This window comes from Bradyrhizobium sp. BR 10289, from assembly GCF_019455385.1.
Lineage (GTDB): Bacteria > Pseudomonadota > Alphaproteobacteria > Rhizobiales > Xanthobacteraceae > Bradyrhizobium.
The window spans coordinates 170,704-226,390 of sequence record NZ_JACOFR010000004.1 but is presented as its reverse complement, the minus strand read 5'-3'; the positions used below and the strand labels follow the sequence as shown (position 1 = coordinate 226,390).

Annotated in this window: 55 protein-coding genes and 1 riboswitch (2 of these 56 running past the window's edge); of the genes, 32 read left to right on the top strand and 23 right to left on the bottom strand. The window is 65.8% G+C overall.

Annotated elements, in window-relative coordinates; all coding sequences use genetic code 11:
• The 3 genes in view from HYH08_RS09945 to cobT are tightly spaced (at most 38 nt apart) and all read left to right on the top strand, a layout consistent with a single transcriptional unit that may run on beyond the window.
• Positions 1-439, top strand: partial view of an energy-coupling factor ABC transporter permease gene (locus HYH08_RS09945; RefSeq protein WP_220009592.1) — the 3' portion only. The gene continues 239 nt to the left of window position 1, outside the view; the window shows 439 of its 678 coding nt (coding positions 240-678); its start codon lies off the left edge, out of view; the stop codon is at positions 437-439.
• Between the two features lie 38 nt (positions 440-477).
• Positions 478-1,227 (top strand): precorrin-6A synthase (deacetylating), encoded by a 750-nt coding sequence (cobF, locus tag HYH08_RS09940; RefSeq protein WP_220009591.1) that lies wholly within the window; start codon positions 478-480, stop codon positions 1,225-1,227.
• A gap of 10 nt (positions 1,228-1,237) precedes the next feature.
• Positions 1,238-2,290 carry a nicotinate-nucleotide--dimethylbenzimidazole phosphoribosyltransferase gene (cobT, locus tag HYH08_RS09935; RefSeq protein ID WP_220009590.1) on the top strand — a complete coding sequence of 351 codons (1,053 nt, stop codon included), beginning with the start codon at positions 1,238-1,240 and terminating at the stop codon, positions 2,288-2,290.
• Here cobT and HYH08_RS09930 read toward each other — a convergent pair.
• Positions 2,283-2,855, bottom strand: a complete 573-nt coding sequence (locus HYH08_RS09930; protein WP_220009589.1) for a histidine phosphatase family protein — start codon at positions 2,853-2,855, stop codon at positions 2,283-2,285. The genes cobT and HYH08_RS09930 overlap by 8 nt on opposite strands.
• Before the next feature lie 72 nt (positions 2,856-2,927).
• A riboswitch (cobalamin riboswitch) is annotated at positions 2,928-3,129 on the top strand.
• A gap of 114 nt (positions 3,130-3,243) precedes the next feature.
• On the opposite strand from HYH08_RS09930, the gene HYH08_RS09925 reads away from it, so the two are divergent.
• The gene (locus tag HYH08_RS09925; RefSeq protein ID WP_220009588.1) at positions 3,244-5,613 is read left to right on the top strand and encodes a TonB-dependent receptor; all 2,370 of its coding nucleotides are present in this window, start codon (positions 3,244-3,246) and stop codon (positions 5,611-5,613) included.
• A 12-nt stretch (positions 5,614-5,625) separates the two neighbouring features.
• Positions 5,626-7,065 carry a PepSY domain-containing protein gene (locus HYH08_RS09920; RefSeq protein WP_220009587.1) on the top strand — a complete coding sequence of 480 codons (1,440 nt, stop codon included), beginning with the start codon at positions 5,626-5,628 and terminating at the stop codon, positions 7,063-7,065.
• A 98-nt stretch (positions 7,066-7,163) separates the two neighbouring features.
• Here HYH08_RS09920 and HYH08_RS09915 read toward each other — a convergent pair whose 3' ends face one another.
• On the bottom strand, positions 7,164-8,531 hold the full coding sequence (locus HYH08_RS09915) for an amidase (protein ID WP_220009586.1): 1,368 nt from the start codon (positions 8,529-8,531) through the stop codon (positions 7,164-7,166).
• Positions 8,528-9,721, bottom strand: a complete 1,194-nt coding sequence (locus HYH08_RS09910; protein WP_220009585.1) for an MFS transporter — start codon at positions 9,719-9,721, stop codon at positions 8,528-8,530. Before HYH08_RS09910 ends, HYH08_RS09915 begins: the two co-directional genes overlap by 4 nt.
• A 26-nt stretch (positions 9,722-9,747) precedes the next feature.
• Here HYH08_RS09910 and HYH08_RS09905 point away from each other — a divergent pair, with 26 nt between their 5' ends.
• Complete coding sequence (locus HYH08_RS09905; RefSeq protein WP_220009811.1) at positions 9,748-10,083, top strand: hydroxyisourate hydrolase; 336 nt, start codon at positions 9,748-9,750, stop codon at positions 10,081-10,083.
• 214 nt (positions 10,084-10,297) lie between these two features.
• Here HYH08_RS09905 and HYH08_RS09900 read toward each other — a convergent pair whose 3' ends face one another.
• Genes HYH08_RS09900 through HYH08_RS09885 form a run of 4 tightly spaced genes read right to left on the bottom strand, consistent with a single transcriptional unit; the run spans position 10,298 to position 14,167 of the window.
• Positions 10,298-11,113: an ABC transporter permease gene (locus tag HYH08_RS09900; protein ID WP_220009584.1), complete on the bottom strand. Its 816-nt coding sequence runs from the start codon at positions 11,111-11,113 to the stop codon at positions 10,298-10,300.
• Positions 11,113-11,976 (bottom strand): ABC transporter permease, encoded by an 864-nt coding sequence (locus HYH08_RS09895; RefSeq protein ID WP_220009583.1) that lies wholly within the window; start codon positions 11,974-11,976, stop codon positions 11,113-11,115. The genes HYH08_RS09900 and HYH08_RS09895 overlap by 1 nt, the downstream gene beginning before the upstream one ends.
• A 19-nt stretch (positions 11,977-11,995) precedes the next feature.
• Positions 11,996-13,042: an ABC transporter substrate-binding protein gene (locus tag HYH08_RS09890; RefSeq protein WP_220009582.1), complete on the bottom strand. Its 1,047-nt coding sequence runs from the start codon at positions 13,040-13,042 to the stop codon at positions 11,996-11,998.
• 30 nt (positions 13,043-13,072) lie between these two features.
• A complete protein-coding gene (locus tag HYH08_RS09885; protein ID WP_220009581.1) occupies positions 13,073-14,167 on the bottom strand; it encodes an ABC transporter ATP-binding protein in 1,095 nt (364 codons plus the stop codon).
• Positions 14,168-14,255: 88 nt separating this feature from the next.
• Between HYH08_RS09885 and HYH08_RS09880 the strand changes: the two genes are divergently transcribed.
• Positions 14,256-15,647, top strand: a complete 1,392-nt coding sequence (locus HYH08_RS09880) for an amidase (protein WP_220009580.1) — start codon at positions 14,256-14,258, stop codon at positions 15,645-15,647.
• Here the strand turns inward: HYH08_RS09880 and HYH08_RS09875 are convergent.
• Positions 15,644-16,393, bottom strand: a complete 750-nt coding sequence (locus tag HYH08_RS09875; RefSeq protein ID WP_220009579.1) for an aspartate/glutamate racemase family protein — start codon at positions 16,391-16,393, stop codon at positions 15,644-15,646. The two genes, HYH08_RS09880 and HYH08_RS09875, sit on opposite strands and share 4 nt — an antisense overlap.
• Before the next feature lie 3 nt (positions 16,394-16,396).
• Complete coding sequence (locus HYH08_RS09870; RefSeq protein WP_502787674.1) at positions 16,397-17,104, bottom strand: GntR family transcriptional regulator; 708 nt, start codon at positions 17,102-17,104, stop codon at positions 16,397-16,399.
• Positions 17,105-17,304: 200 nt separating this feature from the next.
• Between HYH08_RS09870 and HYH08_RS09865 the strand changes: the two genes are divergently transcribed.
• The 5 genes from HYH08_RS09865 to hydA are packed head-to-tail and all read left to right on the top strand — an operon-like array spanning position 17,305 to position 22,082.
• A complete protein-coding gene (locus HYH08_RS09865) occupies positions 17,305-18,309 on the top strand; it encodes an ABC transporter substrate-binding protein (protein ID WP_220009577.1) in 1,005 nt (334 codons plus the stop codon).
• Positions 18,293-19,144, top strand: a complete 852-nt coding sequence (locus tag HYH08_RS09860; protein WP_220009576.1) for an ABC transporter permease — start codon at positions 18,293-18,295, stop codon at positions 19,142-19,144. The genes HYH08_RS09865 and HYH08_RS09860 overlap by 17 nt, the downstream gene beginning before the upstream one ends.
• Positions 19,144-19,920 carry an ABC transporter ATP-binding protein gene (locus HYH08_RS09855; RefSeq protein ID WP_220009575.1) on the top strand — a complete coding sequence of 259 codons (777 nt, stop codon included), beginning with the start codon at positions 19,144-19,146 and terminating at the stop codon, positions 19,918-19,920. Before HYH08_RS09860 ends, HYH08_RS09855 begins: the two co-directional genes overlap by 1 nt.
• Positions 19,921-19,929: 9 nt before the next feature.
• A complete protein-coding gene (locus HYH08_RS09850) occupies positions 19,930-20,661 on the top strand; it encodes a maleate cis-trans isomerase family protein (protein WP_220009574.1) in 732 nt (243 codons plus the stop codon).
• A gap of 11 nt (positions 20,662-20,672) precedes the next feature.
• The gene (gene hydA, locus HYH08_RS09845) at positions 20,673-22,082 is read left to right on the top strand and encodes a dihydropyrimidinase (protein WP_220009573.1); all 1,410 of its coding nucleotides are present in this window, start codon (positions 20,673-20,675) and stop codon (positions 22,080-22,082) included.
• A gap of 27 nt (positions 22,083-22,109) precedes the next feature.
• Here hydA and HYH08_RS09840 read toward each other — a convergent pair whose 3' ends face one another.
• The 5 genes from HYH08_RS09840 to HYH08_RS09820 form a co-directional block, all read right to left on the bottom strand.
• A complete protein-coding gene (locus HYH08_RS09840; RefSeq protein ID WP_220009572.1) occupies positions 22,110-23,153 on the bottom strand; it encodes a Bug family tripartite tricarboxylate transporter substrate binding protein in 1,044 nt (347 codons plus the stop codon).
• A 399-nt stretch (positions 23,154-23,552) separates the two neighbouring features.
• Positions 23,553-24,239 (bottom strand): siderophore-interacting protein, encoded by a 687-nt coding sequence (locus tag HYH08_RS09835; protein ID WP_220009571.1) that lies wholly within the window; start codon positions 24,237-24,239, stop codon positions 23,553-23,555.
• Positions 24,240-24,343: 104 nt separating this feature from the next.
• Positions 24,344-25,030: an O-methyltransferase gene (locus HYH08_RS09830; RefSeq protein WP_220009570.1), complete on the bottom strand. Its 687-nt coding sequence runs from the start codon at positions 25,028-25,030 to the stop codon at positions 24,344-24,346.
• Positions 25,031-25,135: 105 nt separating this feature from the next.
• Entirely contained in the window at positions 25,136-25,954 is an 819-nt protein-coding gene (locus tag HYH08_RS09825) for an AraC family transcriptional regulator (protein WP_220009569.1), read from the bottom strand.
• Positions 25,955-26,050: 96 nt separating this feature from the next.
• A complete protein-coding gene (locus HYH08_RS09820) occupies positions 26,051-27,016 on the bottom strand; it encodes a LysR family transcriptional regulator (protein WP_220009810.1) in 966 nt (321 codons plus the stop codon).
• A 159-nt stretch (positions 27,017-27,175) separates the two neighbouring features.
• On the opposite strand from HYH08_RS09820, the gene HYH08_RS09815 reads away from it, so the two are divergent.
• The 9 genes from HYH08_RS09815 to HYH08_RS09775 all read left to right on the top strand — a co-directional run bounded on the left by HYH08_RS09815 (position 27,176) and on the right by HYH08_RS09775 (position 38,462).
• The gene (locus tag HYH08_RS09815) at positions 27,176-27,793 is read left to right on the top strand and encodes a UbiX family flavin prenyltransferase (RefSeq protein WP_220009568.1); all 618 of its coding nucleotides are present in this window, start codon (positions 27,176-27,178) and stop codon (positions 27,791-27,793) included.
• A gap of 33 nt (positions 27,794-27,826) precedes the next feature.
• Entirely contained in the window at positions 27,827-29,242 is a 1,416-nt protein-coding gene (locus HYH08_RS09810) for a UbiD family decarboxylase (RefSeq protein WP_220009809.1), read from the top strand.
• A 127-nt stretch (positions 29,243-29,369) separates the two neighbouring features.
• Complete coding sequence (locus HYH08_RS09805) at positions 29,370-30,209, top strand: helix-turn-helix transcriptional regulator (RefSeq protein ID WP_220009567.1); 840 nt, start codon at positions 29,370-29,372, stop codon at positions 30,207-30,209.
• A 143-nt stretch (positions 30,210-30,352) separates the two neighbouring features.
• Positions 30,353-33,355 carry a xanthine dehydrogenase family protein molybdopterin-binding subunit gene (locus HYH08_RS09800; protein WP_220009566.1) on the top strand — a complete coding sequence of 1,001 codons (3,003 nt, stop codon included), beginning with the start codon at positions 30,353-30,355 and terminating at the stop codon, positions 33,353-33,355.
• Positions 33,352-34,167: an FAD binding domain-containing protein gene (locus tag HYH08_RS09795; protein WP_220009565.1), complete on the top strand. Its 816-nt coding sequence runs from the start codon at positions 33,352-33,354 to the stop codon at positions 34,165-34,167. The genes HYH08_RS09800 and HYH08_RS09795 overlap by 4 nt, the downstream gene beginning before the upstream one ends.
• A complete protein-coding gene (locus HYH08_RS09790) occupies positions 34,164-34,682 on the top strand; it encodes a (2Fe-2S)-binding protein (protein WP_220009564.1) in 519 nt (172 codons plus the stop codon). Before HYH08_RS09795 ends, HYH08_RS09790 begins: the two co-directional genes overlap by 4 nt.
• Positions 34,675-36,219 carry an AMP-binding protein gene (locus tag HYH08_RS09785; RefSeq protein WP_220009563.1) on the top strand — a complete coding sequence of 515 codons (1,545 nt, stop codon included), beginning with the start codon at positions 34,675-34,677 and terminating at the stop codon, positions 36,217-36,219. The genes HYH08_RS09790 and HYH08_RS09785 overlap by 8 nt, the downstream gene beginning before the upstream one ends.
• A gap of 29 nt (positions 36,220-36,248) precedes the next feature.
• On the top strand, positions 36,249-37,055 hold the full coding sequence (locus HYH08_RS09780) for an enoyl-CoA hydratase/isomerase family protein (RefSeq protein WP_220009562.1): 807 nt from the start codon (positions 36,249-36,251) through the stop codon (positions 37,053-37,055).
• A gap of 75 nt (positions 37,056-37,130) precedes the next feature.
• Positions 37,131-38,462, top strand: coding sequence for an MFS transporter (locus HYH08_RS09775; RefSeq protein WP_220009561.1), 1,332 nt, complete (start codon positions 37,131-37,133; stop codon positions 38,460-38,462).
• Between the two features lie 217 nt (positions 38,463-38,679).
• Here the strand turns inward: HYH08_RS09775 and HYH08_RS09770 are convergent, their stop codons facing one another.
• From HYH08_RS09770 to HYH08_RS09745, 6 genes are all read right to left on the bottom strand, one after another.
• Positions 38,680-39,516, bottom strand: a complete 837-nt coding sequence (locus HYH08_RS09770; RefSeq protein ID WP_220009560.1) for an ABC transporter substrate-binding protein — start codon at positions 39,514-39,516, stop codon at positions 38,680-38,682.
• A gap of 67 nt (positions 39,517-39,583) precedes the next feature.
• The gene (locus HYH08_RS09765) at positions 39,584-40,072 is read right to left on the bottom strand and encodes a MaoC family dehydratase (protein ID WP_220009559.1); all 489 of its coding nucleotides are present in this window, start codon (positions 40,070-40,072) and stop codon (positions 39,584-39,586) included.
• Between the two features lie 10 nt (positions 40,073-40,082).
• Positions 40,083-41,666 carry an acyl CoA:acetate/3-ketoacid CoA transferase gene (locus HYH08_RS09760; protein ID WP_220009558.1) on the bottom strand — a complete coding sequence of 528 codons (1,584 nt, stop codon included), beginning with the start codon at positions 41,664-41,666 and terminating at the stop codon, positions 40,083-40,085.
• Between the two features lie 4 nt (positions 41,667-41,670).
• Positions 41,671-42,813: an acyl-CoA dehydrogenase family protein gene (locus HYH08_RS09755; RefSeq protein ID WP_220009557.1), complete on the bottom strand. Its 1,143-nt coding sequence runs from the start codon at positions 42,811-42,813 to the stop codon at positions 41,671-41,673.
• 12 nt (positions 42,814-42,825) lie between these two features.
• The gene (locus tag HYH08_RS09750; protein ID WP_220009556.1) at positions 42,826-43,194 is read right to left on the bottom strand and encodes a tautomerase family protein; all 369 of its coding nucleotides are present in this window, start codon (positions 43,192-43,194) and stop codon (positions 42,826-42,828) included.
• Positions 43,195-43,197: 3 nt separating this feature from the next.
• On the bottom strand, positions 43,198-44,280 hold the full coding sequence (locus tag HYH08_RS09745) for a LacI family DNA-binding transcriptional regulator (RefSeq protein ID WP_220009555.1): 1,083 nt from the start codon (positions 44,278-44,280) through the stop codon (positions 43,198-43,200).
• 183 nt (positions 44,281-44,463) lie between these two features.
• Here HYH08_RS09745 and dapA point away from each other — a divergent pair, with 183 nt between their 5' ends.
• The 11 genes from dapA (at position 44,464) to HYH08_RS09690 (ending at position 53,298) form a co-directional block, all read left to right on the top strand.
• Complete coding sequence (dapA, locus tag HYH08_RS09740; RefSeq protein ID WP_220009808.1) at positions 44,464-45,372, top strand: 4-hydroxy-tetrahydrodipicolinate synthase; 909 nt, start codon at positions 44,464-44,466, stop codon at positions 45,370-45,372.
• A gap of 15 nt (positions 45,373-45,387) precedes the next feature.
• Positions 45,388-46,578, top strand: coding sequence for a CaiB/BaiF CoA transferase family protein (locus HYH08_RS09735; RefSeq protein WP_220009554.1), 1,191 nt, complete (start codon positions 45,388-45,390; stop codon positions 46,576-46,578).
• Positions 46,575-47,738, top strand: coding sequence for an acyl-CoA dehydrogenase family protein (locus HYH08_RS09730; RefSeq protein WP_220009553.1), 1,164 nt, complete (start codon positions 46,575-46,577; stop codon positions 47,736-47,738). The genes HYH08_RS09735 and HYH08_RS09730 overlap by 4 nt, the downstream gene beginning before the upstream one ends.
• Before the next feature lie 10 nt (positions 47,739-47,748).
• Positions 47,749-48,156, top strand: coding sequence for a MaoC/PaaZ C-terminal domain-containing protein (locus HYH08_RS09725; protein ID WP_220009552.1), 408 nt, complete (start codon positions 47,749-47,751; stop codon positions 48,154-48,156).
• A 3-nt stretch (positions 48,157-48,159) separates the two neighbouring features.
• Positions 48,160-48,591 carry a MaoC family dehydratase gene (locus tag HYH08_RS09720; protein WP_011086090.1) on the top strand — a complete coding sequence of 144 codons (432 nt, stop codon included), beginning with the start codon at positions 48,160-48,162 and terminating at the stop codon, positions 48,589-48,591.
• Complete coding sequence (locus tag HYH08_RS09715; RefSeq protein ID WP_220009551.1) at positions 48,588-49,541, top strand: dihydrodipicolinate synthase family protein; 954 nt, start codon at positions 48,588-48,590, stop codon at positions 49,539-49,541. The genes HYH08_RS09720 and HYH08_RS09715 overlap by 4 nt, the downstream gene beginning before the upstream one ends.
• A 7-nt stretch (positions 49,542-49,548) precedes the next feature.
• Positions 49,549-49,851 carry a DUF4286 family protein gene (locus HYH08_RS09710; RefSeq protein WP_220009550.1) on the top strand — a complete coding sequence of 101 codons (303 nt, stop codon included), beginning with the start codon at positions 49,549-49,551 and terminating at the stop codon, positions 49,849-49,851.
• Between the two features lie 123 nt (positions 49,852-49,974).
• Positions 49,975-50,811: an ABC transporter substrate-binding protein gene (locus HYH08_RS09705; protein ID WP_220009549.1), complete on the top strand. Its 837-nt coding sequence runs from the start codon at positions 49,975-49,977 to the stop codon at positions 50,809-50,811.
• Between the two features lie 17 nt (positions 50,812-50,828).
• Positions 50,829-51,560, top strand: coding sequence for an amino acid ABC transporter permease (locus HYH08_RS09700; protein ID WP_220009548.1), 732 nt, complete (start codon positions 50,829-50,831; stop codon positions 51,558-51,560).
• The gene (locus HYH08_RS09695; protein WP_283844114.1) at positions 51,557-52,354 is read left to right on the top strand and encodes an amino acid ABC transporter ATP-binding protein; all 798 of its coding nucleotides are present in this window, start codon (positions 51,557-51,559) and stop codon (positions 52,352-52,354) included. Before HYH08_RS09700 ends, HYH08_RS09695 begins: the two co-directional genes overlap by 4 nt.
• Before the next feature lie 2 nt (positions 52,355-52,356).
• Positions 52,357-53,298: a dihydrodipicolinate synthase family protein gene (locus HYH08_RS09690; RefSeq protein ID WP_220009547.1), complete on the top strand. Its 942-nt coding sequence runs from the start codon at positions 52,357-52,359 to the stop codon at positions 53,296-53,298.
• A gap of 234 nt (positions 53,299-53,532) precedes the next feature.
• Here HYH08_RS09690 and HYH08_RS09685 read toward each other — a convergent pair whose 3' ends face one another.
• The 3 genes in view from HYH08_RS09685 to HYH08_RS09675 are tightly spaced (at most 17 nt apart) and all read right to left on the bottom strand, a layout consistent with a single transcriptional unit that may run on beyond the window.
• Entirely contained in the window at positions 53,533-54,843 is a 1,311-nt protein-coding gene (locus HYH08_RS09685; protein WP_220009546.1) for an LLM class flavin-dependent oxidoreductase, read from the bottom strand.
• A 17-nt stretch (positions 54,844-54,860) separates the two neighbouring features.
• Entirely contained in the window at positions 54,861-55,619 is a 759-nt protein-coding gene (locus HYH08_RS09680; protein WP_220009545.1) for an ABC transporter permease, read from the bottom strand.
• Positions 55,616-55,687 carry the final stretch of an ABC transporter permease gene (locus tag HYH08_RS09675; RefSeq protein ID WP_220009544.1) on the bottom strand. The gene runs 744 nt beyond the window's last position, so the window shows 72 of its 816 coding nt (coding positions 745-816); its start codon lies beyond the right edge, outside the window; the stop codon is at positions 55,616-55,618. Before HYH08_RS09675 ends, HYH08_RS09680 begins: the two co-directional genes overlap by 4 nt.

Sequence of the window (55,687 nt, the reverse complement as noted above, 5' to 3'; positions counted from 1 at the left end):
CCTGCTGTTCGGCGCGGCGCCCGCGGCTCTCGGCCTGGCATTTGGCCTGCTGCTCCAGGGCGTGTTCTTCGAGCCTGCCGACATCCCGCAATATGGTATGAACGTCACCACGCTGCTGGTGCCGCTGTTCGCCATCCAGGCGATCGCGGCGAGGATCATTTCGCGCGACACCGCCTATGTCGATTTGAAGTATCGCCAGGCGCTGGCGCTGTCGACGACCTACCAAGCTGGCGTGATTGCCTGGGTGGCGTTCTGGGCGCTTTATGGCTCCGGCTTTGCGATGAGCAACCTCGCCAACATCGCGTCCTTCGCTGCGGCCTACGCGCTGGTCATCGTGATCGAGCCATTGGCCGATCTCGCGGTGCTGGCACTGGCGAAGTCGCTGCGCGGCGTCACCGCGCCCGGCCTCGTCACGCCGCGCCTGCACAACGCGGCTTGAGAGACCAGGGGCGGCCGCGCTGGCCGCCCCCACGCTCAATGCTCACGCTCTCCCTGATAGGCATCGGTTGCGGCGATCCTGCGCAGCTCACGCGCGCTGCGATTGCGGCGATCAACGCGGCCGATCTCGTCTTGATCCCGCGCAAGGGCAGCGCGAAATCCGATCTCGCCGATCTCAGGCGGATGATCTGCGCGGATGTGCTCGAGAGCGACAGGACGCGCATCGCCGAGTTCGATCTTCCTGTCCGTGATGCCGGCGAAGCTGACTACCACAAGGGCGTGGACGACTGGCACGATGCGGTCGCTGCGACCTGGTCGCAGACGATTGCAAATCATTTGGGCCGTGACGGCAAGGTCGCGCTGCTGATCTGGGGTGATCCCTCGCTCTATGACTCCTCGCTACGCATCGCGCGGCGGCTCGATCCCTTGCCGAAGATTGAAGTCATCCCCGGCATCACCTCGATCCAGGCGCTGTGCGCGGCGCATGCGCTGCCGCTCAATGACATCGGCGCGCCCTTTCTCGTCACGACCGGCCGTCGCTTGCGCGAAGGCGGCTGGCCGCAAGGTGTCGACACCGTCGTGGTGATGCTCGACGGCGGCACCGCGTTCCGATCGCTTGATCCTGCTGGCCTTCACATCTGGTGGGGCGCCTATCTCGGCATGCCCGATCAGGTCATCTTGTCCGGCGCGCTCACGGAGGTGGGCCGGCGCATCGTCGCGCTGCGGCAAGAGGCGCGCGAGCGGCATGGCTGGATCATGGACAGTTACATTCTCAAGCGCAGGCCGTAAGCGAGGCAGCATGCTCCCCGAATGGGTCACCGAAAAATGCCCCGAAGTTTCTGCCGTCCATCGCGAGGCGGCGATCGCGCGTCAGGCGCAGCTGACGAAGCCGACGGGAGCGCTTGGCCGGCTTGAGCAGCTCGCGATCGAACTCGCCGGCCTGCAGGCAACCGGGCAGCCGCGCGCGGCGTGCGTGCCGATCATCGTCTTCGCCGGCGACCACGGCATCGTCGCGCAGGAGGTCTCGGCCTATCCGCAAGCGGTGACCATCGCGATGATGGCGAACTTTGCCTCCGGCGGCGCCGCGATCTCCGTGCTGGCGCGCGAGCTCGGCTCCAGCCTTGAGGTCGTCGATGCCGGCACGCTGGCGCAGGAGGCGATGCCGGGCATCGTCACCGACAAGCCGCGCAACGGGACGCGTGACTTCAGTGTCGAGGCGGCGCTCACGCCGACGGAACTGGCGGCCGCTTTCGAGGCCGGCCAGCGCGCGGTCGCGCGTGCGGAGGCGGGCAGGCCCGATCTCCTGATCTTCGGCGAGATGGGCATCGGCAACACCACGACGTCAGCAGCGATCGCAGCGAGCCTGCTCGGCATCAGCGCCGAGGAGATCACAGGAAGCGGCACCGGCATGGATGCGGCGGGCCGCGCGCACAAGGCGCGCGTGATCGATGCCGCAATCGCCCGTCACGGCATTGCCGGTGCTTCGGCCGAAAAGATCCTGTGCGTCGTCGGCGGGCTGGAGATCGCGGCGATCTGCGGCGCGATCATCGCTGCGGCGCAGCGCCGCATTCCGGTGTTGATCGATGGTTTCATTGTCTCGGTCGCGGCACTGGCGGCCGTGCGTCTCAATCCGTCGTGCCAGCCATTCCTGCTGCCGTCGCACCAATCGGCAGAGCAGGGGCACCGGCTGGTGCTGCGCGCGCTGAACGTGCAGCCGCTGATCAGCCTCGATCTCAGGCTCGGCGAAGGATCGGGTGCGGCGATCGCGCTGCCGCTGGTGCGGCTCGCGTGCAGCCTCCACAACGACATGGCGACGTTTGCGCAGGCGAACGTGCCTGACAGACCTAGCTGATCCGCTGATTGACGCAGACGACGCGCCAGCCGGTGGCGAGCCGGTCGATCCGGGTCAGCGACAGCGGATCGATCACAAAGCGCAAAGCCGCTTGTGGCGTGAGGTCCAGCGCAACGCAGAGCACTGCGCGGATCGTGCCGGAATGCACCACGAGCGTCGATGCGCCCGCATCGATCTGCGAGAGCCCCCGCCGGACGCGCGCGACCTGATCCTCGAAGCTTTCACCGCCCGGTGGCTTTCCGCGCGCCGGATCGTTCCAGAACTGCGCGTAGGGATCGCCGCCGGTTGCTGCGAGCTGGTCATGCCTGCGGCCGGTCCAGTCGCCAAATTCCTGCTCGCTGAACTCGGGCACCAGTTTGGGGGCGAGTCCCAGCGCCCGCGCGGTCTCGACCGTGCGCCGTGCCGGGCTCGCATAGCTCGCGGCATCCTGCGGCAGACGCTGCCGCAGCGCGTCCAGCTGTGTGCGATCGCCGAGATCGGCCGGTGCATCGGCGGCGTGGATCGTTCCTTTGACCCCGTCGACGGGCGCGTGCCGTACCAGCCAGAGGAAGGTCTCGCCTTCCATGCTTGTCTCCAAGGAAGTTGGTCGCTGTGGCAATAACGCCGCAGCTTGCACATTGACTCTGTCTTGATCGTAATCCTAGATGGCTTCGACGGTTTCCCCGAGAGGGGATGAAAAGGGAATGCGGTGCGGGGAAATTGTCCCCAATGCCGTGGCTGCCCCCGCAACTGTAAGCGGTGAATCTTGTATCACGAGCCACTGGGTATCTCGGTCCCGGGAAGGCGATGCAAGGTAACGACCCGCGAGCCAGGAGACCTGCCGTCAGCCGTGATCACACGCGAAGATGTCGGTCGGGGAGTACAGACATTCGGCTTCATGCAGGGCTGACAAGCCCGGGATGAGACCTCGTTCGCTGTGACGTGCCACTGACGTCATACCGAGGTCTAAACCCGTGTTGTCCATTCGTATTGCACGCTCGCGCGGATTCCTGCTCGCATCCGCCGCGCTCACGTCCCTTGCCGCGCTCGATCTGCCTGCTGCATTGGCGCAGCAAACCCAAGAACCTCTCCCGCGGGTCGAGGTCTCGCCCGCTCAATCCCGCAAGCAGGCCAAGCCCGCCGGCCGGGAAGGCCAGAGCGTGCGCCGCGCGTCATCGCGCAGGTCTGCTGGTGCAGCGGCGGCGCCAAAGCCGGCGGGCCCGGGCGCAGCAGGGCAGGGATACGCGCAGACGCCGCTCAACAGCAATGCGGTCGCGGAAAGCGCCTCGCGGCTCGGCTTGACGGTGCGGGAGACGCCGGCAACCGTCGAGGTGATCTCGGCCGAGACCATGCGCGAGCAGGGCTATCGCACCGTGTCCGAAGTTGCGCAGGGCGCGGTCGGCGTCACCTCCGGCGACGCACCGGGGGAGCCGGCGGGCTTCTCGATGCGCGGCTTCACCAACAGCCAGATCAACACGCTCTACAACGGCATCAAGATCGGCCCGCAGAACATGACCTCGCGGATCATGGACACTGCCAATCTGGAGGCCGTCGAAATCCTGAAAGGCCCGGCCTCGCTGATGTCGGGTGAGGGCGCCGCCGGCGGCGCCATCAACTTCGTCACCAAGCAGCCGCACACGGGGGCGATCCGGAACGAGGCGGATTTCTCGTATGACTCGCTGAATTCGTTCCGGACGCATTACGGCTCCGGCGGCAGCACTAACGTGCAGGGGCTCGACTATCGCTTCGACGTCAGCCGCTCCTCGCTCAACGGTTTTGTGGACGACACCAACACCAAGACGCTCGATGTGTCGGGCCAGCTCAACTACCGCATCTCCGAGAGCCTCAAGGTCTGGGGCGCGATCGAGTACCGCGAGGATCGCGGCAAGGCCTATTGGGGCGCGCCGCTGGTGCCGGTCGCCTTCAGCGGCTCGCATGCGACGAGCGGCATCGTCTCCGGCAATTACGTCTCGAACTACAACGGCACCAATCTCGGCGCGGTCACCATCGACGACCGCTCCTTCAATACCAATTACAACGTTCTCGACAATCGCAATGTCGCCCAGGAAGTCTGGCTGCGCGGCGGCTTCGAGCTGAAGCTCGCGCCCGACTTGACGCTCAAGAGCCAGGCTTATGGCTATGGCGCGGAACGGAGCTGGTTCAACAACGAGGTCGAGGCGTTCAACGCGGGAACGAACCTGGTCGATCGCGAGCGCTTCTATGTCGCGCATAGCCAGCGGCTCGTCGGCAACATCACCGACCTGATCTGGGACACGAACATCGCAGGCTTCGACAACCGGATGGTGACGACGCTGTCGTCGAGCTATCTCGATTTCGTCAGGCCGGGCGCCGCCAACTTCCCCGGCGATTCCGTGTCGCTGGTCGATCCCATACGGGGCACTTACGGCCTGCTCACGACACAGCAGCAGACCGCGCGCATCGACAATGAAGCACTCTCGTTCGAGGACCGGCTGAAGCTGACGAGGACCTTCGCGCTGATCGGTGGCCTGCGCGTCGAGCATATCGGGCTCGATCGTAACTCGACTGATAAGAACGGGCTGGAGAAGACGGGCTTTCCGTACACGAAAGATTGGGCACCCGTGACCGGCCGTATCGGCTACACTTGGGAAGCGGTGCCCGGCCTGACCTTCTTCAGCCAGTATGCGACCGGCGTCGACGTCTCGGCCAACAACATCTTCCTGCTCGGGCCGACCCAGCCGCTCGACCTGACGACCGCGCGCACCTATGAGACCGGCGTCAAGCACCTGTTCTGGGACAACCGGGCGGAGTGGTCGTTCTCCGCCTACGACATCCTGCGCAAGAACGTCTATGCTGCCGCCGGCGGCATGCAGCTCAACATCGCGGGGCGGCAGGGGTCGAAGGGCGTCGAGCTTGCGGCGTCGGTGCGGCCGATCGAGCCGCTGCGGCTGTGGGGCAACATCGCCTATGTCGATGCGCGCTATGCCGACTTCGATTTTGTCGGCGGCTCGTTCTCCGGCAACACGCCGCCGAACGTGCCGCGGATCGTCGCCAATGCCGGCGCGGCCTACCGGTTCTTCACGCCGTGGCCGGTCGAGCTCGGCATCACCGGCCGCCATGTCGGCGATCGCTACAATACCGACGCCAACGTCGTGACCATGAAGGCATACACCGTCGCCGACGTCTATGCCTTCGTCGACATCCCCAAGACGGTGTTCAATGCGGTCGAGCAAGCGCGGCTGACGTTTCGCGTGCGCAACATCGCCGACAAGCGCTACGCGATCTGGGCCGATCCGTTCTATCCCGACCAGATCCTGCTCGGCGCGCCCCGCACCTACGAGCTCTCGGCCGCGTTCAAATGGTAGGACGCTGACCACATGATGGGCGCGTTCGTCCTCTCGCATCGCTGGCTCGGGATCGCGTTCTGCCTGCTGTTCGCGATGTGGTTCGCGAGCGGGATCGTGATGCACTTCGTTCCGTTTCCGTCGTTGACGGAGGCGGAGCGATTTGCAGGGCTGGTGCCGCTGCAGGACGGACAGGGTGGGATCGCGGTTGCCGATGCGGTGGCGGCAAGCGGCATCGCGGATGCAACGCGCGTGCGCCTGATCCAGCGGAGCGATGGACCGGTGTACGTCATGTCGGGACCGACGCGGCTCCAGGCTGTCAGCGCCTTGGACGGGCAGGGAGCACCCGTTTCGTCGCCCGAGGTCGCGCTTGCCATCGCGCGGGGTCATGCGCAGCAGCGCGGGCTCGATGCCGCGCATGCGGCTGTCGTCGCACACGCGGACTACGATCAGTGGAGCGTGCCGAACGGCTTTGACCGCCACCGGCCGTTGTTTCGCGTCGCGCTCGGCGATGCCGCTGGAACGGAGGTCTATGTCTCGTCGCACACCGGCGAAGTCGTGCTCGACACGACGCGGAGCGAACGTACGTGGAATCTCGCCGGCAGCATTTTGCACTGGATCTACCCGACGGTTCTCAGGAGCAATTGGGCGCTGTGGGACGGCGTGGTCTGGACGCTGTCGTTGCTGGCTCTGATCGCGGCGGTGCTGGGTGCGGCGCTCGGGATGACCAGGCTGAGGCTCCGCGGGCGGACGATCTCGTCGCCCTACCGCGGCTGGCACGCGCTGCATCACATCATCGGTCTCATCGCGACGACGTTCGTGCTGACCTGGATTTTCAGCGGCTGGCTCTCGATGGATCACGGCCGGCTGTTTTCGCGCGGGCAGCTGACCGCGGCCGAGGCGGCGGTGACGAACTCCTTGCCGGACTGGACGAGGGCGGCCTCGATCGATCAGAGGCCGGTATCGTCCTCGGCCCGTGAAGTCGAATGGATCGGCTTCAACGGCAAAGTCTATCGACGCGAACGCATAGGTCTCGACAAGCAGGTTCTGGTCGGGCCGGATGAACGAGACACCGCCGTACTTAGCGCGCAGGAGGTCGAGCGTCAGGTGACGCGCCTTGCGCCCGGCTGCGGCGCGACGTCCGTCGTTGCTGGCGATGACGATTATCCCGCGTCATCCGCCGTCCCGGGGGCGCCTGTCTATCGTTCCCGTTGCGGCGATCTCTGGTTCGATGTCGATGGAGCGGATGGCAGCGTGGTGCAGCGGCTCGATGCTTCGCGGCGGGCTTATCGCTGGGCCTATGGCGCGCTGCACACGCTGGACTTTCCGATCCTGGTTGCGCATCCGCGTTGGCGCGCTGTGCTGATCGTGGGTCTCTGCATGCTCGGGCTGGTGTTCTCGGTCACCGGCATCGTGATCGGCTGGCGGCGGTTGAGGCTGTCTTTCGCCGGCCCGATCGAACAAAAAGTTTGAAAACAACCCCATGCACAGTAGCCGGGATAACGGAATCAACGGCTTACACAAAAAATGGCGCGACTTGACACGTCGGGCAAAACAGGGGCATACTGCTACTATTCCGAAATCGCCATTTCGATCGCCCGGGCCGCGCGTAGCAGGGTGCGATCCTGGCCGCGCCGGGCGATGATCTGGAGGCCGAAGGGAAGGCCGCGTCCATCACGCCCGCAGGGAATCGAGATCGCCGGCAGGCGCGCGTGATTGACGAAGGGCGTGAACACCGCGTGCGCGCGCGGACTCGCGGCGCGGCCGCCGATCATGTCGGGACCGAGCTGGGTCAAGGGCCAGGCGACGCAGGGGACCGTCGGGGTCAGCAGCAGGTCGGTTTCGGTGAAGAAGGAAGCGAAGGCATTGGCGATCGCAGTGCTTGCCACCAGGGCGCCCGCCACATCGGCGCCCGACCAGGCGAGGCCCCGTTCGATCTGCCTGGCGATGTCGGGGTCGAAGACAGCAGGGTCCTTGCGGAAAGTGTCTCCGTAGAGCGCGGCGAGGCCGGCATGCTGGAGCGGCATGATGGCGTCTTCGGTCGCGCCCGCCGGCCAGACGGGATCGCGGTGGGCGATCGGCAGGCCCGCGGCGGCAAGCCGCTGCACGGCGGAGGCGAGCCCGTTCGCGACGACATCGTCGACGGCGACGTCGAGCCCGAGGCGCGGCGAGAACGCGATGTGCAAGTCCGCGATGTCGCCGGCCTCTTGCGCAATGACGGCGGAATCGGGATCGCGCGGATCGGCACCGGCCATGGCTTCGAACGCCAGCGCGATATCGGCGACATCGGCCGCGATCGGCGCGATGACGGAGAGGCCGAAGAACGGCTCGGCGAAACCGGGTCCATAGGGGATTGCGCCATAGGACGGTTTGAAGCCGGCGACGCCGACATGGGCCGGAGGCCTGCGACTGGAGCCGCCGGCATCGGTGCCGATCGCGAGCGGCACGAGCCCGGCGGCGACGGCGACCGCGGGGCCGCCCGATGAGCCGCCGGGCGTCAGCGTGGGATCGAGCGGATGGTGTGTGGGCCCATACAGTTGCGAGTTGGTGACGCCCTTGCTGGCGAACTCGGATGTCGCGCCGATGCCGACGACGACTGCGCCCGCCTTGCGCAGCCGTTCGATCGCAATCGCATCGCGCGGCGCGATGAAATCGGCGAACAGGCGCGAGCCCTGCGTGATGCGCCAGCCGCCGGCCCAGATGTTGTCCTTGACGATAATGGGGACGCCGGCAAGCAACATCGTCTCGCCGCTGCGCAGGCGTTCGTCGACCGCGGCGGCATCGGCCAGTGTGCGGGCAGGATCGATCGTGACGACCGCGTTCAGCGTCTTGGCTGCCTCGATGCGCGCAAGCGCCGCCTTGGCGGTCTCGACCGCGCTGGTCCGCCCGGCTGTGACGTCGGCTGCAATCGCGCGCGCGCTATTGACGGGGTTTGTCATCTCCTTTTGTCCTGGCCTCCCCAGATCAGCGCCAATGTGCCGCAGAGGGCAAGGCATGCCAGGGCGAAGAACGCCGCGCCGAGGCCGGCGGCACCATCGAGGATCGACACCAGCACCGGTGCGGCCAGCAGGCCCATATAGGATGCCGTCAGCACCGCACCTGTGGTCTCGCCGATCCGGTCCTGCGGGGCGAGGCGGGCGATCTCGGCGATGAAGACGCCGTTCCAGCCCGACGCTGTCAGGCCGAACAGCCCGGCAACAGCGAACTGCGTGGAGCGGCCGAGCGATGCGCCATCGAGTCCCAGGAGCGCCGCGCAGAAGGCCATGCCGAGGCCGATGACGATGAGCACCGCGCGCGAGGCATCGAGGCGCATCGCGACATAGCCCCAGCCGAGCCGGCCGACGAGGCCGCCTCCTTGCGCGCAGGCGAGCGCCATGCCGGCTTCGATATGGCTGAGGCCGAGCTCGCGCGTCCCGAGCGTGACGAAGACGGTGTTGAGCGAGACCTGCATGGCGCTGAACGGTGTCGAGGCCAGCGCCAGCATCGCGATCTGCCGGTCCGCGGTCATCAGCGCCAGTCGCGCGCGCAGATCGAGTTTTGGCGGCGGAGCGACCTTGCCGGCATAGGCGGGGCGCAACCATTCGAACAGTGCGATCCCCAGCAGCGCACAGGCGCCGACGGCGGCATAGCACCAGGCCGGTCCAAACGCGATCGCGATCGCGGGCAGCGCCAGCGACCCCAGCACCGCGCCGATCTGGTTGCCGGTCTGGCGCACCGAGAACACGAAGGTACGCCGCTCAGGCGTGACGAGCCGCGCCAGCAGCGCCGCGCTCGCGGGCGTCTCCGGTCCCTGGGCGAGCCCGAGGCAAAGCCCTGCGGCGAGCAGGGCCGCGGTCGAGCCGAAGGAGGCCAGTGCCATGCCGACGACGATGGCCGCCGCGCACAGGCTGGCGATCCTGAGCGAGCCGAGCCGCGCGATGAGGCCGCCGCCCCAGAACGAGGCGGGGATGCCGACCGTGAACACCGCGCAGGAGAACACCGAGAGCTGCCAGACCTCGAGATGGGCGCGCGGCGCCACCACGCCCGGCGCGAACAAAGCGAGCGCGACCAAGGCCTGAAGCGAGGTCATCGCCGCCAGCGCCGGCAGCAGCGCGGGCGCTGGCCGGACCGCCGCGTTTGCGTCTAACATGGCGCCACGCTCACGGGAGGAACATGGTGGCAGGCGGTATTTCCATCCACGCGGTCGATGTGGCGAGCGGACGGCCGGCACAAGGCTTGCGCGTCGAGATCTGGCGGATCGATCCGGAGTCCCTGCGTATCGCCGACGGGCGGCTCGGCGCCAACGGCATGCTCGATCATCCCGTCGCGCAAGGCGCGGATGTAACGGCGGGCGAGTACGAGGTGCTGTTTCATCTCGGCGAGTTCTTTGGCGAGCGCGACGGCTTCCTGACCGTGACCCCGTTCCGCTTTCGTATCACAGATGTCAACGAGCATTTTCATCTGCCGCTGAAATTCACGCGCTGGGGCTATGCGCTGTTTCGGGGGGCGTAGGGCGTCAAGGGTTTGGTTCGATCGGCGGCCCAGTGGGCACCTCTCCCCAGCGGGGAGAGGTCGGATTGCGGAGCAATCCGGGTGAGGGGCCGCGGCAGTCAGTGACACCGTAACCCCTCACCCGGATCGCATCTTTCGATGCGATCCGACCTCTCCCTACGGGAGAGGTGTCGGAATTCCTGGCTCGCATCGTTCGACCAAATCTCATCCGCCTTCAATTGGTCAGCCGCCGCGACAGGCCGGTGACGCGCTCCATCACCGCAACCAGCGCGACGGTTGCGATGATCAGCACGCCGGACAGCGCGGCGATGGTGACGTCGAGCTTGCCCTCGAGGTCCTGCCACATCCGGATCGGCAGCATGTCGGTGGCGGCATCGCGCAGGAACAGCGAGACCGGCACGTTGTCGAACGACGACATGAAGGCGATGAAGGCGCCGGCGATGATGCCGGGCCGGATCAGCGGCAGCACGATGCGCCGGAAGGTGTAGAGGCGGCTGGCGCCCAGCACCGCCGAGCTCTCCAGCAGGGTCGGCTCCAGTTGGGCGAGCGCCGCGACCGTGTTGCGGACGACATAGGGCACGCACACGACCGTGTGGCCGATCACCAGCGTCAGCGGTGAGACCGGCAGGCCGACCAGCGAGAACAGCATCAGGGCGGCAAGGCCGAAGGCCAGTGCGGGCAGAACGAGCGGCGACATGAAGAGTGAATCGAGCAGCCGCGCCGACAGCGTCGGCGAGCGCGCGATCGCCAGGGCCGCCGCGACGCCGAGCACGACGGAGAGGCCGGTCGCCCATAGGGCCACGATCAGGCTGTTCTTGGCGGCAAAGTGCAGCTGCCAGGCATTCCACAGCTCCGCGTACCAGCGCAGGGAATAGCCTGGCGGCGGGAAGCGCAGCGAAAAACCGCTGGTGAAGGAGACGATCAAGACCACCAGCGAGGGCGCGATGATGATAACAAGCGCGATCACCGCGATCACGGTCATCACGAGCTCGAAGCTGAACGATTCCAGGGTGCGCTTGCGGCCGGCCATCAGGCGCCTCCATAACCGCGCGAGAGGCGGCCAAGCGTGGTGAAGACGGAGACGACTGCGAGCACGGCGAGCAGGAAGATGATCGAGATCGCCGATGCAAACGGCCAGTTCTGCAAGGTCGAGGCCTGCTGGTAGAGGTACATCGGCATGAACAGCATCTGCCCGCCGCCGATCAGCGATTGCGTGATGAAGGCGGTGATGGCGGCGGCATAGGTCAGCGTGCAGCCGGCGATGATTCCGGGCAGCGACAGCGGCAGCACGACGCGGAAGAAGGTGCGCCAGCTTCCGGCGCCGAGCGAGCAGGAGGCATCGTCGAGATTGGGATCGATGCGGCCGAGCGCGGTGATCAGCGGCAGGGTCATCAAGGGCATCTGCACCTGCGCCAGCGCGATCACCACGCCGAACTGGGTGTAGAGTAGCTTCAGCGGCGTGTCGATCATCCCGAGCGATTGCAGCGTCGCATTGATGATGCCCTGGCGTCCGAGGATGACGATCCAGGCGAAGGTGCGCACGACGACGCTGGTCAAAAGCGGCAGCAGCACGATCAGGATGATGACGGTCTGAAGCTTTGGTCCGACCCGCTGGTAGAGCCAGGCGATGGGGAAGCCGAGCACGAGGCAGACGGCGGTCACCTCCGCACCCAGGAGCAATGTCGAGCCGAGCACGCTGAGGCTGAAGGGATCGGTGAGGAAATGCAGGTACTGGCCGAGCCCCCAATGGAGCCCGGCCGTGTCGTTGTGCAGCGAAAGCCAGAGCAGTTGCAGCAGCGGCGCGACGAAGAAGACCAGGAAGAACAGCGCCAGCGGCACTGCCAATCCCATCCCGTAGGAAGTCACGTCGCGTGATGCCGGTGCTGCGCCCATCGCGAGGCCCCTCGAAGTGCTAGATCTTGATCTCGCGGTTGAAACGCTCGATCCAGGCCGAGCGCTGCTCGTTGATCTTCTTCCAGTCCTGGAACACGAATTTCTGCTTCAGCTCGGCGGTGTCCTTGGCGAGCACGCGTGCGATCTCGCCGCCCATGGTGACCTTGGAATTGGTCGGCACGATCAGGTAGGGCGGGTTCATCAGCGTGGTCTGGACCTCCGGCGTCAGCGCCGCCTCGATCAGCTTGAAGGCGAGCTCGCGGTTCGGCGAGTTCTTGACGATATGGATCGTGGTCTTGAAGGCGATCGCGCCTTCCTTCGGCGCCACGAATTCGACCGGCACGCCTCGGGCTTTGAGGATCTGGATGGCGTTGAAATTGCCGGGCGAGATGTCGATCTGGCCCTGCTGGAACAGGGTGGCGAGCGCGCCGGGATTGGCGGCGACGGCGGCAAGATTGGGCTTCAGCTCCTCCAGCGCCTTGAAGCCGGGATCGACATTGGCTTCGGAGCCACCGCGCATTTTCGCGATCTCGACCAGCCAGCCGGTGCCGAGCGTCGAGTTGAGATTGGTGATGCCGACGCGGCCCTTGAACTCCGGCTTCCACAGATCGGCCCAGGAGGTCGGCGGTGTCTTGATGGCCTCAGGATTGTAGGTGAGGCCGACGACCTGGAAGAACGGGGCCGGGCCCGTCGGCTCCTGCGCCTCGCTGATCAGGTCCTTGTAATAGGCGCTCTTCTCGACCGGATAGGGCTCGACCAGGTCCTGGCCGATCGCGACGAGGGCGGGACCGGGATCGTGCAGCATGACGTCGATCGGCGGATTGGCTTTGGCGGCATTGACCTTCGCGATCTGGTCGACCGAGAGCATGGGGTCGAGCACGATCGCAGCGTCGGCGTTGGCCTTCCGGAACGCCGGCACCAGCACGGCTTTGTGCGCTTCCTCCCAGCTGCCGGTGAAGGTCGCGAACACCAGCGGACGGGCCTGGGCGTAGCTGAGCCCCGGAAACGCCTTCATGGCGCCGAGTGTCAGTGCGGTCGTCATCAGGCTTCGGCGGTTCATGATCATGGTCGAACTCCCTCTGGACAAAAACTGGAATTAAAGCGTTGCAGGAAAAGCGTTGGCGAGCGCCGGGGCAAGCGGGGCGAGGCGCACCGCGGCGCCGCTTTCGAGCGCGCGGGTCTCGCCGATGCGCGCCTGGGAGACCTTGACGCCAAAACCGTCGGCGGTGGTGACCTCGTGAACGACGGTGGCACCCAGCGGCAGCGACATGCCGACCACGCCGGCAAAACCGCTCTCGTCGCCGACGAATTGCAGATGTTCGGGCCGGATACAGACGGTGACGCGGCCGCCTTCGGTGAGCGTACCTGCCGCAGGCCGTGCAATGATCTCGGCGCCGGCATCGAGCCGCACTTTGGCCGCGCTGCGATCAGCGGAGATCACGACGCCGGGCATGCGGTTGCTGGAGCCGACAAAGGTGTTGACGAACAGCGTCTGCGGCCGGTCGTAGATGTCGGAGGGCGTTCCGAACTGCTCGAGCTTGCCGTGGCTGAGTACGGCGACACGGTCGGCCATCGACAGCGCCTCTTCCTGGTCGTGCGTCACGATCAGCGTGGTGATGCCGGAGACACGCTGCAGCCGCTTGATCTCGATCTGCATGTCGAGCCGCAGATTCTTGTCGAGCGCGGCGAACGGCTCGTCGAGCAGCAGGATTGACGGCTTGATCGCGAGCGCGCGGGCGAGCGCCACGCGCTGCTGCTGACCGCCCGAGAGCTGACGCGGCAGCCGCTCCGACATCGTCGGCAGTTGCACCAGCTCCAGCAGGCGCTGGGCCTCGCGCTGGCGCGTTGCCTTGTCGACGCCGCGGGCGGCGAGGCCGTAGCCGACGTTCTCGCTGATGGAGAGATGCGGAAACAGCGCGTAGTTCTGGAACACGATGCCGACGGCGCGCTTGTTCGGCGGCAGTGCGTCGACGATGTCGTCGCCGATGATGATGCGCCCCTGCGACTGTGCGATGAAGCCGGCGATGATCCGCAAGAGCGTGGTCTTGCCGCAGCCGGAGGGCCCGAGCAGCGCGATGATCTCGCCGCCCTTGATGTCGAGATTGATGTTCTCGACCGCGAGCGCGCCGCTCGGATAGCGGTGGGTGACGGCGTCGACGACGAGCGATCGTCCGCCTTGCGCTTCAGCCATGGTGTTGCCTCCCGTTACCCCCGAGGAGAAAGCAAGTCTCGTGCCCGCCGCGCTCGCCTTTCGATGCGAGGTTTGGCATGATGGCGCGATGATACCGGATCCATCGGTTTGCGACCTTGCGGCCACAACCCTCGCGCGCGCCATTGCCTGTGGCGAGTTGTCCTCGCGCGAGGTCGTCGAGGCACATCTGGAACGGATTGCGCACCGCGACGTGCAATTGGCGGCGTTCGTGACCGTCGATGCCGAGGGCGCCCGCCGCGCCGCGGAGGTCTGCGATGCCGCGCCCGCTCCGATGGGGCCGCTGCACGGCGTACCGGTCGCTATCAAGGACCTCACCGACACCGCGGGGCTTGCGACCACCTATGGTTCGGCGCTGTTTCGCGATCACGTTCCGGCCGAGGACGATCTCGTGGTGGCGCGGCTGCGCCGTGCCGGCGCGATCATCCTGGGCAAGACCAACACACCGGAATTCGGCTTCGGTGCGGTCTGCACCAACAAATTGTGCGGGCCGACGCGCAATCCGTACGATCCCGCGCTGACCTCCGGCGGATCGTCCGGCGGCTCCGCCGTCGCGGTCGCGGCCGGGATGGTGCCGTTGGCTCATGGCACCGATTTTGGCGGCTCGGTGCGTACGCCGGCCAGCTTTTGCGATTTGGCTTCGATCCGGCCGACGCCCGGCCGCATCCCGTCGCCGCGCCGTCCGCTCGGCTGGGACATGCTGGCCACGCACGGCTTTCTCGCTCGCAGTGTCGATGATCTCGAATTGGCGCTGTCGGTCTGCGGGGGAGGCGACGCGAAGGATCCGCTCGCGGCTGGCATCATCAATGACGATCGGCCGGTTGCGGCACGTCCTCGGATTGCAGTCACGCCTGATTTCGGCGTCGCGCCGGTGTCGCGCAAGGTGCGTGCGCGTTTTGCCAGCGCGTGCGAGGCGCTTGCGGGTGTTGGCGATCTGGTGCCATCTTCGCCCGACTGCGGTGGCGCGAGCGAGACGTTTCGGACGCTGCGCGCTGCGCACATCGCAAACAGTTATGGTGAACTGCTCCGGACGCGCCGCGATGAGCTTACGCCCACCGTGATCTGGAACATCGAGGCGGGCGCGAAGCTGTCCGCCGAGGACTATCTCAACGCCGAGCGCCGCCGCACCGTGATCTATCGCAGCTTTCGCGAGCTGTTCACGCGCACGGATTTCCTGGTCGCGCCGGCGGCGTCCGTGTTGCCCTGGCCGAACGAGATCAGCGATGTCATGGCCATTGACGGCACGGCACTGGAGACACCGATCGACTATCTCGCCGTCACCTTCATCGTCTCGCTGGTCGGTTTCCCCGTCCTGACCTTGCCGGCGCGGCGAGGGGAGAACGAGCTGCCCTTCGGCATCCAGATCATCGCGCCGCCAGGGTGCGAATCCCGTTTGTTTGCCTTCGGCCGTTTGATCGAGAACGAATTGGGATTTTCGCATCGCCAGCCAAAGCTCCCCTAGCTGTCGCGATGCTCGAGCCGGGCGGCGAGCGCGCCGGCAAGGCCGATGGTGGGTTTTGCGGCCGGGCGGCGGAACGTGCCAGCCGTCGCCTTGCGCAGGCGCAGCGCGACCAGCGCTTCGGCCTGCTTCACGGCGGCGACGACCTGATCGACGACGGGAACGGGGATGCGATCGGCGACGCGCGCGGCAAGGCCGGACAGCGGCGCCCCGGCAAAGATCAGGACATCGGCCTCGTCCTCGACGATCGCGCGCTGGGCGAGATCGACGAGCAGGTCTTCCTTCTCGGTGCCCACGTCCGAAATTGCCTTGAACGGCGTGTCGAGCATGCGGACGCCGGCGCAGCGTTCCCGCAAGCCATGGTCGCGGACGCACTCCTCGTACCAGGGGCCGAGCGCCTGCGCGAAGGTGACGATGGCAAAGCGGCGCCCGGCCATGCACGCGGTCAGCATCGCCGCCTCCGCCATGCCGACCACGGGAATATCAAAGGTCTCGCGTGCGGCGAACAGGCCGGGATCGCCGAAAGCGGCGATGATCGCGGCATCGACCTTCTTGTGCTGCTCGGCCAGCATCTCCAGCGCGATGGCGCCGCCGATCTGCGCTTCGGTACGCGTCGAGATATAGGGCACGCCGCGCGCGGCGGTGCAGGGGACGATCTCGGTACCGAAGGCGGCAGCGCGCTGCCCGACGCCCGTCATCAGGTCGGTGACTTCAGTGCTGGTGTTGGGGTTGAGCAGCAGCAGCTTCATGGTTCAGGCCGCCGTCAACTTGGGCTTGGGAGCGAGAGTCTCGAGCAATGCGGTGCCGGTCTGGCGGACATGGGCGCCGAGCAGGCGGCCGGCCGCTTCGCTGTCGCGCGCTTCGAGAGCTGCGAGGATATCGGCATGCTCGTTCACCGAATTGCTCCAGCGCTTGTCTGCGCCGAGCGCCAGATAACGCGCGCGTTCGGCGCGCGAGATCAGCGTCTCGTGCGCCTCGCGCAGCGGCGTGTTGCGGGCCATACGGACGATGGTGTTGTGGATCTCGCCGTTGATGGCGAAATAGTCGTCGAGCTTGCCGTTGCGATGGTGACCTTCCATCCGGGTCTGCAGCGTGCGCAGGCGGGCAAGATCGCGCTCGGTGGCGCGCTCCGCGGCAAGCTCTGCCGCCAGCCGCTCGATGCCGGCGAGGGCCTCGAACAATTCGGTGATGCCGTCGATCGCGATGTCGGCGATGCGCGGGCTGCGGTTGGGGCGGAGCTCGATCAAGCCTTCGGCGGCGAGCACCTTCATTGCCTCGCGCAGCGGCGTGCGCGACACGCCGAGCTCCTTCGACAGCTTGGTCTCCTGCGTCTGCGATCCCGGCGGCAGCTCGCCGCGAATGATCATCGTCCGCATCCGCGCAGCAGCGCGCTCATGCAAGCCCATCCGCTTGAGTTTGGGCGACTTTCGTCCCTTCGGCGCTTCCGGTTTTGGCTGCACGCGTGCCTCGTTTCTCACCGTGATCTTAGTCGTTTCCAGCCCTTTGGCTTGCCCAAAATACCGACGCATCTCGCTGAAAACAATGGCATACCGCGCAAATTGTATGCAGCATGCAAAAACCGGATTGCGCCGCGGCAAAGAGCGACGGATGATCGTGAGCGACGCGCGAGATCTCGCGCCCTTCGAACACGGAGTAAGCGATGCGGACGGGTTTGCGACTGGGTCTCGTGGCGATGGCGGCGCTGCTTTGCGGAAGCGATCTCGCTTCGGCGGAAGCTCCGAAGATCAAGCTCGGCTATGCCAAATGCGCGCACTGCCTGCCGATGTCGCTGATCCCTTCGATGGCCAAGGGCGTCGAGGTCGAGGCCACCGGCTTCAACTCGGGCAATGACGTGCTCACCGCGTTGGTGTCGAAAAGCATCGACGTCGCGCAGGTCACCTACCTCCACTACATCACCGCGCTCGACAAGGGCTTTGACGTCGTCGCGGTCTCGGGACAGATCAATGGCGGCTCGGAATGCCTGTCATCGGCCAAGCTGAACCTGCCGCCCGACGATTGGGCCGCGTTCAAGGCGACGGTGACGAAGGCGAAGAGCGACGGCCAGCCGCTGAAGGTCGCGGCCTCCCGCGGCAATGCGCAGGACATCCACATGCGCGGCGCGTTCCTCAAGCAGGGCGTCGATCCCAACAAGGACATCCAGTTCATCAACATCCCCAACCCGTCCGATCATCTCGCAGCGCTGCAGCGCGGCGAGGTCGACATGATCTGCTCGGTCGAGCCGTTCGCCTCGCAGATTCGCCTGGCCGGCGCCGGCAAGCATTTCGTGCTGCCGTATGATCAGGCCGCGGGCAATCTCACCAACCTCATCGTCACCCGTTCCGACGTGATCGCCAGCCAGCGCGCCGGCGTGCAGGGCATCGTCAGCGCCGTAGTCGAACTCGACAACAAGCTGATCGCCGACAAGGGCCCGTGGATCGAGGTCATCAACAAGCTCACCGGTCTCGACAAGAGCGTGGCGACGGAGGCGCTGAACAATGCCTCGCCCGATCCCGCGATCCATCGCTCCCAGACGCTGGCGATCGCGGCCATGATGCGCGACCTCAAATACATCTCGAAGGACGTCTCCGCGGAAGCCGAGAAGAACATGGACTATTCGTTCCTGGAGAAGGCCACGGGAAAAGCCAAGAATGACCTCGGTTACTGACGCGGCTCCCCCGCGGCCGGCATTCCGGCTGACGCGGGCATTCCATGGGATCGAACGCCTGATTGTGCCCGCGCTGCTGATCGCGGGTTGGGAGGCCTTTGCGCGCAGCGGCATGCTGCCGCCGGCGCTGCTGCCGGCGCCGAGCGCCGTGCTGCATGCGCTCGGCGATTGGGTGTTCGGCTTCGACGAGACCACGCAGACCTATTCCGGCCACTGGCTGCGCGACGCGCTCGCCAGCGCCTTGCGCGTCTTCGGCGGCTTCGCATTGGCGAGCCTACTCGGCATCCTCGCCGGCGTCGCGATCGGCTGGTCGCGGCTGTTCGAGAAGACGCTGGAGCCGACGCTGCAGATGCTGCGGCCGATCCCGCCGGTGTCCTGGATTCCGCTCGCCATCATCTGGTTCGGCATCGCCGACAAGCCGGCGATCTTCCTGGTCTTCCTCGGCGCCTTCTTTCCCGTGCTGATGAACAGCATCCATGGCGTGAAGACCGTGGATCATAATCTTGTCCGCGCCGGCGCGATGATGGGCGCGAACCAGCGGCAAATGCTGACCGACATCGTGCTGCCGGCGGCGCTGCCCTCGATCTTCGCCGGCCTGCGCATCGCGGTCGGATCGGCCTGGATGCTGACTGTCACCGCCGAGATGGTCGCGGTGAAGAGCGGCCTCGGCTACGTCTTGTGGGATTCCTATTACTTCCTGCGCTACGACATCGTGCTCGCCGCGATGATCTCGATCGGGCTGCTCGGCTATCTCTCCGACCTCGGCCTCAAGGCGATCATGGCGCGCACGCTGCGCTGGCAGCAGACAACCACCGTGCAGGGCAGGGCGGGCTGATGGCGGCAATCGAGCTTCGCAACATCGTCAAGGTGTTTTCCGACAAGCGGCGCGGCCGTGATCTCTTGACGCTGGACAACATCAATCTCGACATCGAGGCCAATGATTTCGTCTGCCTGCTCGGCCCGTCCGGCTGCGGCAAGTCGACGCTTCTCAACATCATCGCTGGCTTCGAGCAGGCGACGTCCGGACGGACGCTGGTTGATGGCAAGCAGGTGGAGCGGCCGGGCTCCGACCGCGGCGTGGTGTTCCAGCAGCCCACCCTGATGCCGTGGCTGACCGCGATCGACAACATCGCCTTCCACCTCAAACTCAAGGGCGTCGCGAAAGCCGAGCGCTACGACCGCGCCATGGAGTTCATCGATCTCGTCGGCCTGCGCGGTTTCGAGCACCATCATCCCTCCGAAATGTCCGGCGGCATGAACCAGCGCGTCGGCATCGCCCGCGCGCTGCTGATGAACCCAAGCGTCATCCTGATGGACGAGCCGTTCGCGGCGCTGGACGCCCAGACCAAGCTGGAAATGCAGGAGGAGCTGGTCGCGATCTGGCAGAAGCGCCGCTGCACCATCGTGTTCGTTACCCACAGCGTCGACGAGGCGCTGGTGCTCGGCAACAAGATCGTGGTGATGACGAAGCGGCCGGGCCGGATCCGCGAGGCCGTCGATTTCGACCTGCCGCGCCCGCGCGACATCACCAGCCCCGAGTTCAACGACGCCAAGCGCCACGTCCTGGCCCTGATCCGGGAGGAGTCGACGCGGCTCGCGCAGGCGTCGTAAGGTAAGGCCATGCGCAAACGTCTCGGCATGATCACGCCGTCCTCGAATTCGGTGCTCGAGCCCGTCACCAGCACCATGCTGGCGGAGGCCACCGGCGTCACCGCGCATTTCTCGCGCTTCCGCGTCACCGAGATCGCGCTTGATGCGGCCGCGCTGAACCAGTTCGACGCCTCCGTGATGCTGCCGGCGGCGGACCTGCTGGCCGATGCCAAGGTCGATGCCATCGCCTGGAACGGCACCTCCGCAAGCTGGCTCGGCGTCAGCCGCGACCGGAGCCTGTGCGAGGCGATCACGGCGCGCACCGGCGTGCCCGCGACGACATCCACGCTCGCCTGTATCGATGCCGCCCGCGCGCTCGGCGCCAAACGCGTCGGCCTGGTGTCGCCCTATACCAGTGACGTTCAGAGGCGGATTGCCGACGTCTGGGCCGAGGAGCGTGTTATCCCGCATGCCGAGCGGCACCTCGGCCTGCGCGACAATTTTTCCTTTGGCGAGGTCGCGCCTGCAACCATTGCGGACATGATCCGCGCGGTCGTAGCCGACGGCGCCGATGCCGTCGTCATCCTCTGCACCAATCTCGACGGTGCGGCGCTTGCGGCCTCGCTCGAACGGGAATTGAACGTCGCGGTGCTGGATTCGGTCGCGGTCACGCTGTGGCGGACCCTCGAGCTCGCCGGTGGCGACATCTCCGCTCTTGCGCCGTGGGGCCGGATCTTCCAGACATCAGCGATGACCAGGTAACGGAGAGTCCCGTGACGCAGCTCGATCTCGCCATCCGCGGCGGCACCATCGTGACGGCCAGCGACGAGTTTCGCGCCGACATCGGCATTCGCGACGGCCGCATCGTCAGCATCGCCGACCGCATCGAGGGCGCGGCGCGCGAGATCGACGCGACCGGCCTGCTGGCGCTGCCGGGCGGCATCGACAGCCATGTCCATATCTCCCAGCCCTCCGGCCCCGACGTCGTGATGGCCGACGATTTCGCCTCGGCGACACGCGCGGCCGCGGCCGGCGGCAACACGATGGTGCTGCCCTTTGCGCTCCAGGAAAAGGGGACGTCGCTGCGCACCTGCGTCGAGAACTACCGCAAGCTCGCCGAGGGCGAGTGCTACATCGACACCGCGTTCCATCTCATCATCTCCGACCCGACCGCAATCGTGCTCGGGCAGGAGCTGCCGGCCCTCGTCAAGGACGGCTACACCTCGTTCAAGGTGTTCATGACCTATGATGACCTCGTGCTCAGCGACAAGCAATTGCTCGAGGTGTTCGACGTGGCGCGCCGCGAGGAGGCGCTGGTGATGGTTCATTGCGAGGGCTACGACGCCATCCGCTTCCTCACCAGCAAGCTCGAGCGCGAAGGCCACATCGCGCCCTATTATCACGGCACGTCGCGGCCGCAGGCGGTCGAGCGCGAGGCGACGCATCGCGCGATCAGCCATGCCGAGGTGATCGGCGTTCCCATCATGATCGTCCACGTCTCCGGGCGCGAGGCGATGGAGCAGGTGCGCTGGGCCCAGCAGCGCGGCTTGCCCGTTCATGCCGAGACCTGTCCGCAATACATCACGCTGACGGCCGACGACATGAAGGGCCTGAACATGGACATCACGGGCGCGAAATATGTCTGCTCGCCGCCGCCACGCGATGCCGAGAGCCAGCAGGCGATCTGGGAAGGAATCACCACCGGCGTGTTCCAGACCTTCTCGTCCGATCACTGCCCGTTCCGCTACGACGATCCCAAGGGCAAGCTGACGCCGAACGCGCGCACCTCGTTCCGCTGGGTGCCGAATGGCATCCCCGGCGTCGAGACGCGGCTGCCGATCCTGTTCTCCGAGGGTGTGTCCAAGGGACGGATCACCTTGCAAAAATTCGTCGAGCTGACCGCGACCAACCATGCGCGCATCTACGGCCTGTACCCGCGCAAGGGCTCGATCGGCGTCGGCTTCGATGCCGACATCGCGCTGTGGGACCCGAAGCTGACCCGGAAGATCCAGCAGGCCGATCTGCACCACGGCTCGGACTACACGCCGTGGGAAGGTTTTGACGTCACCGGCTGGCCGGTGACGACGATCGCGCGCGGTCGTGTGGTCTACGAGGGCGGCAAGATCGTCGGCGACAAGGGTGCCGGCGAGGTGCTGAGCCGCGGCAAGTCGAGCCTGGTCTAATCAGTCACGTCGAAGCGATGTGACTGATCACATCGGCTCGATGCCGATCTTCTTGATGATCCCGGCCCATTTCGTAGTCTCTGACGTCATGAAGTCCGTCAGTCCATGCGAATCCATCAGCAGCGGCTCGGCGCCCTGTTCGACGAAGAGCGCCCGGACCTTCGGATCGTTCACGGCTTCGACCATCGCCTTGTAGAGCTTGTCGACGACCACCTTGTCGGTATTTGCGGGCGCGAGCAGCGCGAGCCAGGCGGCGCTCTCGTAATTCTTCAGGCCGGCCTCGGCCGCAGTCGGCACGTCCGGCAGCGCGGTCATGCGCTTGTCGTTGGCCACCGCGAGCGGGCGGGCGTCGCCGCTCTTGATCAGGCCGAGGACGTTGGGCAGCAGCTGGAAGCCGAGCGGGACTTGCCCCGCAATGAAATCGGGCGTGTAGGCGGCGATGTTGCGGTAGGGCACGTGGGTGAGCTCGGTGCCGGTGAGCTGCTCGAAATAGGCCGCCGCCAGATGCTGCGACGAGCCGACGCCGACCGTGCCGTAGTTCAGCTCGCGCGGATGCGCCTTGGCGTAGTCGATCAGCTCCGCCAGCGATTTCGGCGGCAGCTTTGAATTGATCACGATGACGTTTGGCAGCGTCGCGAACAGGCCGATCGGGGCGAGATCCTTCAGCGGGTCGTAAGGCAGGTCCTTGTAGAGCGCCTTGTTCGCAGCCAGCGGGCCGGAGGTGCTCATCAGCAAGGTGTAGCCGTCGGGCGCCGCATGCGCTGCGGCCGCGGTGCCGATATTGCCGCCGGCGCCGGGGCGATTGTCGACCACAAAAGCCTGTCCTGTTGATGCCGACATGCGGTTGAGCAGGATGCGCGTGATGACGTCGCTGGCACTGCCGCCGGCAAAGGGCACGAGCACCTGCACCGGGCGGGCGGGATAGTCTTGCGCCTGCGCAGGATGCAGCCCGGCGGCGGCTGCGAGCAGGGCGCCACCACCGAGCGAGAGCAGCGACCTGCGATCGGGACGAAAACTGTCAGCGAGCCGCGCTGTGTTGTCGGTGCTCTTGCTGTGACCGGACCGTGCCATCTTGGACTGAATCTCCCGACTGTCTCTTTATGCGAGCGCCGGGATCGTCCGAGAGTCGGGATGAAGCCAGGCTGCGCTTTCTGTGCCTGGAGCGTAGCGAGCAGGCCGCCGCATTCGTCATGCCTGCTCGTCTCAAAACTTACCAACCCGTCTCATTCTGCAGCGGCGCGACATCATGTCCGTGCGGTGAGGTGGCGTACTGCGAGGGACCGGGGTTGCCGCGAAGACGGTGTGCTCCCTCTCCCGCTTGCGGGTGAGGGCTGGGGTGGGGGTGCATCCGCGATCGAGACGCTCCCCGTATGGAGAGAGCCCCCACCCGGCGCTTCGCGCCGACCTCCCCCGCAAGCGGGAGAGGTGCAGCGGAGCGCGCCGCGAGATCGATCAGATTTGCGGTCTCTCCTAATCCAGCCCGGTCTTGCCGGGTGCCCAATAGGCTTTGGCCTTGATCCGCGACGATGCGACGCCCGCCGCTTTCAGGGTGCGGCTGACGCGTTGGATCGAGGACGCCTTGCCGGTCAGCACGAACTGCGCTCCATTTGCAGCAAGGCGCAAAAATTCCGCCTCGACGGTCGCAAGGTGGGCATCGCCGGCATTACGCGCGATCAATCGCGCTTCGTTGAGATGGATTGCTTCCAGCACGTGCCGTGCCTCGACGATTTCGGTCGCTTCGAACATGTGGAGTGCCCCGCCGGCGTGTAGATTGCTGCGCAGCGCCGCGGCAAGGCCGAACGAGGTTTCATCGCCGAACAAGACGACGGGCGGCATCAGGCCGGCAAGATCGAGCGAGCGGCGAGGGCCGAAGAACTGGCAGGTGTCGCCGTCGCGCAAGCCGCTCGCCCAGCGGCTGCCGGGGCCGTCGCCGTGCGTGAAGGCGAGGAGACGCGTCCGGCCGTGGGCGGTGTCCCACGACATCGGCGTGTAGGTGCGTGCGCTGAGGCCCGCGCCCATCGCGACCTGGACCTTCTGGCCGGCGGTCCATACCACGTCCTTCAGCGCTTCGCTTTCGAGCGCGATGAGCCGAAAGCGTGGCGAGAGCGTCTCGACCGAGGTGACGCGCGCAGGACGCATCAGCCATCGCAGCAGCATGCGCGTGACCCGTCCTGGCGGGACAAGTGATGGCTCGGAGATTTGCGGCATCTGACTTGGTTCGTTCAATATCTTGCCTTGTCCCAGGTCTGGCTCCTGGATGATCAGGTCCTGATCGTGAGCTCGTTGCCGCGGCCGGGATCGAACGGCAGCGACAGCGAGAGGTAGCCGTTTTGGGGATCCCTGACGTAGTCGATGTAGCCGGAAGCTTCCTCGAACGCGTTCTCGCCGACGATGAGCGCCCCACGCTTCAGCTGCGGCTCCAGCAATTGCAGAACGGGAAGATAGAGGGTGAAGGCACCGTCGAGCATCACCATGTCGATCTCACCGACCCCGGACGCGAGCGTTTCGCGGGCATCGCCGAGCCGGAACTCGACGAGACCGGCGAGCCCGGCGGCCGCGGCGTTGGCGCGGGCCCGCTCGATCTTGCCGGGTTCGAGATCAGTGCCGATCAGGAGGCCGCCGCCCATGTCGCGCAGCGCGGCTGCCATGTAGATCGCGGAAATCCCCATCGATGAGCCGAACTCGATGATGCGTGTCGCCTTGCAGGCGCGGGCGCACATGTAGAGGAAGCGTCCGAACCGCGGCGAGACACTGAGGAAGTTGCCGGCAAATCTCCGATAGACGTCGTTGAGGTCGCGGTTCTCGGCCGCGATGGCCTGGCCGATCATCTCTTCGCGGCTGCTCGCCTCGTTCGCGAAGGCCTGCATCAGCGGCGCATCGGCGATCTCCGCCTCCCGATGAAGGCGCCGGAGGACGTCGGCGACGCGGCCCGTGCTGAGTGAATCCATGGTGGTCGGCTCCTTGCATGCGCGAGACTGCGCTTCGGAGCTTCGATACGAGATCGCACCCCTGGTGCGCATTCCGCGAACGGGACAATCGATTGCGATTTCCGGTCAGTGTGCGCGGCGTTCGGCGAGATAGCGCGCCGGCGGCTTGCCCAGTGCCTTGCGGAACATGGTGACGAAGGCGCTGGCGCCCTCGTAACCGAGGTCGAGGGCGACCGCCTGGACCGATGCCCCCTGGTCGAGGCGCTGAAGCGCGATCAGGATGTGGAGCTGCTGGCGCCAGCGGCCGAAGCTCATGCCGGTCTCGCGTTGCAGGATGCGGGTGAGGGTGCGCGGAGCCACCGCGATGCGACGGCCCCAATCCTCGATCGTCGCGCGATCGGACGGATTTTCCATCATCGCACGCGCAATCCGGCGCAGCCTGGAATCGGCCGGCATCGGGAAGCGCAGCTCCTCGGCGGGCGCGGCTGCGAGCTGGTCGAGCAGCACCGTGGCGATGCGGCCGTCGGCACCGTCGACGTCATACATCACGGGCATGTTGGTCGCATGCACCAGCAGATTGGCCAGCAAGGGCGAGATCGACAGCGCGCAGCATTGCCGCGGCAATGTCGGGGCCGCATCCGGCTCGACGAAAAGGCAATACATCTCGACGTCGCCGACCACGCTGACGCTATGCGGGACGGTGCCTGGAATCCACACCGCGCAGCGCGGCGGCACGATCCAGACGCCGTGGCCGGCCTCCAGCCTGACGATGCCGCGCATGGTCAGGACCAACTCGTCCTTGCGATGCGCGTGCATGGCCAGCTCCATGCCCTTCGTGAGCACGCGACCGCCGAAAGCGGCGAGCGCACGCGGCACGGTTTCAGGGTCGAAGTCCCCGAGATCATCGGGCACGATATGGTCGTCGTTGAGCTGGAAGAAGGGCATGGCGGGAGGATGCGGATACAGGCGCGATCGGTTACATCGACAATATCGGTCCGCGAGGGCGAATTTCAACGCAGCAGGCCGGACCCTCGATGGGTTCTAACCGCGCCGCTGCCGTAGCGTCCTGCGCGCCTTGCGAGACGCGTTCGCGCTGCCGGAGGACGGCTCCACGAATTTGCTCGCAACGGCTGCGGCCTGCGCGAGATCATGGCTGATGACGTCAAGCACCGCCTTGGCCGCGACCGACACGGCGCGCCTGGGGTGATGCACCCAGGCGATCGAGCGCACGATCCGCTGCGCGTCGAAACGATGAGCCCGGATGGCGCCGCTCGCCAGCGATTGCCGGAGCGCGATCGTCGGCAGGACCGTCGCGAAATCTGTGGTGGCAATGACGTCGCAGAGCGCGGGCAGCGTGTCGAGCTCGAGCCGCGGGCGCAGGTCGATGCCGATGGCGGCGGCGTGCTCGTCGAGGATCAGCCGCAGGCCGTGGCGCTTGGACGGCAGCACCAGGTCGACATTCGCGATGTGGTCGAAGCGCAGCTTTGCCGGCGGCCTGAGGGGGCTGTCCTTGCGGCAGGCGAACACCATCTCCTCGTCCATGATGCGGTGCGCGGCGAGCGCCGTCTTCCGGCGCGGCACGTTGATCAGCGCGAAATCGAGCTGGCCGGTATTGACCCAGTCCACCAGCGTCTCGGTGTAACCCTCGCAGGCCGACAGCGTGATCTCGGGATAGCGGCTGGCGACGGTCGCCGACGAACTCGCCATCGTGCTCTGCGCCACCGAGGTGATGAGGCCGACCGAGACGCGGCCCGAAATGCGCCCGCCGAGCTGGGCCATCTCCTGCCGTGCATATTCGGCATCGCGCACGATCGGCGCCGTCAGCCGCACCAGCGCTTCGCCGGCGCTGGTCAGCGTCATGCCCTGAACGCTGCGGTCGAACAGCTTTTGGCCGAGCTCGGCCTCGAGCTTGGCGATCTGCATGCTCAGCGCCGGCTGCACGATATTGAGCTGGCGCGCCGCCCGAGTGACGTTCTTTTCCTCAGCCAGGCACAGGAAGTATTGCATCTGCCGGAGTTCCACGGGAGCCGTCCTTCGCGTGCCAGTCTTGCTTCCGCTCCATCATCTCAGATGATGAATGTTATAATCAATCATTATTTGTGATGATGGGTTGGATTGCCTAGTCTTGATGCCATGGGGCGCGGCCCCGGGAGCGAAACCAAAGATATGCAGGACGCCAGCCCCAAGCGGATGATCATCGGCATTTCCGGCGCCTCCGGCGTCACCTATGGCGTGCGCCTGCTCCAGCTGCTGCGCAATGCCGGGGTCGAGACTCACCTCGTGATGTCCAAGACGGCCGAACTGACCTTTGCGTATGAAACCGATCTGAAAATTGCCGAGGTGAGGGAACTCGCCCATGTCTGCCACGCCATCGACGACATGGCCGCCGCGATCTCCAGCGGCTCGTTCCGTACCGCCGGCATGATCGTGGCGCCGTGCTCGATGCGCTCGATGTCGGAGATCGCCTCGGGCGTCACCACGACGCTGCTCACCCGCGCGGCCGACGTCGTGCTGAAGGAACGCCGCCGCCTGGTCCTGATGGTGCGCGAGACCCCGCTGCACACCGGACATCTCAGGACAATGACGGCGCTGTCGGAGATGGGCGCGATCATCGCGCCGCCGGTGCCGGCCTTCTACGCCAAGCCTGATAATCTCGAAGACATGGTCGAGCACACCGTCGGCCGCGTGCTGGATCTGTTCGACATCGATATCGGCGTGGTGCGCCGCTGGGGTGAGGACGAGGCGCTGAAGCGCCGCACGCAGCTCCGCAAGATCGCGCCCTGACCTGAAGACGCCAAGGAAGCTCATCACATGCAAATGGAAACTCCGGCCGGAACAGCTGCGAAGGCGCAAGCCGATCTGCGCAGCTGGCTCGCTTATCTCGCCGGGCGCGGCAAGCTCGCTATCGCGCGCGAGGGCATTGGACTTGCCGACGAACTCGCGGCCGTCGCCAAGCGGCTGGAGCGCGACAGCGCCGTGCTGTTTCCGCGGCCCGATGGGCACGCAATTCCTGTTGTCGTCAACCTCTTCGCCGGCCGGGACTGGGTTGCCGAGTCCATCGGCGTGACCGAGGACCAATTGCTGCCGCGCTTTCTGGTCGCCGCAAGCCATCCGCTGCCGACGCATGAGGTCATGAGCGGCCCGGTGCAGGACGTGGTTCATGAGGACGTCGACTTGCTGCGCCAGCTTCCGGTGCCCAAGCATAATGAGCGCGACAGCGGTCCCTACATCACCGCCGGCCTCCTGATCGCGCGCAATCCCAAGACGGGCGTGCAGAACGTCTCGATCCACCGCTGCCAGATCTCCGGCAAGAACCGCATCGGCGTGCTGCTGCTGCCGCGGCACACCTTCTCCTATTATCGCCTCGCCGAGGAACTGGGCCAGGCGCTGGAGATCGCGATCGTGATCGGCGCGCATCCGGCGTTGATGCTGGCCTCGCAGGCGATTGCCGCGCTCGACGAGGACGAGATGGCGATCGCCGGCGCGCTGTTAGGTGCGCCCGTCGATGTCGTGAAGTGCCGGACCAATTCGGTCCGTGTTCCCGCGCACGCGGAGATCGTGATCGAGGGGCGAATCCTTCAGGGCGTGCGAGAGCCGGAAGGGCCGTTCGGCGAATTCCCCCAATATTACGGCCCGCGCGCCAATCGCGAGGTGATCGAGGTCGATGCGATCACGCATCGCAAGGCGCCGATCTTCCACACCATCGTCGGCGGCGGCTTCGAGCATCTGATCCTCGGCGGCGTGCCGCGCGAGGCGACGCTGCTGCAGCATCTGCGGCGGAGCTTCCCTGGCGTGATCGACGTTCGCCTGACGCGCGGCGGCACCTGCCGTTATCATCTCGCGATCAAGATCGACAAGGCCAATGACGGCGAGCCCAAGAACATCATGATGTGCGCGTTCGGCGCGCATTACGACATCAAGCAGGTCGTCGTGGTGGACAAGGACGTCGACATCTCCTCATCCGACGAGATCGAATGGGCGGTGGCGACGCGCTTCCAGGCCGATCGCGACCTCATGGTCGTCTCGGGCGCGCTCGGCTCGAAACTCGATCCGACCACCGACAACGGCATCGGCGCCAAGATGGGGCTCGATGCGACCGCTCCGGTCAGCGCGCCCGAACTCGCCTTCAAGCGCATCCGCGTCAAGGGCGAGGAGGACGTCGATCTCGCAACCGCCTTGCAGGCCGACCCCGGTGCGGCGGTCGCGCAACTGCTTGCGGAGGCGCGGGCATGAGCGGGGCATCGCCCGCCTGCGACTTGCGTCTTTGTGCGCGGTTGGAATATGAAGCTGGTGCGGCCTATCATGCCGCGCCAACGAAACAATCATTTTGCAGCGCAATGCTGCCGGGAGGATGGAACTGATGTCGACGGCCCTGCGCATCGCTCATGGCGCTTTCGGCAGGGTCGCTCTGCTCGACATGGATCGTTCGCTGGTCCGCCACGCCCATCATCATTGCCACGTCCTGCTCAAGGTCGAGGGCGCCGACACGCAGTTTTTGGTCGGCGACCAGGTCACGCCGCTGACGGACACTGCCGCCGTGCTCGTCGACGGCTGGAAGCCGCACGCTTACGTGCATGACGCCAATCGCCCGCGCACGCTGATCATGGCGCTCTATATCGAGCCGGTATGGCTGAAGGAGTTCCGTCCAGGCTGGGCCGCGAGCGGCGCGCCCGGCTTTTTCGAGCGGCCCTCGGGCGAGGTGTCGCCGCGCATCCGCCAGCTGACGCTGCATCTCGCCGCTGAAATGATGGCGAATCCGGATGCGGTGCGCACCCACGAGCAGACACTGTCCGACCTGATGATCGCGGTGATCGAGCGCTTCACGCCCTGGCGCAGCTTTCCGACCTCGATCCGCGGCATGAGCGCGGTGAGCTGCGACTGGCGTATTCGCCGCGCCATGGACGCGATGCGCGTGCAGGATTCCCATTCCAACGTCGATCAGTTCGTGAAGGGTGCGGGCCTGTCGCGCGCGCAGTTCTTCCGCCTGTTCGAGACCTCGCTCGGCGTCTCGCCAAAAATCTATCTCAACGTCGTCCGCATGGAGCGCGCGCTCGAGGCCGTCATGCGCGAGGACACGCCGCTCGGTGAGCTCAGCGAGCGCTTTGGCTTTCCGGAGCCGGCGCATTTCACGCGCTTCTTCCGCGATCACGCCGGCGTCAGCCCGCGCGAGTTTCGCAACGTCTCGCGTCTTGCTGGCTGAGTCTTGCCGGCTGATATTGCGCTGCACGCGCGCAAATGAGACGATTTGGTAAGTCGTGAGAGCGGGCGGTATGGCTCCCGCATCCCCAGTCCTGACATCTGTCACCGTCGCGTCAAAGAACGCGTCGGGAGGTATGCCGGGATATGCTGCAGGCGGTCACATCCGCAAATCGTGAAAGCGGCGATCAGCCGTGGGTCGGACGTTCGATCGAGCGCGTCGAGGATGCCGCGCTGCTCGCCGGCCGCGGCCGCTTCATCGACGATCTCGGCGTTGCGCCCGGCACGTTGCACGCGACCATCCTGCGCTCGCCGCACGCGCATGCCGATATTCTCTCGATCGATGTTGATGCCGCAAAGAGCCTGCCGGGCGTTGCGGCGGTTCTGACCGGCACCGACGTCAAGGCCGTGACCACGAGCCTGGTCGTCGGCGTGAAGGCGCCGGTCGAGTGCTGGCCCATCGCGATGGACCGCGTGCGCTATGTCGGCGAGCCGGTGGCAATCGTTGTAGCGATTGATCGCGCGCGTGCTGAGGATGCCGCGGAGCTGATCAACGTCGAATATCGCCCGCGTGGCGCCGTCGTCGATCCGCTCGGCGCGATCGTATCAGGCGCGCCGGTGCTCCATGACGGCTTTCCCGGCAATCTCGCCAGCGATCGCTCGTTTCGTTATGGCGATCCCGAGAAAGCCTTCGCGGAGGCGCCGCATCGCTTCTCCATCGACATCCGCTATCCCCGCAACTCCTGCACACCGATCGAGACCTATGGCGTCGTCGCCTCGCATGATGCGGGTGAGGATGCGTTCGAGGTGCTCGCCAATTTCCAGGGCCCGTTCAGCATCCACACGGTGATTGCGCGTGCGCTAAAGGTGCCGGGCAACCGGCTGCGGCTGCGCACGCCGCCGGATTCCGGCGGCAGTTTCGGCGTCAAGCAGGGAGTGTTTCCCTACATCGTGCTGATCGCGGCGGCGGCGCGTATCACCGGCCGGCCGGTGAAGTGGATCGAGGACCGGCTCGAGCATCTCACCGCGTCGGTCTCGGCGACCAATCGCGCGACGACCCTGTCGGCGGCGGTCGCAGCCGACGGAAAAATCCTCGCGCTGGACTGGGACCAGGTCGAGGATTGTGGCGCGCATCTGCGCGCGCCCGAGCCGGCGACGCTCTATCGCATGCACGGCAATCTGACCGGCGCCTACGACATCCGCAATGTCAAGATCCGCAACCGTGTGGTCGTCACCAACAAGACGCCGACGGGCCTCAACCGCGGCTTCGGCGGGCCGCAGGTCTATTTCGCGCTGGAGCGACTGGTCCAACGCATCGCGATCGGCCTCAGGCTTGATCCGCTCGATGTCATCAAGCGCAATCTGATCGGTGCAGGCAGCTTTCCCTATCGCACCGCGACCGGTGCGTTGCTCGATTCCGGCAATTACCAGGAAGCCGTCGCGCGCGCGGTCGAGCACGGCAGGCTTGCCGAACTGAAAGCGAGGCGCGATGAGGCGCGGGCGCAGGGGCGCCTCTACGGCATCGGCTTCACCGCCGTGGTCGAGCCCAGCGTCTCCAACATGGGCTACATCACCACCGTGTTGACGGCGGCCGAGCGCCGCAAGGCCGGTCCGAAGAACGGTGCGCAGGCGACCGCGACGGTCGGCCTCGATCCGGTCGGAAGCGTCACGGTTCACGTGGCGTCGGTGCCGCAGGGGCAGGGCCATCGCACCGTGTTGTCGCAGGTCGTTGCCGACGTGTTCGGGCTTGCGCCGAAGGACATCCGCGTCAACACCGAGATCGACACCGCCAAGGACGCCTGGTCGATCGCATCGGGCAACTACGCCAGCCGGTTCGCCGCGGCGGTGGCGGGCACGGCGAAGATTGCTGCCGAGCGCGTCGCCGGCCGTCTCGCGCGTATTGCCGCCAGCCAGCTCAACGTCGAAGCCGCGGACATCGTGTTCGCAAAGGGCTTCGTTGCCTCAAAACGCAATCCAGAGAACCGCATCGCGTTCTCTCGCGTGGCCGCGCTCAGCCATTGGTCGCCGGGCTCGCTGCCTGACGAGGCCGGCCAGACCATCCGCGAGACCGCGTTCTGGACGCCCCCGGAATTGACGCCGCCCGACGAGGACGACCGCATCAACTCTTCGCTCTGCCACGGCTTCATCTTCGATTTCTGCGGCGTCGAGATCGACCGGGTCACGCTGGGGACGCGGATCGACCGCTATGTCACGATGCATGACTGCGGCACCATTTTGCATCCGGGCATGGTCAACGGCCAGATCCGCGGCGGTTTTGCCCAGGCGCTCGGCGCCGCGCTCCTTGAAGAATATGCCTATGCCGAGGACGGCAGCTTTCTGACGGGAACGCTCGCCGACTATCTGCTGCCGACCACGACCGAGGTGCCCGAGCCCGAGATTTTTCACATGGAGACACCGTCGCCGTTCACGCCGCTCGGCGCCAAGGGTGTGGGCGAAGGCAATTGCATGTCGACGCCGGTGTGCCTTGCGAACGCGGTCGCGGATGCGCTCGGCGTCGCCGATATCACCCTGCCGCTGGTGCCGGCGCGGCTCGCGGAGCTCGTGCGCGGCGCCGAGCCGCCGCCGCCCGCGGGTGGCGCGAGCGCCGCGGCCGTGCGTGGGGGCGACCGGCGGCTACGCGGCGAGGGACAGACTGCGGTGAAGGGCGCGCCCGAGCAGGTCTGGGCCATGCTGCTCGATCCCGCGACGCTGCAATCGGTCATTCCCGGCTGCCAGCGCGTCGACAAGATCACCGAGACGCATTTCCGCGCCGACGTCACGCTCGGCATCGGCCCCGTCACCGGACGCTATCGCGCCGATGTCGAGCTGTTCGATCTCGATGCGCCGCGCACGGCGACCTTGCGCGGCCGCGCCACCGGCGCGCTCGGTTTCGGCAATGCCGAGGGACGCATCATGCTCGCGCCCGACGGCAACGGCGGAACCACGCTCACCTACAGCTATGACGCCGCCATCGGCGGCAAGGTCGCGAGCATCGGCGGCCGCCTGCTCGATGGCGCGACGCGCGTGATCATCGGGCAGTTCTTCACCGCGCTGGCGCGGAAGGCCGGCGGCGGTGGCGCCGAGGGAGCCGGCTTCTCGCTGTTCGCGCTGCTGGCAAAGCTCGGCAGCCTGTTCGGGGGGCGTCGATGAAGCCGCCCACGTTCGACTATCTCCGTGCCGGGAGCGTGGGTGAGGTTCTCGAGGGCCTGGCGCAACAAGGCGGTGATGCGCGCATTCTCGCCGGCGGGCAGTCGCTGATGGCGATGCTCAACATGCGCCTGGCCAAGCCAAAATTGCTGATCGACATCATGCGCCTCGAGGAACTCCGCCAGATCGAGCGGAAGGGAGATACCGTGATCATCGGCGCCGGCGCGCGCCAGGCCGATCTGCTCGCATGGCCCGAACTCGCCGAGGCACTGCCGCTGGTGTCGCTGGCGCTGCCCTGGGTCGGGCACATGCAGACGCGCAGCCGCGGCACGATCTGCGGCTCGCTCGCGCATGCCGATCCCAGCGCCGAGATGCCGCTGGCGCTGGTCGCGCTCGGCGGCGAGGTGTTCTTGCGCAACACCAGACGCCGCCGCCGCATTGCCGCCAAGGACTTCTTCGCCGGCATGATGCTGACGGCGCGCGCCGAGGACGAGCTGATCGAGGGCATCTCGCTGCCTGTCGTCAAGGGAGCGCGCGTCGCCTTCCGCGAGGTCGCACGCCGTCACGGCGATTTTGCGATCGTCGCCTGCGCCGCGATGAAGACGCAGGCCGGCGTACGGCTCGCCGTCGGCGGCGTCGCGGACGTGCCGATCGCGCGCGACTGGCCGGAGCTCGAGGGTACCGCGCTCGACGATGCGCTGAATGCCTTCGCCTGGGAGCTTGGTGCCCGCGACGATGTCCACGCCACCGCGCGCTACCGTCGAGATCTCGTGCGCATGATCGGCCGCGACCTGATCGGCGAGGTGCTGCAATGACCCGGCTCAAGGCAGATCAGCGCCATGCCGTGCGGTTCTCGCTGAACGGCAAGCCTGTCGAGGACGAGGCTGAGCCGCGCATGCTGCTCTCCGATTTCCTGCGCCATCAGCTGGGGGCGACCGGCACGCATGTCGGCTGCGAGCACGGCGTCTGCGGCGCCTGCACCGTCGTCGTCGACGGGATGCTGACGCGGTCCTGCTTGACGCTGGCGGCACAGGTCGACGGCTGCGAGCTGAAGACTGTCGAAGGGCTCGCGCCGTCGGCCGACCGGCTCGGCGTGCTGCAGCAGGCGTTTCGCCGCAACCACGCGCTCCAGTGCGGGTTCTGCACCGCCGGCATCCTGATGTCGCTCGACCATTATCTCTCGAGGCATCCGACTCCGTCCGAGGCGGAGATCCGCGATCTCCTCAGCGGGCATATCTGCCGCTGCACCGGCTACACCCCGATCATCCAGGCGGCGCTTGAAGCAGCCGCAGAGCTCACTTCATCCAAAAAAGAGACCTCGAATGCTTGATCTCGCCAGCAGCTTCATGGCCAGCGCCGCGCGCGATCCCCAGACAATCGCCCTGGTCGACGGTGATCTCCGCCTGACCTACAGGCAATGGTACGACAAGATTTCCGCGCTGGTGGCATCGTTCGACCGTCTCGGCCTCAAGCCCGGCGATCACGTGGTCACGCTGCTGCAGAACCGCTGGGAAGCCGCGACGCTGCACTGGGCCTGCCAGTTCGCAGGCCTTGTGATCACGCCCATCAACTGGCGCGCCAAGGCCGATGAGCTCGATTACTGCATCGAGAACGCCGAGGCCTGCGGGCTGGTCTTTCAGGACATCTCTGCGGAGGCGGTGCAGGGGTCGGCGCTGGCAGGCAAGCTGCTCCGCGTGTCCGTCGATCCCGGACCAGGCGAGGCGATCGGCTTTGCCGACCTGATCAAGGGCAGTGCGCCTGACGCAGCGCCGCGCGTCGGCGCCGATGCCTGGTCGATCATGCTCTACACCTCAGGCACGACCTCGCGCCCGAAAGGCGTGCCGCGCCGGCACCGCGCCGAACGCGCCGCCGCAATTGCCCACGTTGCGCAAAATCTCTATCGCCGCGGCGAGCGCACGCTCGGCGTGATGCCGCTCTATCATACCATGGGCGTCCGCTCGCTGCTGGCGATGTCGCTGATCGGCGGCAGCTTCATCTGCCTGCCACGCTATGACAGCCGCCAGGCGCTGGCGCTTATCGAGAAGGAAGAGATCAGCAACCTCTATCTGGTGCCGACGCTCTATCATGATCTCGTCCATCACGAGGCCTTTGCCAGGACCGACATCTCCAGTGTCCGCAAGCTCGGCTTCGCCGGCGCATCGATGACCGATGGCCTGCTGAAGAAGCTGAACGACGCGTTCAAGCCGGAGTTGTTCGTCAACCATTACGGCAGCTCCGAGATCTACACCTTCACGATCGACCAGAACGCGGCGGCAAAACCCGGCTCGGCCGGCAAGGCGGGCCTGAACCAGCACGTCAAGGTCGTACGCATCGGTGCGAAATCGGTCGCCGAGCTCGCCGCAGTCGGCGAGGAGGGCGAGATCATCGCCACGCTTGCCGGTGACGAGGCGTTCGAAGGCTATTGGCGCCGCCCCGAGGCGGACGCGAAATCCTTGCGCGATGGTTGGTACTTCACCGGCGACACTGGCCTCATTGATCCCGACGGCGATCTGTTCGTCACCGGCCGTGTCGACGACATGATCATCACCGGCGGCGAGAATGTCTCGCCGGTCGAGATCGAGAGCTGCCTGTCGCTGCATCCCGCCGTGGACGAGGTCGCGGTGGTCGGCGTCACTGATGAGAAATGGGGCAAGGTCGTCGCCGCCTTTGTCAAGCGCAACCGCGCGGTGTCGGAAGTTGAGCTGGAGCAGTTCTGCCGCAGCTCGGGCCTCGCGAATTTCAAGCGGCCACGCCGCTACGTCTTCGTCGACGCGATTCCCAAATCGCCGGTCGGCAAGCTGCTGCGGCGACTGCTCGTCGCCGGAGAATACGAGGCCGAACGCCTGCCGCCATCGGACGCGGCCTGATCATCAGTCATCAACAGAAGGAAGAGCAAATGCCGTCACCCTATACATTCGCCGATCCCCGGCTCGCCAAACTCGACGGGTTCAAGGTCGAGATCGACGAGGCGCATGAGCGCGCCGACATCGTTTTGGGACGGCCGCCCTACAATGTCGTGGCGATGCCGCAGCGCGATCAGCTGCGCCTGACCTTCGAGACGCTGGACGAGGATCCGCGCGTGCGCGTCATCGTCGTGCGCGGCGAGGGCGAGCATTTCTCCAGTGGCGGCAATATCGGCGGCTTCATGGAGGCGAGCCCGGAGCACGTCTCCAAGCTCGCCTGGAACATCGCAGCCCCCGCGCGCTGCGCAAAGCCCGTGATCGTCGCCAATCGCGGCTATTGCTTCGGCGTCGGCTTCGAGCTGTCGCTGGCCTGCGATTTCCGCATCGCCTCGGAGACCACGCAATACGCGTTGCCGGAGCAGAAGCTGGGCCAGATTCCCGGCTCCGGCGGCTCGGCCCGTCTGCAGAAGATGGTCGGCATCACGCGCACCAAGGACATCGTGATGCGCTCCAAGCGCATCTCGGCCAAGCAGGCCTATGAGTGGGGCATCGCTACCGAATGCGTGCCGGATGCCGAGCTCGAGAAGGCGACCGACCGGCTCGTCGACGAGCTCCGCACCTTCTCGCCGCTGGCCCAGCGCACTGCCAAGAAGCTGCTCAACGACACCGAGGATTCGACGCTGGCGATCGCCATCGAGCTCGAAGGTCATTGCTACAGCCGCCTGCGCCAGTCGGACGACTTCAAGGAGGGCGTCGAGGCCTTCAATGCCAAGCGTCCGCCGAAATTCACCGGCCGCTGAGACGCGCACGAAGATTGCCGCGGTTCGCAATGGCGCGAGCCGCGGCTTGTTTCAAAACGGGGGAGGTCAAACAACATGGCTGAGATGGATATGCCGGTCGCCGGTGCCGAGGCATCAGCGGATAACAAGCAGATGGTCAGTGCGATTATCGCCTCGGTGCTCGGATGGGCGCTCGATCTGTTCGATTTGTTCATTCTGCTCTACGTGGCGCCGGTCGTCGGCGCGCTGTTCTTTCCGTCGAGCAATGCCGCGCTGTCGCTCGCCGCGGTTTACGGCTCTTTCGCCGTGACGCTGCTGATGCGGCCGCTCGGCTCGGCGGTGTTCGGCCATTTCGCCGACGTGCACGGCCGCAAGCAGGCCATGCTGGTTGCCATCATCGGCGTCGGCCTCAGCACGGCGGCGTTCGGACTGTTGCCGACCATCGCGCAAGTCGGTGTGATCGCGCCGGTCATCTTCCTGGTGCTTCGCCTGGTGCAGGGCATCTTCGTCGGCGGCGTCGTTGCATCCACCCACACGATCGGCACCGAATCCGTGCCGCCGCATTGGCGCGGTGCGATGTCGGGCCTGGTCGGCGGTGGCGGTGCCGGCATCGGCGCGCTGCTGGCATCCTTCATCTTCCTGATCACGTCCTCGGTCTTCCCCGGCGACGCCTTTGCGGTGTGGGGCTGGCGCTTCATGTTCTTCTCGGGGCTGCTGAGCTCGTTGCTCGGCTGGTTCATCTTCCGCAACCTCGAAGAGTCGCCATACTTCAAGGAGCTCAAGCGCCAGCAAGGCAACAAGCAGGCGAAGGTGTCGAAGGCACCGGTCAAGGACGTGTTCTCCGGCGAGTATCGCGGCGTGCTGCTGGTCAACCTGCTGATCACGTTTGGTGGCGGCGCCGGCTACTACCTGTCGTCAGGCTATCTGCCGAGCTTCCTGAAGGTGATCAACGCGGTCCCGAACCAGACCTCGTCGCTGATCCTGATGGGCGCGAGCGTGTCGGCGTTCTTCGCCGCGGTGCTGGTGGGCGCGCTGAGCGACCGTATCGGACGCAAGAAGACGTTCCTGATGATCGGTGTCCTCGCGGCGGTTCTCTTGCCGCTGTGCTATCTCAATCTCGCGGGGACCAAGGACGCGACGCAGATCACGCTTTATGCGCTCGCGATTGCCTTCATCGGCAATGCCGGCTATGCGCCGGTGCTGATCTTCCTGAACGAGCGGTTTCCGACCGCGCTGCGAGCGAGCGGTACCGGCCTGTCCTGGAACATCGGCTTCGCGCTGGGCGGCATGATGCCGACCTTCGTCTCGCTGGTGAGCGGGAGTCCTGCGGAGATCCCGATGTCGCTGGCTTACTTCGCCGTCGGCGTGTTCGTGATCTATTTGATCGGGGCTGTCGTGATTCCCGAGACCAAGGGCAACTTCCGCTAGGCCAAATTGGCCCGGCTGCAAGGGCCGCCACCTACCCATCGATGACCGTCACCCTGAGGTGGCCGCTTCTTCAGCGGCCCTGGAAGGGCGACGGCCCGGGTGCATCCCGGCCGTGCATCCTTCGAGGCTCCCGATGGGGCGCGCTGCGTCCCGTCACTCGCACCTCAGGATGGCGGGATTGGTAGTGCCGCTGTTGCGCAGCCTTGGCGGCGCCCTCTCAGTTCGTCGGCCCATCGCCCTTGATCGCGAACGTGGTGGCCTTCAGCTTGGTCATTCCGAACTTGTCGAACAGCTTGTCATAGGTGCCGTCGGCGCGGGCCGCGGTGAGGGCGTCGGCGAAAGCCTGCGCGAGCAGCTTGTCGCGGAACGCAAAGGTGATGTCGGTGCCGGCGATGTCACGCACCCAGATCTTTGCGATGCCTTTCTTCTCGAGCTCGTTCGCGGTTTCGTTGATGTTCAGCGCAGCCTCGAGCTGGCCGGCGCGAAGCGCGGCCGAGGTTGCGGTGACAGTGGTGAAGGTGCGCAACTCGACCGGCTTGAGGCCCTTGGCCTCCATCGCCGCGTTGAGTTCGCGGGCTTTCCGCTCCATGTAGGTCGCGGATTCGAGGCCGACCACGCGACCGGCTAGATCCTCGAATTTTTCGACCTTCAGGCTCGAGGAGGGATCGGTGTAGATGCTGATGGCCTGTTGTGCGTAGGGTACCAGATAGAGCATCTTCGAACGCTCCTCGGTCCAGAACAGGCCGGTGTTGATGGTGTCGAACCGGCCGGAGCGCAGCGCCGGGATCATCGGCGGGAAGTCCATACGCAGGAAGACAGCCTCGACGCAGAGGCGCTTGGCGATCTCGCGCGCGAGCTCGACATTCAGGCCCTGCAACTCGCCCTTGTCGTCGACGAATTGCTGCGGCGGCAGGGTCGGGTTGATCGACATCTGCCATTTCGGCGCCTCGATCAGGCTCGATGCCGGCACCTTTGGCGTGCAGGTCTGGGCGCCGGCCGCTTGCGTCAGGCCGATCAGGACGGCGAGGGCGGAGAAGGTTTTTGCAAATCGCATCAAATTACTCCTGTCAAATCGTGGGTGGCAGTTGAGCCGTCTCCGGTCCGACGTCTTTTTCCTTACGTTACCTGGTCGCCGGCGCGCCGCGATCGGCCTGCCGGGTGAGGATCAGCGAGATGTGGCGCGCGGCGGTCACGACCTCGTCGCGCTGGTTGAGCAGGTCGAGCGTCTCGACGACGATGCCGCGCTCGGGGTTTTTGGTCGGCCGCTTCTCGACGAAGCGGAAGCGCACGCGCAAGGCGTCGCCGGCGACGATCGGGCCTTTGAACTTGACCTCGTCCCAGCCGAGCGAGGCGACCGAGGTCTCCTCATACAGCTTCAGCTCCGACTTCAATCCTTCCATCAGCGACAGGCCGAACAGGCCATGGCCGATCACCGCGGGAAAGCCGCGTGATTTCGCATAGGCGCCGTCGATATGAAGCGGGTGGTGGTCGCGCGTGACGTCGGCGAAAGTCGCGATGTCGGCTTCCGTCACCGTGTGCACGGCGGTCTCGAACTCCGCGCCGAGCGCGATGTCCTCGTAACGGAGATTGATCGGGGCGCTCGTGTCCATGCGTGATCCCTCAGGCGACCTTGCGCGGCCGCGCCGGCATCGCCTTGAAGCTTTGCGCGATCCCCATCGGGCCGGAGCGGAAAATTCGGGGATCCATGTCTTTCAACTGCGGGCTGATTCGCGGCTTGAAGCCCATATTGGCGAGAATGTCCTCTTCGAGGCGCGCGCCCGGTGCGATCTCGGTGAGCGTCACGCTGCCGTTCTCGAGCTCGAACACAGCGCGCTCGGTGACGTAGCTGACATGCTGGCCGCGCTGCGCGGCGAGCGAGGCGCTGAAGCTGATCTGGCCCACTTGCGGCACGAACTTGCGGAAGGCGCCGTCGCGCCGGATCGCAAGGCGCCCGTTCTCGACGCCGATATCGAACTTGCCGCCGGTCATGGTGCCGCTGAAGATCAGCCGCTTGGCGTTCTGCGTGATGTCGATGAAGCCGCCGGAGCCGTCGCGGCGCTCGCCGAAGCGGGTGACATTGACGTTGCCGGTTTCGTCCACTTCCGCGAAGGACAGGAAGGCACAGGAGAGGCCGCCACCGTCGTAGAAATCGAACTGATAGGCCTGGTCGAGGATGACGCGCGGATTGATCGCGGTTCCGAACTCGCGGGCATGGCCGGGCACGCCGCCAACCACGCCGGATTCCACCGTGAGCGTGATCAGGTCGGAGATGCCTTCCTCCGCCGCGACGTTGGGGATCATCGCGGAGATGCCGACGCCGAGATTGACGACGTCGCGCGGGCGCAGCTCGAAGGCGGCGCGGCGGGCAATGACGCGGCGCTCGGTCAGCGGATCGGGCGTGATCATCGCGACAGGCACGCGGGTCTCGCCGCAGCGCGCGGGATCATAGACGGTGCCGTAGGTCTGCATCTGGTCGGGCTCGAGCACGACGTGGTCGATCAGGAAGCCGGGAATCTTCACCATCTGCGGGTGGATCGAGCCGCGCTTGACGATGCGCTTGACCTGGCAGATCACTGTGCCGCCGGCATTGTGCACGGCCTGTGCGATCGAGAGATCCTCGCGCGTCGTGCCCTCGTGCTCCATGCTGATATAGCCGTCCTCGTCCGCGGAGGTGCCGCGGATCAACGCGACGTCCGGCGGCGCGGGAACGCGGTAGAGCAGGTATGACTGGCCGTGCAGTTCCAGCAGATCGACCAGCGGCGCGGTGGTGCGCTTGTTCATGCGGCCGCCGTCCTGGCGCGGGTCCATATAGGTGTTGAGACCGACATGGGTCAGCACGCCCGGATGTTTTGCTGCCATGGCACGGCAGAGCTGGCTCATCACGCCTTGCGGGAAATTATAGGCGTCGATCAGCTCGTCGCGGACGAGGCGCATGAACGGCACCTGAAGCCCGAAATTGCCGCCGATCACGCGCGCGATCATGCCTTCATGGGCGAGATGGCAGATGCCCTTCTCGGTCACCGCGCCGACGCCGGTGATGTTGATCAGCGTGAGATTGTGCGGCCCCTGGCCGCTGACGAAGCGCCGCTCCAGCGCCTCGAGGACGGATTCGGCAACGCCGGTGCCGCCATTGCCGCCGACGATCAGCGTGTCGGTGTCGCGGATGAGGCTTGCTGCCTGCTCCGCCGTGATGATGCTCAGCATGCGCTCACGCGGCCTCCTTCTCGACCTGGCGGGCGATGATCAGCCGCTGGATCTGGTTGGTGCCCTCATAGATCTGGGCGAGGCGGACGTCGCGGAAAATGCGCTCGATGCGGTACTCGCGCGAATAGCCGTTGCCGCCGTGGATCTGCAGAGCGTTGGAGACGTGCTTCATCGCCATGTCGGTGGTGAACAGCTTCGCCTGCGCCGCCTCCTTGGCAATGGGCTCGCCGGCATCGTGCAGGCGCGCGGCGTGGTGGATCAGGAGGCGGGCGGCGGCGATGTCGGTCGACATGTCCGCGAGCATGAACTGCACCGCCTGATAGTTGATGATGGCCTGGCCGAACTGCTTGCGGTCCTTGGCGTAGGCAGTCGCGTCCCCGAACGCGGCCTGCGCCATGCCGAGCGCCATCGAGGCCATCATCAGCCGGCTGAAATTGAAATTGCTCATCGCCATCTTGAAGGCCTGGTTCTCCGGCCCCATCACGCTGTCCGCCGGCAGCCGCACGTCGGAGAAGGTGATCTGGCAGTCATCGAGGCCGTGCATGCCGAGCAGCTCCTCGTTCTTGCCGCGCGCGATGCCGGGCAGGGCGCCGTCGACGAGCAGGCAAGAGATGGAACGGTGGCCCGCCTCGCTGCCGGTGCGGGCGAACACCATGATGCGGTCGGCGACGCCGCCGAGCGTCACCCAGGCTTTTGTTCCATTCAGCCGCCAGCCAGTGCCCTCGCGTACCGCGTTGGTGCGGATGCCGGCGACGTCCGAGCCGTGGTCGGGCTCGGAGACGGCGGTGGCGGGAATGATGTCGCCGCTGAGGATCTTCGGGATCAGCGCCTTGTGCGCATCGGTGCCGTGATGGTCGAAGAACAGCACCGCTTCGACCGGAATGGCGAAGGCATTCGCCACCGCGCCGGAGCAGCGCGCCAGCTCCTCCATCGCGATGCAGGCTGCGACCGCATCGAGGCCGGCGCCGCCCGCGCCCTCGCGCAGGCAAATGCCGAACAGGCCGAGATCGGCCATGCCCTTGTAGAGCGTGCGGTCAAAACGGTCCTCGCGATCGATCGCCGCGGCGCGCGGCAAGATCTCGGCTTCCGCGAAGCGGCGGGCGGTGTCGCGGAGAGCCTTCTGATCCGCGGTATAAAAGCGATCCATCCTGTGCTCCGGTCAATCGCTGGCGAGCTTGGAATCGTGGGCGACCTCGCTGCGGTCGCGATCGCAGAAATAGACCGCGACGTCGTCACCCGGCACGCCATAGGCGCTGCAGACGCCGCGGGTCAGTGCGATGGCGGCGGCGCGGCGCTCGGCCTCGCTGCGGCGGAAGGCGTGGACCTTGAGCAGGATGCGCTGGCCGGTCGCCTCTGCGCCGAAGACGCCGGCATGGGCATAATCGTCAGCCGCGATCGGCAGGAAATAGAGCGTGACCGTGTCCGCTGTGACACCGAACGCCGACATCAGGCCGTCGGTCGCGGACCGTGCCAACGCGGCCTTGCGCTGGGACGGGACTTGCGGGGCGAGCACTTCAACATAGGGCATCGATCAGACCTTCGCGGATTTGGCCGCAGACGATTTGGATGGGGATGATTTGGGTTTGCCGGACTTCGCCGAGGCTGGCGCGTCGATCCGGCGGCAGGAGTCGCGCTTGATCAGCCGGGCGCCGACGCGATATTCGCGCACGCCGTCATTGCCGTTGTCCTTATCCATGCGATGCAGCAGCCGGTCGACGGCAAGATTGGCGAGATCGCGCGCACCATTGTCGACGATGCTAATGGCGGGTCGATGCCATTCGAACCAGGGCATGTCTTCGTAGCAGAGCAGCGAGAGATCGTCGGGAATGGCGATATTCCGCTCCGCGGTGACGCGCAGCACGCCGAGCGTTGCCTCGTGGTTGGCGACGAAGATCGCGGTGGGCGGGCGGGGGAGATCGAGCAGCTTGCGGGCGCAACTCGCGCCGGTCTCAGGCACGTAGTGGCCGGCATGAATCAATGCGTCGTCCCTGGCGATGCCGGCTTCGCGCAGCGCGCGGACATAACCCGAGAGGCGCTCGCGGCCGGACGTGGTGTCCTGGCGGCCGACGATCAGGCCGACGCGCCTGTGACCGAGCTCGATCAGATGGCGCGTGCCGAGATAGGCACCTTGCGGATCGTCGGCGAGCACGGTTTCGAGATCGGTTGCGTCATCGCGCCGCACCAGGCAGACGATCGGGACGTCCTTTGCCAATGTCTTGAGCTGCGCGCCGTTCTTGCCGGTCGGCACCACGATCAGCCCGTCGATGCGGTGATCGACCAGTGTCGTCAGCGTGTCGCTCTCCGCTTGCGCGTCATCTCCGCCGATGCAAAGAAGCATCTGATAATTCAGCGCCTTCAGGCGCGCCTGCACCACTTCGGCCATCACCTGGAACGAGGCGTTGGTGAGATTGTGCACGAGCAGGGCGACAAGCCGCGATTGCCCGGTCTTCAATCCGCGCGCGATCGGGTTCGGCCGGTAGCCGAGCTCGCGCGCGATGCGCGTCAGGCGCTGCTGCGTGCGCTCGCTCGTCAGGCCTGTTCCGGTCAGCGCCCGCGAGGCAGTGCTGACTGAAACGCGGGCCGCCTGTGCCACATCTTTGAGCGTGACGCTCATCCAACCTGCCGATAGACTGCAAACGATTGCAAAACGCTAGGAGCTTATTCCACGCGGATCAAGCTCAAAAAATGGATGGTGTTGCCCAATGCAGAGCCATTTATGCAAACGATTGCATAAAGCGTGCGGATATTCCGTAAGGCGCTGCCATTCCCTCAATCGACTCCGTTACCCGGCAGTTCACTGATGAAGACGTTTCGCGGCACCTACACCGTCATGATCACCCCGTTCACGGCAGCCGGCGAGGTCGATGTGGCGGCCTTGCGTGCGTTCGTGGATTGGCAGATATCTGAGGGCATTCACGGCTTGATCCCGCTCGGCTCGACCGGCGAGTTCCTCTCGCTCGACGATGACGAGAAGGCGCTGGTTGCCGAGGTCGTCATCAACCAAGCCGCGGGTCGCGTGCCCGTGCTGATCGGTACTGGCGCGGAGGATACGCGCGAGGTGGTGCGGCTGAGCCGCCGTGCCGAAAAACTGGGCGCGGACGGCGTCATGATCATTCCGCCGTTTTATTCGACGCCGACCGACGACGAGCTCGTCCATCACTACAAGACGGTGGCGGATGCGATCTCGCTGCCGATCATGGTCTACAACAACCCGGCGACGGCGAATGTCGATCTCAAGCCGCCTCTGGTGGCGCGGATCGCCGAGATCGACAATTGTCTCTATATCAAGGAGTCGACGCTGGAGGTGACGCGGGTGCGCGACATCATCCGCCTCTGCGGCGACAGGATGACGGTGTTTGGCGGCATCCTCGGCTTCGAATCCTTCGTCGAAGGCGCGCAAGGCTGGGTGGCGGTCGCCTCCAACGTGGTGCCGGCGCAGATGGCGCGCATCTTCAGCCTCGTGGCCGACGATGGCGACATCAAGCAGGCGCGCGAACTTTATCTGAAATATCTGCCGGTGATCGAATTCGTCGGCGGCCAGGCCTATGTCGCCGGCAGCAAGGCGCTGCTCGGCCATATGGGCTTCGCGGTCGGTCATCCGCGCCCGCCGCGGCTGCCATTGCCGGCCGCGCAGGATGCGGCTGCGCGCGCGCTGGTCAAAACCTTCGATCTGGCGTGGCGCGGCGCGCCAGTCGCTGCTGCCTGAATTGGGTGTGAACGGATGAACCTGCTCGAAGGCGTCAAGATCCTCAGCTTCAATCACTATCTCGCCGGGCCGTTGGCCGCGCAGACGCTTGCCGATCTCGGCGCCGACGTCATCGCGGTCGAGCCGATCGAGGGGGCGTTCCAGCGCAACTGGGCGGTGGCCAATCATTTCGTCGCCGGCGACAGCGTCAATCATCTCGCCACGGGGCGCAACAAGCGCAGCATCGCGGTCGATCTCAAGCATCCCGACGGCATCGCCGCGGTGAAGAAGCTGGTCGCGACCTCCGATGTCGTGATGGAGAATTTCCGGCCGGGTACCATGGCCAAGCTCGGCCTTGGCTACGACGTGCTGAAGGCGATCAATCCCGGCCTGATCTATGCGGTCGCAACCGGATTCGGGTCGGACGGACCGTACAAGGATCGCCCCGGCCAGGATCTGCTGCTTCAGGCGATGTCGGGCCTTGCGATGCGGACGGGACGTGCCGACGGCGAGCCGACCGCGGTCGGCGCCGTCATCGTCGACCAGCACGCCGCCTCGCTCTATGCCATGAGCATTCTCGCCGCGCTGTTCGCGCGGACCAGGACCGGCAAGGGGCAGCTCGTCGAGGTCAACCTCTATCAGGCCGCGATCGACCTCCAGGTCGAGCCACTGACAGCGTGGCTCAACGGCGCGCCGTCGCCGACGCCGCGCGGGCCAGCCGGCATTGCTGCCTGGTTCAGTCCCGGTCCCTATGGCGTTCACGCCACCGCGGACGGCCACATGGCGATCTCCATGGCAACGCCCAAGGCGCTGGCGATCGCGCTGGACAGCGAGAAGCTGGAGCAGTTCGGCGACGCCGACAGCTTTTCGAAGCGTGAGGAGATCACGCGGATCGTGGCCGGCAGGCTGAAGCAGAAGCCGACCGCCGATTGGTTGCCTTCGCTTGAAGCGGCGAAGATCTGGCACGCGCCGGTGCAGGATTATCGCGATCTCGTCTCCGATCCCCAGCTCAATCATCTCGGCGTGTTCAAGACGGCCGAGAGCGCAGGCGGCGCACCGATCCGGATGGTGGCGCATCCCGCGCGCTATGACGGGCAGACGCCGGAGGTGCGGCTGGTGCCGCAGCGGCTCGGGGCGCAGACCCGAGAGGTGCTCGGCGAGATCGGCTACGCCGCGGCCGAGATCGACGCCATGGTTACGGCTAAGGCCGTGGGGGTGGCGCGATGATCGATTTTTCGGTCCCAGAGGAGACGCGCCTGCTGGTCGATACCGTCCGCCGCTTCGTCGAGACGGAGGTGCAGCCGCTCGAAGACGAGGTGGAGCAGACGGCCAAGGTGCCAGCTGACAAGCTGGCGATCACGAAGGCCAAGGCACAAAAACTCGGTCTTTACGCGATGAACATGCCGGCGGATGTCGGCGGTGGCGGGCTAACTTGCGTCGAGCATTGCCTCGTCGAGGAGGAGTTCGGCAAAACGTCCGACGCGCTGATCCGTCGCGTGTTCGGCCAGGTCTATCCGATGCTGATGGCCTGCAAGGGCGATCAGGTCGAGCGCTACCTCAAGCCGACCGTGAAGGGCGACAAGATCTGCGCGATGGCGATCACGGAGCCGGGCGCCGGATCCGATGCCGCCTCGATCAGCACCACGGCGCAGCTCGACGGCGATGAGTGGGTGCTTAACGGCACCAAGCATTTTATCAGCGACGGCGATATCGCCGACTACGTGATCCTGATGGCGCTGACCGACAAGGACAAGCGCGCGAGGGGCGGCATCACGCTATTCCTGGTCGACCGCGATACGCCCGGCTTCAAGGTCGCGCGCACCCAGCCGATGATGGGCCATCGCGGCTACGGCCATGCCGAGCTGAGTTTTGAAGACTGCCGCATTCCGAAGGCGGCCGTGCTCGGCGAGGTCGGCGGCGGCTTCAAGCTGATCATGCAGAGCGTGCTGCAAATCCGCCTCGCTCACATCGGCGCCCGCGCCGTCGGCATGGCGCAGCGCGCGCTGGAGATGATGCGCAAGCATGCCGGCGAGCGGCGCCAGTTCGGCCAGCTGATCGGCGACTTCCAGATGGTCCAGAAGCTGATCGCGGATTCCGCCACCGAGATCTTCGGCGTCAAGATGATGGTGATGAACGCCGCCTGGGACATCGATCAGGGCAAGGATGCGCGCGACAAGGTCTCGATGATCAAGGTCGCGGCCTCCGAGATGCAGGGGCGGGTGGTCGACCGCGCCATCCAGGTGTTCGGCGGCATGGGTTTCAGCAAGGACCTCCCGCTGGAGCGGATGTATCGCGACGCGCGCGTCACCCGCATCTATGACGGCACTTCCGAAATCCACCGCATGCTGGTTGCGCGCAGCACCATCAAGAACGGCCTGCAGCTCTAGGGAACGACCGATGTCTCACGCACCACTCAAGCCCGGCGCGGCCTTCGTCTTTCGCAAGACCATGACCGTCGCCGAGCAGGCGATGTTCACCGGCATCAGCGGCAATCTCGGCGGTCTCTATGTCGATGCTGTCAGGGCCAAAAAAGCGGGCGCCTCCAACATGGTTGCCTTCGAGCTCGCGGTCGGCGGTCTCGCCACGACGTGCCTGAGTCAGCTCGGTGGCCCGACGCGGCGGATCGGCAGCATCGCGCTGAATTTCGCGGCGCCCGTGATCGTCGGCGATTCCGTCGAGGCCAAGGCTGAGATCGTCTCGGTTGCCGGCGAGGAGGCGACCTGCCGCGTGACCTGCAGCCTGTCGCCGTCTGGCGTGACGGTGGTGGACGGCACCGCAACGCTGGTTCCCTTCGCGAAGGGCTGAGCCATGTACGAGCCAAAATCCTTCGACGATCTCAAGGTCAATGACAGGGTCAGCCTGAGCAAGACCATCACCGAGGCGGATGGCGCGCTCTATATTGCCGCGACCGGTGATTTCGGTCCCGTCCATGTCGACGAGGTCTATGCGGGGGCGACGCGCTTCGGCCGCAGGCTGGCGCCGGGGATCATGGTTGCGGGCCTCTGCACCAGTATTCTCACCAGCGAGCTGGTCGGCACCATCGGAGTCTCGGTAGAGGACCGCTTCTGGTTCACCGGTCCCGTATTCTACGGCGACACGCTCACCTTCGACGTCTGGATCGCCGAGCAGCACGACGAGACCCGCACCATCATCTGGGAAGCCAGCGCGCGCAACGAAGGCGGCCTCGAAGTGCTGAAGGCGCGGGCAAGCCTGAAATTCCCGCGACGGAAACCGTCATGAGCAAGATGATGAAGAAACCTGACTTGCGCGGCGTCACGGTCGCGACCGTGCTGCCCTTCAAGGACGACAGCTCGATCGACTGGGACGGCTACGCCCGCGTGCTCGATTATTGCGCCTGCCCGGACGGAATCGCAGCCGTGTTCGTCAATGGCCATGCCGGCGAGGGGGGATCGCTCTCGGACGACGAACGTCAGGCCGTAATCTCGCGGACGCGCCGGCAGATTGGCGGCAAGCCGCTGCTGGCGGGCATCATCGCGCATTCGACCGCCGAAGCGATCCACCAGGCGCAGCTCGCGGAGGCTGCCGGCGCCGATTGCGCCGTGCTGTTTCCGCCGGCGCCGCTCGGTGGCGGTGCCTCGGCCACCTCGCGCGCCCCGCTGGCCTTCGTGCAGGCGGTCAGCTCCGCCATCGGCATTCCAGTGTCGATCTTCCAATATCCGCTGGCGTCGGGCTTCGGCTACTCGCCGGAGACGCTGGCGAAGATCGCATCGCTCGACAGCGTCATCGCGATCAAGGAAGGCAGCGACAGCATGCTGGCCTACGACGAGAACCGCCGCGCGGTGAAGCAGGCCGACGCTTCCGTCGCGCTCCTGCCGTCGAACTTCCACTGGTTCCTGCCGCAACTCGCGGTTGGCGGCGACGGCCTGCTCTCCGGTCTCGTCAGCCTCGCGCCGCAGCTGTTCGCCGAACTCTGGCAGGCCGCTCTTGCCGACGATCTTAAGGCGATGCGCGCCGTCAACGAACGGCTCTATCCGATCGTGCGCGCGATCTACGGGCCCGCGCCGATCATGGATATGCACACGCGCATGAAGGTGGGGCTGAAGGCGCTCGGCCTGATCCGTAATGCCGATCCGCGGCCGCCGCTGCTACCGGTGCTTCCAGCGTTGTGCGACGCTATCGCAACGACAGCCGGCGCGGCACGCGCCGCCGGCAACATTCGTCTGGCGTGAGCGGGCCATGGCGGACGAAGCCTTCATCCACATCGTACGGGTCGACATCGATCCCGAGCACGAGGCCGCGTTCAACGCCTGGTACGAGCAAAGGCATTTTCCTGATCTGCTCGCCTGTCCGGGCTGGCTGTCGGCGAAGCGTTTCGTCTCGGTCGGCGAGGGGCCGAAATATGCCGCCATGTACGAGGTTGCGGGACGCTGGGCGTTCGAGACGCCGGAGTTTCTGAAGGTGAAGGGTTTTGGCCCGTTCGAAACGCTCGTGAAGAATTTTATGCGCATCCAGCTCAAGCCGATGTCGGGACCGGCTTGAAGCGGATCAAGAACGATGCTGCCGGTCGTATCGAAAGATCGGGTTGACGGCATCCAAGAACGTTGAAGGGGAAAGCCGGGCGAGGAACTGCATCGGTCATTGGCGTCTTACTGGAGGTCTGAAATGTTCTCGACACTGCTTCGCTTGAGTGCCGCTGCCGCACTCGTTCTCGTATCGAATGCGGCGCATGCCGCCTGCACGCCCGCGATTGCCGACAGCGATCTGATCGCGCCCGGGAAATTGCAGCTCTCGATCAACCCGACCAATCCGCCGCAGCAATTCGTCGACAAGGACGGCCAGTTGCAGGGCCTCAACGTGGAGCTCGCCGCCGAGCTCGGCAAGCGGTTGTGTCTTCCGGTCGAACTCGTCCGGATGGATTTTCCCGCGATGATTCCCGCCCTGGGCGCCGCGCGCATCGACGGCGTCAATACCGGCATGTTCTGGACCGAGGAACGCTCGAAGCTCATGTACATGGTGCCTTACGCCATCCAGGCGATCTCGGTCGTGGTTGCGCCGGACAGCGGCACAAAAATTGCTATCGAAAACGACCTGATCGGAAAATCATCCGCGGTCGAGGTCAGCAGCTATCAGATGAACTGGCTCAAGAAGCTTAGCGATGCGAGCGTGGCGAAGGGTGGCGCGGCCGTCGAGATGCGGACGTTTCCGACCGCGACCAATGTCGTCAGCGCGCTGCTTGCGGGCCAGGTCGACAACGCGCTGCTGGTTGACAGCGTTGCGCGCGATCTCGTCGGACGCGGCCGCGTCAAGGAAGTGTTGAGCGGGCTCGGCACGGCCCGCACCACGCTCGGCTTCCGCAACAAGACGGTCGCCGATACCGTCGTCAAGGCGCTTAATGAGATGCGGGCTGATGGTTTCTACAAGGCGCTGTTCGACAAGTTCGGCCTGACCGCCATGCCGGCCGATCAGCCGCTCGCGATCGCCGGTCCCGGTCCGGCCTGAGATACGGAGACGAGCCGATGAGCCATTTCAGTCCGACGGCCGCCGTCAACTACTTCTTCAACTATTTTTTGATGAAGGGTGTGCTCGTCACCATCGGCCTGACGGTCGCAGCGGTGGTCGGCGGATTGATCCTCGGCATGGGCATCGCGTTGCTGCGCATGTCCTCCAACCCGATCCTGTCAGGCGCGTCGCGCCTCTACATCTGGTTCTTCCGCGGCACGCCGCTCTTGATCCAGCTTGTGGTGATCTACAGCGGCCTGCCGCAGCTGGGAATCAAGTTCAGCGTGATTACCTGCGCGCTCGTCGGGCTGATCCTCAACGAAGCCGCCTATCTCGCCGAGATCGTGCGCAGCGGCTTCATGGCGGTGTCGGCGGGGCAGCGCGAGGCGGCCTGGGCCCTCAGCCTCTCGCCCTGGGTGACGTTCCGCCGCGTGACGCTGCCGCAGGCGTTCCGGCTGATGATCCCGCCGCTTGGCAATTCCGTCAATTCGCTGCTGAAGGCGACCTCGCTGGCGTCGGTGATTTCGGTCGAAGAGCTGATGCGCCGCAGCGACATGCTGATGCAGGAGCACTTTCAGATCCTCGAAGTCTATGCCGCGGCAACGGCGTATTATTTGATCCTTACCTCCGTCTGGGATGCAATTCAGCGCCGACTGGAGAAGCATTTTGGCCGGTCGAGCGCAGCCAAGACCAGGCGGGTTGCGGCGAGGGCGCCGGTTGCGCAGGCGAGTGTGGAGGCTCGCGCATGAGCGAGATCGCGACGAATGCTGGTGGTGTCGAAGGCGCGGTGACGCAAACGAGATTGCGCGAGGTCCCAGCGGTGCGCATGGAAGCCGTCTACAAGCACTATGGCGACTTCACCGCGCTGAATGAGGTCGATCTCAAGGTCGCCAAGGGCGAGAAGATCGTGGTGTGCGGTCCCTCCGGCTCGGGCAAGTCGACGCTGATCCGCTGCATCAACCACATCGAGAAGCACGACGAAGGCCTGATCTACGTCAACGGCGTCGAGCTCGATCACCAGCGCAAGAACATCGATGCGGTTCGGCGAGACACCGGCATGGTGTTCCAGAGTTTTAATCTGTTCCCGCACATGACGGTACTGGAGAACTGCACTCTGGCGCCGATGACGGCGAACGGCATGAGCGAGGCGGAGGCCAAGGATCTCGCCATGCATTTCCTCACCAAGGTGCGGATTCCGGACCAGGCCGAGAAATATCCAGGGCAATTGTCGGGCGGCCAGCAGCAGCGCGTCGCTATCGCCCGCGCGCTGTGCATGCGGCCGAAGATCATGCTGTTCGACGAGCCGACCTCCGCGCTCGACCCCGAGATGGTCAAGGAAGTGCTGGAGACCATGAAGAAGCTCGCGGAGGAGGGCATGACCATGCTGTGCGTGACCCATGAGATGGGCTTTGCCCGCGAGGTTGCCGACCGAATCGTCTTCATGAACGAGGGCAAGGTGGTCGAGCAGGCCGCGCCTGAGGAGTTCTTCAAGAACCCGAAGTCCGAGCGCGCGCGGACGTTCCTCGACCAGATCATTCACTAGCGATGCAGGCCGCGGCGCGAACCCTCAGCGATCGGCTGCGCGGCATCCATGCCGCCACGATCGTGCCGATGGCTCCGGACTATGGAATCGACGAGGCGCAGCTGGCGATACATTTCGCGTCCGTCACGTCTACGCCCGGCATCAACGGGCTGTTGGTCAACGGCCATGCCGGCGAAAACTTCGTGCTGTCGTTCGCCGAAAAGCGGCGCGTGGTGGAGTTGGCGCGCGAGCACGCGCCGAAGGATTGCCTGATCGTCTCGGGCGTCAATCACGAATCCAGCCTGGAGGCTGCGCGAGAAGCCGCCGCGCTAGAGCAGGCCGGTGCCGACGGGCTGCTGGTGTTTCCGCCCAACAGCTGGGCGCTCGGTCATGCCGACGACTGCGTCATCGAGCATCACCGCCACATCCGCGATGCCACCACCGTGCCGCTGATGCTCTATGCCGCGCCCGTCGGCGCGGGCGCCATGGCCTATGCCCCGCCGCTTTTGGAGCGGCTGGTCGCCGATCCTCGCTTCGTCGCGATCAAGGAGGGGAGCTGGGAGGTTGCGACCTACGAGCAGAATTTACGGCTGATCCGCAAGATGCGGCCGGACTTCGTCGTGCTCGGCTCTGGCGACGAGCATCTGCTGACGAGCTACATCGTCGGCTCGGCCGGCAGCCAGGTCAGCCTTGCCTGTGTGGTGCCGGAGCTGGTGGCCTGCCTCTGGACTGCGGCCGAGGCCGGCGACTGGGAGAACGCGCGCGCCGCGCACGAGAAGCTCTATCCGCTGGCGGTTGCGATCTATCGCGATGCGCCGGGGGGACGCGCGACGGTGCGGCTCAAGGCCTGCCTGAAATTGCTGGGGCGCCTCTCATGTGACGCAGCCCGACCGCCGCAGTTACCGGCGACACCGAACGAGCTGCGTGCGCTCGAACAGGCGCTGTGTAGCGCCGGCGCGCTCTAAGGCGTAATGAGATTTGATGGGATCGTTACGGGCCGCGAACTCTGAACACCTCTGCCATAGGGAGAGGTCGGATCGCATCGAAAGATGCGATCCGGGTGAGGGGTTATGCTCTCACCGATTGTTGCGGCCCCTCACCCGGATTGCTCTGGACGATGCTTCGCATCGCCGAGCGCAATCCGACCTCTCCCCGCTGGGGAGAGGTGACCCGGGAGCGACCGATCGAACCTAATTCCATTATGCTCTAGCCGCGAAGAACGGATTGGCCGGACGCGCGAGGCCGAGATGATCGCGCAACGTCGTTCCCTCGTAATCCCTACGGAACAGACCGCGCTCCTGCAGGATCGGCACGACGAGCTCGACGAAATCCTCGAACCCTTCGTGGAAATAAGGTGGCATGACGTTGAAACCGTCGGCGGCGTGTTCCTCGAACCAGAGCTGGAGCGTGTCGGCGATGCGTTCGGCCGAGCCGCACAGCACCCAATGGCCGCGAGCGGCGGCGGTGAGATTGTAGAGATCGCGCAGCGTCATGTTCTCGCGGCGGCCCTTGGCGAGCATCACGCTGGCGAAGCTGTGATAGCTGTCGGACGGCGCGATATCCGGGATGGGACCGTCGAGATCGTAGGCCGACATGTCCCGCCCGAAGCGGTCGGACAGGATCGCGAGCGCGTTGCTGCCGCTGACGAAGCTCTGGAGCGTGTTGAGCTTCTCGAACGCCTCCTTGTCGGTGCGCCCGACGACCGGCATCACGCCCGGCAGCACGGTGACGTCCTCGGCCTTGCGTCCGTACGACGGCAGCCGCGTCTTCAACGATGCGTAGCCGGCCTTGGCTTCGTCGATGTCCTGCACGACCGAGAACACGATATCGGCCGTGCGCGCGGCGAGGGCCTGCCCGGCCTCCGAGCCGCCGGCTTGCAGCACGACCGGGCGGCCTTGCGGGCTGCGGCCGATGTTGAGCGGTCCCTTCACTTTGAAGAACGCGCCGTCATGGTCGATCGGGCGGAGCTTTGCCGGATCGATGTAGAGGCCGCTGGCGCGATCGGCGACGATGGCGTCATCCGCCCAGCCGTCCCACAGGCCCTTGACAACGTCGAGGAATTCGCCGGCCATCTCGTAGCGGCGGGCGTGGTCGGGATGGGTGGTGCCGAAATTCGCCGCGGTTGCCGGATTGGCCGTCGTCACCGCATTCCACGCGGCGCGCCCCCCGGAGATGTGATCGAGCGAAGCGAACACGCGCGCGACCGAGAACGGATCGCTGTAAGTGGTGGAGACGGTCGCGCCAAGGCCGATATGGCTGGTCGACGTCGCGAGCGCCGCCAGCATGGTCAGCGGCTCCAGCCGCAGCGTGTACGAAGGATGGGCGGCGGCATCGGCATAGAGATTGTCGCCCATGAAGATCAGGTCGAACTTGCCGCGCTCGGCGGTGCGGCCGATCTCCCGGATCGCGGCAAAGTCCTGAAAACTGTCGACCGCGCCGGGATAGCGCCAGCCGGCGACGTGGCTGCCGGTGCCCAGGATGAACAGGCCGAGATGCATCTGTCGTTTCATGGGTGCTTTTCCTGGCGTCACGTCCAGAACAGGATCTTGCGTTCGAGGAAGCCGATCAGGCCGAAGAAGGCGAGGCTGGCGGCGGAGGCGACGAAGATCGCCGACCAGACCTGGACGAAGTCGATCTGGAGCACGGCCTGGTAGATCACCCAGCCGAGCCCGCCGTGGGCACCCAGCATCTCGGTGACGATCGCCACGATGACGCTGCGCACCGTGGAGACGCGCATGCCGGCGAGCAGCAGCGGCAATGCAGTCGGCAGCCGCAGGCGCCAGAGTACGCCAAAGCGGCTGGCGCCGAAGCTTTTCATGAGGTCGACGGCGCGGCGATCGACTCGGTCGAGCCCGGCCAGCATCGACAGTAGGACAGTGAAACTCACGGCCATCGCGACCATCACGATCTTCGAGCTGACGCCGATGCCGAACCACAGCAGGATCAGCGGCGAATAGCCGACCACGGGCACCGAATTGATCGCGGTCGCGAGCGGCAGGATCGCCGAGCGAAGTGCCGGCGCCAGGGCGATGGCGACGGCAAGGCCGATGCCGATCAGGCAGCCGAGCCCGTAGCCCGCGAGCGCTTCGAGGAGGGTGTAGCCGGCGGCGTCGATGAGGATGGCACGTTTCGACCAGAGGCCCACGATGATGTCGCTGACGGCGGGAAGCACGTAGGCCGGCAGATGAAATCCGCGCGCGGTCCCTTCCCAGCACGCGATCAGGAAAACAGCGCCCAAAATGCCGCGCTGGACGGCGAGCGAGGGGGAGGCGAGTGCGCGGCTCATTGCTCGGCGCTCCAGAACACGAGCCGTCGCTCGACCGCTGCGACCACCGCGTAAAAGCCGGTGCCGAG

Excerpts from the sequence above, each read along its gene's own strand:
- HYH08_RS09690 (WP_220009547.1), top strand. The coding sequence starts at position 52,357 with ATGCAGGCCGCGGCGCGAACCCTCAGCGATCGGCTGCGCGGCATCCAT.
- HYH08_RS09835 (WP_220009571.1), bottom strand. The coding sequence starts at position 24,239 with ATGCTGCTGCGATGGCTGATGCGTCCTGCGCGCGTCACCTCGGTCGAG.
- HYH08_RS09790 (WP_220009564.1), top strand. The coding sequence starts at position 34,164 with ATGACCCGGCTCAAGGCAGATCAGCGCCATGCCGTGCGGTTCTCGCTG.
- HYH08_RS09680 (WP_220009545.1), bottom strand. The coding sequence starts at position 55,619 with ATGAGCCGCGCACTCGCCTCCCCCTCGCTCGCCGTCCAGCGCGGCATT.
- HYH08_RS09760 (WP_220009558.1), bottom strand. The coding sequence starts at position 41,666 with ATGCTGAGCATCATCACGGCGGAGCAGGCAGCAAGCCTCATCCGCGAC.
- HYH08_RS09725 (WP_220009552.1), top strand. The coding sequence starts at position 47,749 with ATGTCTCACGCACCACTCAAGCCCGGCGCGGCCTTCGTCTTTCGCAAG.
- HYH08_RS09750 (WP_220009556.1), bottom strand. The coding sequence starts at position 43,194 with ATGCCCTATGTTGAAGTGCTCGCCCCGCAAGTCCCGTCCCAGCGCAAG.
- HYH08_RS09865 (WP_220009577.1), top strand. The coding sequence starts at position 17,305 with ATGCGGACGGGTTTGCGACTGGGTCTCGTGGCGATGGCGGCGCTGCTT.
- HYH08_RS09775 (WP_220009561.1), top strand. The coding sequence starts at position 37,131 with ATGGCTGAGATGGATATGCCGGTCGCCGGTGCCGAGGCATCAGCGGAT.
- cobF (WP_220009591.1), top strand. The coding sequence starts at position 478 with ATGCTCACGCTCTCCCTGATAGGCATCGGTTGCGGCGATCCTGCGCAG.
- HYH08_RS09895 (WP_220009583.1), bottom strand. The coding sequence starts at position 11,976 with ATGGGCGCAGCACCGGCATCACGCGACGTGACTTCCTACGGGATGGGA.
- HYH08_RS09890 (WP_220009582.1), bottom strand. The coding sequence starts at position 13,042 with ATGATCATGAACCGCCGAAGCCTGATGACGACCGCACTGACACTCGGC.
- HYH08_RS09815 (WP_220009568.1), top strand. The coding sequence starts at position 27,176 with ATGCAGGACGCCAGCCCCAAGCGGATGATCATCGGCATTTCCGGCGCC.
- HYH08_RS09825 (WP_220009569.1), bottom strand. The coding sequence starts at position 25,954 with ATGCCCTTCTTCCAGCTCAACGACGACCATATCGTGCCCGATGATCTC.
- HYH08_RS09695 (WP_283844114.1), top strand. The coding sequence starts at position 51,557 with ATGAGCGAGATCGCGACGAATGCTGGTGGTGTCGAAGGCGCGGTGACG.
- HYH08_RS09915 (WP_220009586.1), bottom strand. The coding sequence starts at position 8,531 with ATGACAAACCCCGTCAATAGCGCGCGCGCGATTGCAGCCGACGTCACA.
- HYH08_RS09685 (WP_220009546.1), bottom strand. The coding sequence starts at position 54,843 with ATGAAACGACAGATGCATCTCGGCCTGTTCATCCTGGGCACCGGCAGC.
- HYH08_RS09840 (WP_220009572.1), bottom strand. The coding sequence starts at position 23,153 with ATGGCACGGTCCGGTCACAGCAAGAGCACCGACAACACAGCGCGGCTC.
- HYH08_RS09765 (WP_220009559.1), bottom strand. The coding sequence starts at position 40,072 with ATGGACACGAGCGCCCCGATCAATCTCCGTTACGAGGACATCGCGCTC.
- HYH08_RS09855 (WP_220009575.1), top strand. The coding sequence starts at position 19,144 with ATGGCGGCAATCGAGCTTCGCAACATCGTCAAGGTGTTTTCCGACAAG.
- HYH08_RS09720 (WP_011086090.1), top strand. The coding sequence starts at position 48,160 with ATGTACGAGCCAAAATCCTTCGACGATCTCAAGGTCAATGACAGGGTC.
- HYH08_RS09800 (WP_220009566.1), top strand. The coding sequence starts at position 30,353 with ATGCTGCAGGCGGTCACATCCGCAAATCGTGAAAGCGGCGATCAGCCG.
- HYH08_RS09930 (WP_220009589.1), bottom strand. The coding sequence starts at position 2,855 with ATGGAAGGCGAGACCTTCCTCTGGCTGGTACGGCACGCGCCCGTCGAC.
- HYH08_RS09735 (WP_220009554.1), top strand. The coding sequence starts at position 45,388 with ATGAACCTGCTCGAAGGCGTCAAGATCCTCAGCTTCAATCACTATCTC.
- HYH08_RS09850 (WP_220009574.1), top strand. The coding sequence starts at position 19,930 with ATGCGCAAACGTCTCGGCATGATCACGCCGTCCTCGAATTCGGTGCTC.
- HYH08_RS09795 (WP_220009565.1), top strand. The coding sequence starts at position 33,352 with ATGAAGCCGCCCACGTTCGACTATCTCCGTGCCGGGAGCGTGGGTGAG.
- HYH08_RS09920 (WP_220009587.1), top strand. The coding sequence starts at position 5,626 with ATGATGGGCGCGTTCGTCCTCTCGCATCGCTGGCTCGGGATCGCGTTC.
- HYH08_RS09830 (WP_220009570.1), bottom strand. The coding sequence starts at position 25,030 with ATGGATTCACTCAGCACGGGCCGCGTCGCCGACGTCCTCCGGCGCCTT.
- HYH08_RS09880 (WP_220009580.1), top strand. The coding sequence starts at position 14,256 with ATGATACCGGATCCATCGGTTTGCGACCTTGCGGCCACAACCCTCGCG.
- cobT (WP_220009590.1), top strand. The coding sequence starts at position 1,238 with ATGCTCCCCGAATGGGTCACCGAAAAATGCCCCGAAGTTTCTGCCGTC.
- HYH08_RS09770 (WP_220009560.1), bottom strand. The coding sequence starts at position 39,516 with ATGCGATTTGCAAAAACCTTCTCCGCCCTCGCCGTCCTGATCGGCCTG.
- HYH08_RS09780 (WP_220009562.1), top strand. The coding sequence starts at position 36,249 with ATGCCGTCACCCTATACATTCGCCGATCCCCGGCTCGCCAAACTCGAC.
- HYH08_RS09875 (WP_220009579.1), bottom strand. The coding sequence starts at position 16,393 with ATGAAGCTGCTGCTGCTCAACCCCAACACCAGCACTGAAGTCACCGAC.
- HYH08_RS09755 (WP_220009557.1), bottom strand. The coding sequence starts at position 42,813 with ATGGATCGCTTTTATACCGCGGATCAGAAGGCTCTCCGCGACACCGCC.
- HYH08_RS09730 (WP_220009553.1), top strand. The coding sequence starts at position 46,575 with ATGATCGATTTTTCGGTCCCAGAGGAGACGCGCCTGCTGGTCGATACC.
- HYH08_RS09885 (WP_220009581.1), bottom strand. The coding sequence starts at position 14,167 with ATGGCTGAAGCGCAAGGCGGACGATCGCTCGTCGTCGACGCCGTCACC.
- HYH08_RS09910 (WP_220009585.1), bottom strand. The coding sequence starts at position 9,721 with ATGTTAGACGCAAACGCGGCGGTCCGGCCAGCGCCCGCGCTGCTGCCG.
- HYH08_RS09710 (WP_220009550.1), top strand. The coding sequence starts at position 49,549 with ATGGCGGACGAAGCCTTCATCCACATCGTACGGGTCGACATCGATCCC.
- HYH08_RS09900 (WP_220009584.1), bottom strand. The coding sequence starts at position 11,113 with ATGGCCGGCCGCAAGCGCACCCTGGAATCGTTCAGCTTCGAGCTCGTG.
- HYH08_RS09715 (WP_220009551.1), top strand. The coding sequence starts at position 48,588 with ATGAGCAAGATGATGAAGAAACCTGACTTGCGCGGCGTCACGGTCGCG.
- HYH08_RS09700 (WP_220009548.1), top strand. The coding sequence starts at position 50,829 with ATGAGCCATTTCAGTCCGACGGCCGCCGTCAACTACTTCTTCAACTAT.
- HYH08_RS09805 (WP_220009567.1), top strand. The coding sequence starts at position 29,370 with ATGTCGACGGCCCTGCGCATCGCTCATGGCGCTTTCGGCAGGGTCGCT.
- HYH08_RS09705 (WP_220009549.1), top strand. The coding sequence starts at position 49,975 with ATGTTCTCGACACTGCTTCGCTTGAGTGCCGCTGCCGCACTCGTTCTC.
- HYH08_RS09820 (WP_220009810.1), bottom strand. The coding sequence starts at position 27,016 with ATGCAATACTTCCTGTGCCTGGCTGAGGAAAAGAACGTCACTCGGGCG.
- HYH08_RS09810 (WP_220009809.1), top strand. The coding sequence starts at position 27,827 with ATGGAAACTCCGGCCGGAACAGCTGCGAAGGCGCAAGCCGATCTGCGC.
- HYH08_RS09745 (WP_220009555.1), bottom strand. The coding sequence starts at position 44,280 with ATGAGCGTCACGCTCAAAGATGTGGCACAGGCGGCCCGCGTTTCAGTC.
- HYH08_RS09860 (WP_220009576.1), top strand. The coding sequence starts at position 18,293 with ATGACCTCGGTTACTGACGCGGCTCCCCCGCGGCCGGCATTCCGGCTG.
- HYH08_RS09785 (WP_220009563.1), top strand. The coding sequence starts at position 34,675 with ATGCTTGATCTCGCCAGCAGCTTCATGGCCAGCGCCGCGCGCGATCCC.